Consider the following 56,951-nt stretch of genomic DNA (forward strand, 5'->3'; position numbering starts at 1 on the left):
GGGCTGGGGGGCGCGGCATCGCTGCCGTCCGGGCGGTCGGTGGGGCCCCCTGGGCTGGCGGCCAGCCATTGCTGCAATGCGGCGTGCAAGGACGACTCCAGCAGAGGCTTGGACAGGTGGGCATTCATGCCGGCGGCCTTGCTGCGCTCCATGTCCTGCACCCCGGTGTGGGCGGTCATGGCGATCACCGGCACGGATTCGAAGCCGGGCATCTGGCGCAGTGCCTTGGTGGCGCTCAGGCCATCCATGTGCGGCATCTGCACATCCATCAGGATGCAGTGGTAATGGCCCGGGCCCACGGCCTGCAGCCGTAGCAGGGCCTGCACGCCGTCTTCGGCCGCCTCGGTCTGCAGGCCGGCCGCGTGCAGCATGCCCTCGACCACTGCGCGGTTGAGCGGGTGGTCGTCCACCACCAGCACGCGTTGCCCTTGCCAGGTGGTGGGCGTGGGGGCGTGCGTGCGCTGTACGGGCGTGCGGGCGGGCTCCAGCAAGGCGGTGAACCAGAAGGTGCTGCCCTGGCCCAGCTGGCTTTTGACGCCGGTGTCTCCGCCCATCAGCTTGGCCAGCGCGCGCGAGATGGTCAGCCCCAGCCCGGTGCCGCCAAAGCGGCGGGTGATGGAGTTGTCGGCCTGCTGGAAGGCCTGGAACAGCAGGGGCATGCGGTCGGCGGGAATGCCGGGGCCGGTGTCCTGGACGCTGGCGTGCAGGATGATGCGGTGCAAGGTGCTGCTGGGGGCCAGGTGGATGGCGATGCGGATCCAGCCGGAGGCCGTGAACTTGATGGCGTTGTTCACGTAGTTGAGCAGGATTTGCGCAATCCGGTGCGGATCACCGCGCAAGCTGTCCGGCACCTGGGGGGCGATGTGGTAGTCCAGCGCCAGGCCTTTGTGGCTGGCATCTTCGCGGCACATGCTCAGCACATCCAGCACCACGTCGTGCAGACTGAAATCGGTGCTTTCCAGCTGCAGCTGGCCGGCATCGATCTTGGAGAAATCCAGCACTTCATTGACGATGCCGCGCAGGTGCTGGCTGGCGCGCAGCACGCTTTGCAACTGCTCGTGCTGCGTCTCGGGCAGGTTGGCCTTGAGCAGCAGCTGCGTCAGGCCCAGGATGGCATTGAGCGGGGTGCGGATTTCATGGCTGATGCTGGCCTGGAGGTTGGATTTCTCCTGCGCCACCAGTTCTGCCTGGCGCTTGGCTTTTTCCAGCGCCAGGGACTGCATCACCTCCTTGGTCACATCCAGCCAGACGCCGTTGAAGACCACGCAGCCATCGCCTTCCATGTGGGGGTTGGCGCGGGTCTTGATCCAGCGGGTGACGCCGTCGGCCATGCGCATCGAGACATCGAAGTCCACCGGGGTTAGCGTCTGTGCGCTGTCCTGGAAGTGTTGCCGCGCCGTGGCGGTGGCGTGGGCGTCGTAGTGCTTGATGATCTGGGCCACCGTGCCGGTCTGGGTGTCCTTGTCCTCGCTGGCGCCCATGCCCATGAGCTGGGCCCACTGGGGGCTGACGAAGGTCAGCCGCCACGCGCCATCGGGTGTCATGCGCATCTGGAACACCGCGCCCGGCAAGGCGCTGGTCAGTTGCAGCAACTGGTCGGTCAGCAACTGGTTGTTCTGGTGCTGGACCAGGGCCTGCTCCAACTGCTCCGCCTCCTGCAGCGACTGGCCGAAACTTTGCAGGGCCCGTGCCATGGAGCCGATCTCGTCCTGCCGGTGCTGGTCGGCGATGGGCGTGTCGTACTGCTGCCGGCTCATGCGCTGCATGCTGCGCGTCAGCCGCCCAATCGGGCGCGACACATGCAGCCAGGCGATCCAGGCGGTGCCGGCGCACAGCAGCAGCAGGCTCAGCCAGCCAGCCCAGGTGGCCTGGCGGATGGTCTGGGTCGTGTCCATCGCCATCTGTTGCGTGCTCTGGGCCAGCACATGCTGGGCATCCACACGCAGGGCCTCGACCTCGGTGTGCAGCAGGGCAACTGCCGGGTTCAGGCTCAGGGTCAGGCTTTGCAAGGCCTGGTCGCTGTGCCAGTGCAGGGTTTGCTCAATGATGCGGCGGGCGATTGCAAAGCTGTGGCGCGCCTGCATCAGCACGGTATCCAGGCGGAACTCATAGCCTGGCAAGGCCGGGTACAGGCTGTGCAGGGTGCGCTCGAACGATTGCTGGGTCTGGTCAAGCTGCTCTGCGCTGGCCTGTGCCTGCCCGGTGCCCGGGGCCCTCAAGCTGGCATGCACCAGGCTGGAGGCGTCGGTCAGGTGCTGGCGCACCTGGCTGACCTTGTCCGCCACCAGGACTTGCTGGTCCAGCAGGGCGTGGTACTGGCCCTCGATGCGCTGCATGTGCCATGTGGCATACAGCGTGATGATGCCCGATACCGCACCCAAGCAAGCGACCAGGGCAACGATTTTGGCAGTCAGGCTGGAAAAGGAAAGCTTCATGGCCAAGGGCGCGGCATGGGCGGATGGAACAGGGCGGCGGGCCGAATGGGGCTCAAGTATGGCAGGCACAGCCTGGCATAGGTCGGGCGATGGGCCCCGCGGCCGACGGACGGAGCAGGCCAGGCCCCCGCGATGGCCGTGGGCAGTCGCTGCGTGGACCGGATGCCGGATCGGCATGCCCGTCGCCGTGCCTGCCGGGGGCGGCCCTAGGCCGTGGGTGCTGTGGCCGCTTCCGGGGCCGGCAGGATTTCCATACGGTAGCCCAGGCCGTAAATCGCGCTGAGCTGGTAGATCTGGCCCTGACCATGGAACTGGCCCAGCTGCAGCTTGGTGCGCAGGCGCGAGGCGTGGGTGTCCAGGGTGCGCGAAGGCGTGGGGGTGATGCTGCCCCAGACCGCTTCGGTCAGGTGGTTGCGTGACAGTAGGCGGCCGCAGTTCTGGAACAGGAACTCGGCCAGCTCGTACTCGCGGTGCTTGAGCTCGATCGGCTGGTCGTGCAGGTACACCGTGCGTGCCACGGGATCGAGCCGGTAGGGCTCGAAGTCCAAGCGCATGGTGGTGACGTCGGGGTAGGCGCGGCGCATCAGGGCGGTGACGCGGGCCATGAGCTCCTGCACGCGTAGGGGCTTGATCATGAAGTCGTCGGCCCCGGCATGGAAGGCGGCGACGATGTCCTGTTCCTCGTGGCGCTGGCTGGCAAACAGGATGGGCAGCTTGCTGCCGCCCGCTTCGCGCAGGGCGCGCACCACGTCAATGCCACTCAGGCCCGGGAGCAGCCAGTCGACGATCAGCAGGTCAAAGCTTTCGCGACGCATGGCGCGCAGCAGGTCTTCGCCCGTCTCAAACAAGATGGTGGCATGACCCATTTGGTGAATCGTGGCCTCCACCAGCCGTAAAAAAACCGTGTCGTCGTCGAGAACAGCAATGCGCATGGTGGCGTTTGTAACAAAAAATTTCACATGATGGTGTGCGGCAATGCAAATGAATGCAAAAACGCCAGGAACGCCCGATGCAGGGACCCTTTCTCAGGCCCCATTTTGGCCCAGGATGGAGCGCTCGCCCGCCGAAGTGCACGCTTCAAGTCTAGCGAAAGAGTGCGTGCCAACTAAGTGGTGGGGGTGCTGGCGTGACCGGTGTGCAACTGTCCCAGGGCTTCGAAGGGCAATTGCTGCTTGACCAGGATGACGGTGCACGGGGCATCGCGGGCCACGCGCATGGGCACCGTGGCAATCAGGCGCTGCATGTGCAGGCCGTGCGTGGCCGCGCCAAGAATGATCAGCCCGACGCTGTTGCCCTCGGCATAGCGCACCAGGGCCTGGGCCACGTCGCTGGCTTCGAGCACGTGGAAGCTGATGCCATGGCCGGCGCTGTCCAGCCCCTGGGCCCACTGCTTGAGCTGGGCCAGGTGCGTGCGGTGCAGCTGGGTTTCGCTGCGCCGGCTGTCGGTGCTGCTGCTGGCCGAGGGCGAGATCACGGTAACCACCGCCAACCGGGCCCCGGGGCGGGTGGACAGCGAGCGTGCCACGGCCTGGCGCAGGCTGTAGAGGGTGGCATCGCTGACGTCCTTGTGCGGCAGCGCCACCATCAGGATCGGCACTTCGGAGATCTGCTGCGTGGGCAGCGGGCTGGGGCGGTACTCCATGCCGGCCGCGCGGATCCAGCGGCGCAGCTGACCCCACAGCGGCAGGCCACGCAACCGCAGGCCACGGCGCGTGATCGGAACCTGCCCGGGATTGGCCAGGTCGAAGGCCAGCTCGGCCGCCGTGGCATAGCGGTTGGCGGCCTCGGGCTCCAGGCAGCGCAGGATGATCTCCTGTAGCCAGTCGGGCACGTCGGCGCGCAGGGCGCGCGGCGGCGTGGGGGCCATCCACATGCGCTGGCGCAGTCCGCCATCGGTGCTGGGGTTGCCGAAGGGCAGCTCGCGCGTGGTGAGCTCGTAGAGCATGACGCCGATGGCGAAGATGTCGCTGCGCAGGTCGCCGCGCACGCCCACGATCTGCTCGGGTGCCATCCAGGCGGGGGAGCCCACGGCCTTGCGCAGCTCTTCGGCCAGCAGGTCGGGGTAGTGGGCGTGGCAGGACAGGCCGAAGTCCAGCAGCACGGCGTTGCCGTCGTCCTGGATCAGCACGTTGCCGGGCTTGAGGTCCAGGTGGCAGCAGTTCTGCTGGTGCAGGCTGTGGGCGGCCTGGGCCATGGCCGCGCCCAGCTGGGCGATGGTGGCAATCGGCTGTGCGCCGGGCTGGTCCAGCCAGTGCTGCAGGGTGTGGCCGGGCATGTGTTCCATGACCAGGTAGGGCAGGCGCAGCAGGTCGCCGGCCGCGACAAAGCGAGGCACGTGGGGGCCGTGCAGGGCCGGCAGGATTTGCAGCTCCATCTCGAAGCTGACGATGTTCTCGGCCCCGTCACCGGCCGTCATGCGCGGGATCTTCATCACCATCGGGAAGCCCGGGCTGCTGCCGGGGCTGCGCGGCTGGGCGTAGGTGACGGTGTAGATGTGGGCCATGCCGCCGGCATGGATGCAGTCGTGCACCAGGAAGCCGTCGACTTCGGTGCCGGGCGCCAGTTTCTTCATGGCCGTGCCGTTCCCTGGTGCTTCGGGGATCGGTGGGGGGCGCCCAGGCCCGGGTGGCGGGGCAGGGGCTGCGGGCTCATCGGCCCTGCTCCAGGCGCTCGGCAAACTCCGGCGGCATGCCGCTGCGCTGCACGGCCTGCACGGCGGCCGCATGGTCGTAAGGCACGCGGTAGAAGGTCAGGGTGGCGGCGCTGTCGTCGTACAGGGCGTACATGGCGCGCAGGTCGCCGTCGCGCGGCTGGCCGCAGGCGCCGACGATGCCCAGCCACTGGCGGTGGCTGGGTACGGGAATGGGCACGCCGGGCTGCGGCACGAAGCGCATGAGCTTGGCCGTGGGCGTGCGGTAGTACAGCGCCTGCTGGTGCACATGGCCGCTGAAGACGTAGCGGATGCCGGGGTCCAGGTCGCTGGCAGCGGCCATGCTGCGCTCGGCCATGACGCTGTTTTCGACGTAAGGCCAGCGCTCGGGCTGGTGGGCGCTGGCATGCACCAGCAGGATGCGGCCGTGCGGGGCCAGCAGCGGCAGGTGCTGCAGGAAGTCCTGGTGGTGGCGGCCGAGCTGGTCGTGCGTCCACTGCGCGCCCTGTTCCCCTTGGTGCTGGATGTGGCGGGGCGGGTGCAGCGCCACGTCATCGTGGTTGCCGCGCACGGCCCAGGCGCCCTGCTCGACGGCCTGCATGACCGTGTCCAGCACCTCGGCGGGCGAGCCGCCGTAGCCGACCAGATCGCCCAGGAACGCCAACTGCGTGGCGGACTGGGCGCGGGCGTGGTCCATGCAGGCCTGCAGGGCCTGGAGGTTGGCGTGGATGTCGGAGAACAGGGCCAGTTTCATGGACGACATGCTGCGCCTCCAAGCTGGCGGCTGGCTTGCAGTGTGCCCTGGGGCTTTCCCGGGGATGGAAAAAGATAGCTGGTTGCGCTTGCTCAATGCGGATTTGCAAAGCAAATGGCTATGAAATCCAGCCATGCAGAGCGCAAGCAGCTCCTTTTTCTGAATCCCGAGGGGGCGGGGTTTGCTGGCACACTGCGCAGGCCATGCCACCTGCCGCCACCGCTTTCACCCAGGCCTGCGAAGACCGCGACTTTACCGAATGGCACCAGGGCTGCGCCTGGTGTGCCGTCTGGGTGTTGTGGCTGCGTGCACCGGCGCTGGCGCAGCGGGTGCAGCGGGCGCGCCAGGCCTTGGGCCCCCGGCTGTGGCCGGGTTATGCCCGCCAGCCGCATGTCACGGTGGCCTACCGGGGATTGATGGCGCAGGGTGCGGGCCCAGCGGCCGCCACCTTCGGGGTGGCGCAGTTGCGCGCCGACATCGCCCGCCTGCAGCATGCGCCGGCGTGGCCGCGGGTGCTGCGCGTGCAGGGCAGCGGCAGCTTCAGCACCGTGCCCTACCTGGGGCTGGATGCGGCCGATGCCGCCGCCCTGCAGCCGCTGCACCAGGCCCTGGTGCCCGAGCCACCGGCCCCGGCATGGCACTACGTGCCGCACGTGACCCTGGGCCACTATGCCCAGAGCGTGCCGATGGCGCCCACCCTGCACACCCTGCAGGCCGCGCTGGCCGGCCTGGCGCCACTGGCGTGCGCGGCGCCACAGCTGTGGCTGGTGCGCTACCGCACGCACGCCATCGCCGGCCCCCTGGTTGCCGAAGGTTGCCTGGACCTGGCCACGCGCCGCTACACCGCCTTGCCGGGCGCGCTGCTGCGGCCCTGAAGGCGCAGCCCCCGGCACACGCAAAAAAGCCGGGCTGGGCCCGGCTGTGGGGAATGGGTGCGGCGGGCTCAGACCAGGGTCAGCGTCACGTCGATGTTGCCGCGCGTGGCGTTGGAGTAGGGGCAGACCTGGTGGGCAGCGTCGACCAGCTTCTGGGCCTGTTCACGGTCCAGGCCGGGCAGGCTGATCTTCAGGCGGGCGGCGATGCCGTAGGCATTGGGGATGGTGCCCAGGTCCACTTCGGCGTCGATGGCCACGTCCTGGGGCACGGCGATGCCCAGCTTGCCGCCCACGGCCTTCAGCGCGCCGATGAAGCAGGCCGAGTAACCGGCCGCGAACAGCTGCTCGGGGTTGGTGCCCGTGCCGCTGGTGCCGGGCGAGGACAGCTTCACATCCAGGCGACCGTCATCGGTGCGCGCGGCGCCATCGCGGCCGCCGGTGGTGTGGGCGCGGGCGGTGTAGAGAACTTTTTCCAAAGAGGCCATGGTGTGCTCCTGACAAAGGGCTGAGGAATCGCTTCAGGACGAAGCGGGGGACAACGAAAGGGGGGCGGCCAGGCGGTCGCGCAGTTGCTGCACCTGGGCCGTCAGTGCCTGCAGCTCGGACAGTGTGCACTGGCTGTGCTGCAGCACGCAGGCGGGAATGCCTGCGGCCTGGGCCTGCAGGGCACGCCCGGCGGTGCTGAGCGTGACGCGCACGCGGCGCTCGTCGGTGGCATCGCGCTGGCGCTGCAGCCAGCCGGCGGCTTCCATGCGCTTGAGCAGGGGGGTGAGCGTGCCGGAGTCGAGGAACAGGCGCTCGCCCAGTTCCGACACCATCAGGTCATCGCGCTCCCACAGCACCAGCAGCACCAGGTACTGCGGGTAGGTCAGGCCCAGGCCTTCAAGCAGGGGCTTGTACAGCTTGGTCATGGCCAGCGATGCCGAATACAGCGCAAAGCACAGCTGGTGGTCCAGTTGCTGGGCGCGGGCATCAAGGGCAGGGGCGGTGGAAGTCATGGGTTGAAATGTAGTGCTTAATTAAATTGTGTACAACTTAATTGTGAGATCCATGCCGGCAACAAGGTCAGCACACGGGGTAGGCACCAGCACAACGGCCAGGCAGTGTGCCTGGCCGTGGGAGGGCGGAGCACCCCGCGCAGGGCGGAGGCCAGCAGGGGATCAGTAGGTGTACACGCCCTGGCCGGTCTTGCGGCCCAGGCGGCCGGCGGCCACCATCTCGCGCAGCAGGAAGCAGGGGCGGTACTTGCTGTCGCCGAATTCCTTCAGGTAGACCTCCATCACGGCCAGGCACACGTCCAGGCCGATCATGTCGGCCAGGGCCAGCGGGCCGATGGGCTGGTTGCAGCCCAGCTTCATGCCGGCGTCGATGTCCTCGGCCGTGGCCGTGCCTTCGCTGAGCACGTAGAACGCCTCGTTGATCATGGGCACCAGGATGCGGTTGACCACGAAGCCGGGCGCGTTCTTCACGGTGATGGGCGACTTGCCCAGCTTTTCCGACAGGGCCTTGACCGCATCGTGGGTGGCATCGCTGGTCTGCAGGCCGCGGATGATCTCCACCAGGGCCATCATGGGCACGGGGTTGAAGAAATGCATGCCGATGAACTTGTCGGCACGCTGGGTGGCGGCCGCCAGCTGGGTGATGGAAATGGACGAGGTGTTGGTGGCAACGATCACGTCCTGTGCCAGCAGGGTATCAAGCTGCTTGAGGATCTTGACCTTGAGCTCGTAGTTCTCGGTGGCGGCTTCGATCACCAGCTGTGCCGACTTCAGATCGTCGTAGCTGGTCGAGGTCTTGATGCGTGCCAGCGCTGCGTTCTTGTCGGCTTCGCTGATCTTTTCCTTCTTGATCAGGCGGTCCAGGCTGCCGGCCACGGTGGCCAGGCCTTTTTGCACGGCGGCCTCGGAGATGTCCACCATCACCACGTCGATGCCCGACACGGCGCAAGCCTGCGCGATGCCGTTGCCCATGGTGCCGGCGCCGATGATGCCTACGGTTTGAATGCTCACAGTGTTATCTCCCCAGTTAATGATTGAAATGCGGGAAAGATGGTAGCGAATTTCCCGCAGCACGCCCGTAAAGTGCGCGTCTTCAGACCGGGGGAGCGAACAGCATGGATGAAACCTTTGATTTCGTGGTCATCGGCGCAGGCTCTGCGGGCAGCGTGCTGGCTGGTCGCTTGAGCGAGGACGGTGCGCACCAGGTGTGCCTGCTCGAGGCCGGGGGCGCTGATGCCAGCGCGCTGGTGCAGTGCCCGGCCGGCATCGCGGGCATGGCCAAGACCGGCCAGTTCAACTGGTCGATCGACACCGTGCCCCAGCCCGGATTGAATGGCCGCTGCGGCTTTCAGCCCCGCGGCAAGGTGCTGGGCGGCAGCAGCTCGGTGAATGCCATGATCTACCTGCGCGGACAGCCGCAGGACTATGACGCCTGGGCCGCGCAAGGCAACCCCGGGTGGTCGTGGCAGGAGGTGCTGCCCTGGTTTCTGAAGGCCGAGCACAACGCACGTGGCGCGGACGCGCTGCATGCCCAGGGCGGGCCGTTGCATGTGGCGGATTTGCAGCAGCCCAATCCGCTGAGCCTGGATTTTGTCGAGGCCGGGGTGCAGGCGGGACTGCCCCGCAACGCGGATTTCAACGGGCCCTCCCAGGAAGGTGTCGGCTGCTACCAGGTCACCCAGAAGCAAGGGGAACGCTGCAGCGCCGCCAAGGCCTATCTGACGCCCCACCTCGGACGCCGCAACCTGCGGGTGCGCACCGGGGCCCAGGTGCTGCGTATCCTGCTGTCGGACACCCCGCAGGGGCTGCGTGCGACCGGGGTGGAATACCTGCGCGATGGCGCGCGCCACGTGGTGCAGGCGCGGCGCGAGGTGCTGCTCAGTGCGGGCGCACTGCTGTCGCCCCAGCTGCTGATGCTGTCGGGCCTGGGCCCGGCGGGCCATCTGCAGGAATTGGGCATCCCGCTGCGTTCCGACCTGCCGGGCGTGGGGGCCAACCTGCATGACCACCTGGATGCGATCTTGCTGTGCGATGCGCCGGGGCTGACGCAGTCGTTCGGCCTGTCGCCCGCCGGGCTGTGGCACGTGGCGCGCGGGGCCTGGCAGTGGCACCGCCAGCGCACCGGGCTGCTGACGACCAACTTTGCCGAGGCCGGCGCTTTTGTGCGCAGCCGTGCGGAGCTGGCGCAGCCCGATCTGCAGCTGCACTTCGTGGTGGGCAAGCTGCTGGACCATGGGCGCCAGACCGTCTGGGGCCATGGTTTTTCCTGCCACCTGTGCCTGCTGCAGCCGCACAGCCGCGGCCAGGTGCGGCTGCGCAGTGCCGATCCGCTGACCCTGCCCGCCGTGGACCCTAACTTCCTGGGCGACGCCCGGGACCTGGCGCCCATGGTGCAGGGGGTGCGCAGCATGCGCCACATCCTGGCACAGCCTGCGCTGGCGCGCCATGGCGCCAGGGAGCTGCCGGCCTCGGCTGCGGCACAGACCGAGGCGCAGATCGCCGATTGGCTGCGGCAGACTGCCGACACGATCTACCACCCAGTCGGTACCTGCCGCATGGGCCCCGGCCCCCTGGACGTGGTCGACAGCCAGCTGCGGGTGCACGGGGTGCAGGGGTTGCGGGTGGTGGACGCCTCCATCTTCCCGCGCATCACCAGTGGCAACACCAACGCCCCGGCCATCATGGTGGCAGAGAAGGCGGCGCACCTGGTGCTGCACGCTGCGCAGCATGCCGCAGCGGCGGTTGGCCCGGTCAGCATGGCGTAAGGCGCGGAGCGCGGGCTGGGCGTCAAGCCGCGGACGCCGGGAAGCGGGTGAAGCTTGATGCGAATCAAGGTGCGGAGGTTTGGATTTGGTGGTTGCGGTGGTTTTCTCGAGAATGGTTACTGGTAGCTACAGTTGTAACCATTAGGCCCCGAGATGAGCGAGACTTCACCGAACATACCGACCCGCCCAACCCATGGCGCTTCCCCAGCCGAAGCCGCGCAGGCCCTGGATGACCAGGTGCGTGCCGCGCTGAGCGCCGGCACCATGGGCCTGTCCCCCGTGGCCCTGGGCTTGGCCGCCGCCGACTGGATGATGCACCTGGCCACGGCGCCGGGCAAACAGATGACGCTGGCCCACAAGGCGGTGCAACTGGCGCAACAGGCTGCGCAAGCCAGCCTGCAGCCCAGCAGCGAAAGCGATGCCCGTTTCAAGGACGTCGCCTGGCAGCAGTGGCCTTACCGGGCCGTCAAGGAACATTTCAAGGCGGCCGACAGCTGGTGGCGCGAGGCCGCGCAGGTTGACGGTATGACGCGCCACCACAGCCATGTGGTCGAGTTCTTCACCCGGCAGTGGATGGATGCCCTGTCGCCGTCCAACTGGGCGGCCACCAACCCCGAGGTGCTGGTCAAGGCCAAGGCCACGCAGGGCGAGAGCCTGCGCCAGGGCGTGAAGCTGTTTGCCGAAGATGTGCAGGCCGCGCGCAAGGCCAAGGCCGACACTGCGGCCGACCAGCTGGAGCCGCTGGAATTCGCCGTCGGCCAGGATGTGGCGTGCACACCGGGCAAGGTGGTGTTCCGCAACCACCTGATCGAGTTGATCCAGTACAGCCCGCAGACCGAGCAGGTGCTGCCCGAGCCGGTGCTGATCGTGCCCTCGTGCATCATGAAGTACTACATCCTGGATCTGTCGCCGCAGAACTCAATGGTGCGCTACCTGGTCAGCCAGGGCCATACGGTGTTCATCGTCTCCTGGCGCAACCCGGATGCCTCTGACCGCGACCTGAAGATGCAGGACTACCTGAGCACCGGCGTGCTGGAGGCCATGGCGGCGGTGAAGTCGCGCACCGGCGCAGCCAGCATCCACACCGTGGGTTATTGCCTGGGCGGTACCTTCCTGGCGATTGCGGCCGCCACCCTGGGGCGCTTGCAGCGCAAGAAGACCCGCACGGCCAAGGAGCAGGCCCTGGTGCCAGCCGATATGCCCCAGCTGAGTTCGGTCATTCTGCTGGCGGCGCAAACCGATTTTGCCGAGCCCGGGGAGCTGGGCGTGTTCATCGACGAGGACCAACTGGCCAACCTGCGCCAGCGCATGAACGAGCGTGGCTACCTGTCCGGCAAGCAGATGGGCGGCTCCTTCCAGTTCCTGGCCTCCAAGGACCTAGTGTGGTCGCGCAACACGCGGCGCTACCTGATGGGCGAGGACGATGCCAGCTTCGACCTGATGAGCTGGAATGCCGACCAGACTCGCCTGCCCGCGCGCATGCACAACGAGTACCTGACGTCGCTGTTCCTGAACAACGCGCTGGCATCGGGGCAGTACCGCTTTGCCGGGTCGACTGTGGCCCTGATGGACATCGCGGCACCGATGATGGTGGTGGGCACCACGCGCGACCATGTGTCGCCCTGGAAGTCGGTCTACAAGATCCACCTGCAGACCGACACGCACGTCACCTTCGTGCTGGCCGCCGGCGGGCACAACGCCGGCATCGTCTCCGAGCCCGGCCGGCCACGGCGCAGCTACCAGATCGCCAGCGTGGAAGAGGGCCATGGCTGGACCGATCCCGACGACTGGGCCGCGCGCACGCCGGTGGTCCAGGGCTCCTGGTGGGAGGCCATGGACGCCTGGATCAAGGCCCGCTCGGGCGCACCGATGAAGGCCCAGCCGATCCGGGCCGAGCACGTGGTGTGCGAAGCCCCGGGCGAGTACGTCATGGTGCGTTACGCCGACTGACGGCGGAGCGCATTCCCCCTACGGGCCTGGCCACCGTGTGCCAGGCCCCCGTTTTTCATAGCTACAGCGCCCAGGCGCACGAGAGGGAGAGAGGATGCAGAACAACGCAGCCCATGCATTCAGCGTGGCAGGTAAAAAAGGACTGGTGCTGGGTGTGGCCAACGATCGCTCGATCGCCTGGGGGTGCACGGCGCAGGCCCGCGCCCAGGGCGCCGAGGTGGTGGCCTCGTGCCTGAACGACAAGGCCCGCAAGTGGGTGACGCCGCTGACCGACCCCATCGGTGTCGACCTGGTGAACTGCAACGTGGAAGAGCCCGGCCAGCTCGAAGCCCTGGTGGAGCACGCCGTGCGCAAGCTGGGCAAGCTGGACTTCGTGATCCACTCGATCGCCTGGGCCCCGCTGGACGATCTGCACGGCGATGTGGTGGACAGCTCGCGCGAAGGGTTTGCGCGGGCGATCAGCGTCTCCTGCCACTCGTTTGCGGAGCTGGCCAAGCTGTGCGCGCCGCACATGCCGGACGGCGGCAGCATGCTGTCGATGAGCTACCTGGGCTCCGGCGAGGCCGTGCCCAACTATGGCCTGATGGGCCCGGTCAAGGCCGCGCTGGAGTCCATGGTGCGCTACATGGCCATGGAGCTGGGGCCGAAGAACATCCGCGTGCATGCGGTCTCGCCCGGCCCGATCCTGACGCGCGCCGCCTCGGGCATCGCCGACTTCGATGGCCTGATGGCCTCGGCCCAGGCCAAGGCGCCGCTGCAGCGGCTGGTCACGCTGGAAGAGATTGCCCAGCTCAGCACCTTCCTGTGCTCGGATGCCGCCTCCGGCATGACGGGCCAGACCATCTATGTGGACGGCGGCGTCCACGCCGTGGACTGAAGATTCCCCTGGATTTTTGGCTTTTGCAGAACTGCACCGGCGCCCCGGCGCCGGTCGACCGGAGAAACCCATGAACACCCAAGCCCCTGTGATGGAATGGATGGAAAACGTCACCTACGACGAGCTCGAAGTCGGCCAGAGCGCCCGTTTGCTGCGCACCGTGACGCTGGAGGACATCCAGGCCTTTGCGGCCGTGTCCGGGGACATCAACCCCGCCCACCTGAACGCCGAATATGCCGACGCCACCATGTTCCACGGCGTGATCGCGCATGGCATGCTGGGCGCGGCGCTGATCTCTGCCCTGTTCGGCACCCAGTTTCCCGGCCCCGGCACGATTTACCTGGGCCAGGAGCTGAAGTTCACCAAGCCGGTGCGCATCGGTGACACCCTGACCGTGGTGGCGACGGTGACCGAAAAGGACGACGAGAAAAAGCGCGTCAAGATGGACTGCCTGGTCACCAACCAGAAGGGCGAAGTGGTGCTCAAGGGCGAAGCCAAGCTGATGCCGCCGACGCAGAAGGTCAAGGTGCCCACGGTGCATGCGCCGCAGATCCAGCTGTTCGACCCGGAGGCCCGCCTCAAGGACTTGCTGGCGCGCGCAGAGCCGCTGCCGGCGGTGCGCTGCGCCGTGGTCCACCCCTGTGACGAAGGATCGCTCAGCGGTGCCATGGACGCGGCACGCCACGGCCTGATCGTGCCGGTGCTGATCGGCCCCGAAGGCCGCATCCGCCGTGCGGCGGAGCAGGCCGGCATCAACCTGGATGGCGTGGAAATCCATGCAGTGGAGCACAGCCATGCGGCGGCCGAACTGGCGGCCAGCATGGCGGCCAGCCAGCAGGTGGAAATCCTGATGAAGGGCAGCCTGCACACCGACGAGCTGCTCAAGGCCGTGCTGGCGCAGCCGGCCCTGCGCACGGGCCGCCGCCTGTCGCACGTGTTCCGCTTCGATGTGCCGCTGTACAGCAAGCCCTTGCTGATCACGGACGCAGCCATCAACATCCGCCCCACGCTGCAGGAAAAGGCCGACATCATCCAGAACGCGATCGATTTCGCGCGCGTTCTGGGCACGGCCGTGCCCAAGGTGGCGATCCTGTCGGCCGTGGAAACCGTGACGCCCAGTATCCCTTCCACGCTGGACGCCGCGGCCCTGTGCAAGATGGCCGACCGTGGCCAGATCACGGCGGCGCAGCTCGACGGCCCGCTGGCCTTCGACAACGCCATCTCCATGGACGCGGTGCGCATCAAGGGGATTGCCTCCGAGGTGGCGGGGCAGGCTGACATCCTGGCCGTGCCCGACCTGGAAAGCGGCAACATGGTGGCCAAACAGCTGGAGTACCTGGCCGGTGCCTCGGGTTCCGGGCTGGTGCTCGGCGCCCGGGTGCCGATTGCCCTGACCAGCCGTGCCGACGGCCCACAGGCCCGCGTGGCCTCGTGCGTGCTGGCGGTGCTTTCCGCCCATGACCGGCGCCAACAGCAGGCGGCCAACGCCTGGAAGCAGGGCTGACCCCAGCCAGGAGACACGCACATGGCCATTCTTGCGGTGAACGCCGGCTCCTCGTCCCTGAAGTTTTCCCTGCACCCGCTGCAGGAAGGGCAGGTGCAGCCCTATGTCCTGTCGGGCTGCATCCAGGGGCTGGAGCCCCAGGGGACGCCCGTCATGGACTGGGTATATTTAGGAAAAAAGCACTCTGAGCCGCTTGCAGTCAGCGCTGGCAGCTCTTCTTTTGAAAGTGCCTTGCAGAGCCTGCGGGCCCTGGTGCACCGCCTGGAGGCGGCACCGGACATCCAGGCCGTCTCTCACCGCGTGGTGCATGGCGGCGGCGTGTTCACGGGGCCGGCGCTGGTGACCGACGAGGTGCTGGCGCAGCTGGCGCGCTTCAACTCGCTGGCGCCTTTGCACCAGCCGCACAACCTGGAGGGCATCCGCCAGTTCCGGGCGGCGTTTCCCCAGCTGCCACAGGTCGCGTGCTTCGACACGGCCTTCCACGCCAGCATGCCCGAGGTGGACTTTGCCTTCGCCCTGCCGCAAGCGCTGCAGGAGCAGGGCGTGCGCCGCTACGGTTTCCATGGGCTGTCCTACCAGTACATCATGTCGGTGCTGCAGATGCACACCATCCGCGGGCGCGGCCGGGTGGTGATGGCCCACCTGGGCAATGGTGCCAGCCTGTGCGCGGCCCTGGCCGGCAGTAGCGTGGCCACCACCATGGGCTTTTCGGCGCTGGATGGCCTGATGATGGGCACGCGCAGCGGCTCGCTCGATGCCGGGGTGCTGCTGTACCTGATGGAGCAGGGTTGGACCCATGCCCAGATCGAAAAGCTGCTCTACAAGCAAAGCGGGCTGCTGGGCGTGTCCGGCATTTCGGCCGACATGCGCAAGCTGCGGGCCGATGGCAGCGCCCCGGCGCAACGCGCCATCGACCAGTTCACGCACCGGGTGATCCGCGAGACCGGCGCCCTGGTCGCCTGCCTGGGCGGGCTGGATGCCATCGCCTTCAGCGGCGGCATTGGCGAAAACGATGCTGTGCTGCGCGCCCAGGTGTGCGAGCGCCTGAGCTGGCTGGGCATCCGCATGGACGAGCAGCGCAACCAGGCCGCCAACGGCCAGGGGGCCTATGCCATCCATGCCCCGGACAGTGCCGTGGAGGTGTGGGTGGTGCCCACCGACGAGGGGCGCATTGCGGCCAAGGAAGCGGCTGCCTTGCTGGCCGGGCAGCCTGTGGCAGCGCAGCACCCAGCGTTGGCGCAGGACTGAGCGTCGCCTTTCGCCGCGCTCCGTCGCGGCTTCAGGCGGGCGTCTGCGCCGGACTGAGGGCCGTGGGCGGTTGCGGCCGCTCCACCACCGTGCCGAACACCAGGCGCCGGCGGCCCTGGCTTTTGGCCTGGTACAAGGCGGTGTCGGCCCGTTGCAGCAACTGATCCAAATTTTGATCGCTGTCGGTCTGCAGGGCACAGCCCGCACTGATGTGCAGGGCAAAGCCCAGTTCCTGCTGCGCGCGTTGCAGCAGCGCGGCGCTGAAGCGTTGGTAGAAGCTTTGCACGCCATCCGCATCGGCATGCAGCAACAAGCAGAACTCTTCGCCGCCCCAGCGCGATGCCATCTCGTTGGGGCGCATCTCGGCGTGCAAAACCTTGGCGACCAGCTGCAAGGCGTGGTCGCCAGTGGTATGACCATACTGGTCGTTCACGTTCTTGAAGTGGTCCAGATCCAGCAACACCACCGCCAGCGGCAGATGCTGGCGCTGTGCCAGGGACTGCATGCGCGGTGCGGTTTGCAGCAGCGCATGGCGGTTGGCCAGGCCAGTCAACTGGTCGGTCAAGGCCATGTCACGCAATTTCTGGTTGGTCTCGTCGCGCCAGGCCACCAGCATGCTGACCAGCGCCAGGCTGCTGCACAGCTGGGCCAGGATGGCGAACAGGTAGTTGGCGGCGGAGTCGTGGGCGAATTCCCGCAGCCAGGGGGTGTAGTACGCCAGGTAGGCGCGTGCCAGCAGCCCCAGGCTCATCGTGGTGGCGCAGGCGGCCATCAGATAGCGCCAGCCGCGGGCCACCGGACGCAGGGGGTGCAGGCACATCCAGCCCAGGCAGGCGACGCTGGTGCCATGGTAGAGGCTGTACCACGCCAGCCGTGTCGGGATGTCGTGCAGCCACCAGGCAAAACCCAGCGGCCCCAGGATGGCCAGTCCGATGACCAGCCAACGCAGGGGCCGTGGTCCCAGCCAGCATTGCAGGGCCTGGGCCATCTGCCATTGGGCGGCGGCTGCTGCGCAGGTGGCGGACAGGCTGAGTACCGGGTCCCAGAAGGTGCCGCGGATGCGGCTGGCGACCAGGATCAAGGACCAGCCCAGGGCTTGCAGGAGAAAGTAGCGCTGTACGTGCCGTGCTGCCGGGCTGACCGGGGAGCCCATGGCCCAGGGCAGGGCCAGGCCGATGGCAGCCAGGTTGATGGCGATCAGGATGGCCATCGAAGCGAAGTCCAGCTGGGGCATGGGTGTGGGGCGCTGTGTTTTTACTGGAAGGCGACTTCGGCAAAGCTGCGCAGCTTGCGGCTGTGCAGGCGTTGCGTTCCACCGTCGCGCAGCAGTTCCACGGCACGCATGCCGATGCGCAGGTGCTGGTCCACGCGCTCGCGGTAGAAGTGGTTGGCCATGCCCGGCAGCTTGATCTCGCCGTGCAGCGGTTTGTCGCTGACGCACAGCAGTGTGCCGTAGGGCACGCGGAAACGGAAGCCGTTGGCCGCAATTGTGGCCGACTCCATGTCCAGCGCCACGGCGCGGCTCTGGCTGAAGCGGCGCTGCGGCAGGTTGTCGGGCAGCAGCTCCCAGTTGCGGTTGTCGGTGCTGGCCACGGTGCCGGTGCGCATGATGCGCTTGAGGTCGTCGTCCGATACCTGGGCCACGTCAGCCACCGCCTGTTGCAGCGCCTGCTGGATCTCGGCCAGCGCCGGGATCGGCACCCACAGCGGCAGCTCCTCGTCCAGCACGTGGTCCTCGCGCACGTAGGCGTGGGCCAGCACGTAGTCGCCCAGGCGCTGGCTGTTGCGCAGGCCCGCGCAGTGGCCCAGCATCATCCAGGCGTGCGGGCGCAGCACGGCGATGTGGTCGGTGATGGTCTTGGCATTGGCCGGACCGACGCCGATGTTGACCATGGTGATGCCGCTGCGGTCGGCGCGCACCAGGTGGTAGGCCGGCATCTGCGGCAGCCGGGGCGGGGGGGCGCCCAGCCTGTCCACGTCCTCGGCGGGCAGGCCGGCGCGGCGGGTGACCACGTTGCCGGGCTCGATGAAGGCGATGTACTCGCTGTCCGGCCTGGCCATCTCGGCATGGCCCAGGCGGATGAATTCGTCGATGTAGAACTGGTAGTTGGTGAACAGCACGAAGTTCTGGAACCACTCGGGTGCCGTGCCCGTGTAGTGCCGCAGGCGGTGCAGCGAGTAGTCGATGCGCGGGGCGGTGAACAGCGACAGCGGCAACGCCCCGCCGGGGCGCGGCTGCCAGGTGCCGTTGGCGATGCCGTCGTCCATGGCGGCCAGGTCCGGCAGGTCGAACACTTCGCGCATGTACTGGCGCCGTTGCGCGCTCAGGCTGCCTTCGACGTGGTCGTTGTCCGCGAACGAGAAGTGGATGGGGATGGGCTGGGTGCTGAGGCTGACCTCGAACTGCACGCCGTGGTTGCGCTCCAGCAGGCTCAGCTGCGTCAGCAGGTAGTGGCCGAACAGGTCGGGCCGGGTGATGGTGGTCTCATAGACCCCGGGATGGTCCAGGAAGCCGAAGGCCAGGCCCGATTCCGGCCGGCGCACGCTGTGGGCCTGGATGCGCAGCAGCGGGTACCAGGCCCGCACGGGCTGCGGGAAATCCTGGCCTTCCACATAGGCCTGCATGGCCTTGCGCAAATGGTCGATCTGTTGCTGGTAGAGCCGCTGCAGCTGTGCCAGCGCATCCTGGGCGCGGGCAAAGACGGTGGGCTCGGACGCCAGGGTGAAATATGAAACAGGGGTGTGTGCCATGCCTCATTGTGGCGCACTCATTTGACAGCGGTGCTGCTGCCAGCGCAGCGCCTCCTCGGCCGCCATCGGGCGGGCCAGGTAATAGCCCTGGATCAGGTCGCAGTGCATGGCCTGCAGCATGTCCCACTGCGCCTTGGTTTCCACCCCTTCCGCCACCGTGCGCAGGTTCAGGCTGCGCCCCATCTGGATGATGGCCTGGATCAGGCTGACGTCGTCGGCATCCTGGGGCGTGTCCTTGACGAAGGAGCGGTCGATCTTGATCTTGTCCAGCGGATAGCGCTTGAGGTAAGCCAGCGAGGAGTAGCCGGTGCCAAAGTCGTCGATCGACAGGCGCACGCCCAGTTGCCGCAGCGCCTGCAGCGTGTGCAGCACATGCTCGGACTGCTTCATCAGTGTGGTTTCGGTCAGCTCGATCTCCAGCCATTGCGGGTCGATGCCGGTGTCGGCCAGCACCAGTTGCACCTCCTCGACCAGGGTGCGCTGGTTGAATTCGGTGGCGGACATGTTCACCGCCACCACCACGGGCGGCAGGCCGGCATCGCGCCAGGCGCGCAGCTGCTTGCAGGCGGCGCGCATCACCCAGCGGTCGACCAGGGAGATCAGGCCCCGCGCCTCGGCAAAGCCGATGAACTCGGCCGGCGGCAGCAGGCCGCGCTGCGGGTGCTGCCAGCGCACCAGGGCCTCGAAGCCCTCCAGTCGGTTGGTGGCCAGGTTCCACAGTGGCTGGAAGTGCAGCACCAGCCCCTGGTCATTGGCCACGGCCTCGCGCAGCAGGCGGTCCTGCACCAGCAGGCGGCTGGGGCGCACCTGCAGGTGGGCGCTGTAGTACTGCAGGTGGCCCTGGCCCAGGCTTTTGGCGGCCTCCATGGCGGCGCTGGCGTTGAGCATCAGCTCCTCGGCCGTGCTGCCGTCCTCGGGGTAGATGCTGACGCCGATCGAGGCCGGCAGGTTCACCGCCTCCTTGGGCAGCACATAGGGCTTGTTCAGCGCGAAGCGCAGTTCACGCAGGATGCAGTCGGGCTGGCAGGCAGTCAGCGGCGAGGCCAGCACCAGCACGTACTCGTCGGCGCCCAGCCGGGCGACCAAGTCGTCGGGGTGGACCTTGCTGCGCATGCGGCGTGCGGCATCGATCAGCAGCTTGTCCCCGGCGTCGTGACCCAGCGAGTCGTTGACGTCCTTGAAGCGGTCCAGGTCCACGTACAGCACGGCAATGTGCTGCTGCGTACGCTCGGCCTGCAGCAGCACCTGGCGCAACTGCTGCATCAGCCCCTGGCGGTTGGGCAGGCGGGTCAGCGGGTCGTGGTTGGCCAGGAAGTAGACCTCGGCCTCGGCGCGCTTGCGCTCGGTGATGTCGTTGAGCACCAGCATGCCGTAGGTGTCCCCATCCTCGGGCAGCAGGTGAACGGCGATTTCCACGTCCAGTTCCTGGCCGCCGTGGTGCAGCAGGCGGGTTTCGTGGGCGTGCTCCGTGCCTTGGTCGATCAGGCTTTGGGCCTCGGCGCGCAGCACGTGGGGCAGCAGGTGCACCACCGGGCGGTCCAGCAGCTGGTGCAGCGGGTAGCCGGTCAGGGCGATGGCGGCCGGGTTGGCGTCGAACACCCGGCCCTGGCGGAAGAAGATGATGGCCTCCCGCGTGGCGCGGGCGTAGCGCTGCAGCCGCGTGTCGCTGTCCTGCACCATCTGCAGGGCGTCGGTGTGCGACAGGTCCTGCAGCGGAATCACCACGATGGCGCGCACCGCGCCGTGTTGCACGTCGGCCACCAGTTGGGTGGGGACGGCCTGCTGGCGGGCAAAGCGCAGCGGGGTCTGCAGGCTGGTGCCGGGCTGCGGGCTGTCGGCCAGGCGTTCCAGCTCGCACTTCCACTCGTTCCAGGTGCAGGGGGACAGATAGCTTTGCGGCGCCTTGTCCAGCAGCTCCTGGCTGGGCATCTCCAGCAGCCGGGCGTAGGTGGCGGTGGCCCAGATGCACCGTCCGCCCGGCCATTGCAGGTAGGCCATGGGCGTGCCGGTGGCCACGGCCACGGCGTGCAGCAGGTCGTGCGGCGGAACGAGGGGGGCACGTGGGGGCACGTTGCTCATGAGACAGATGGGCTTGAGAAGGGCGGTGGTGGCGAGCGGGCGCAAGGCCCGGCTTGCATGGACAATCACCATCCATGCAAGAAGAGCCGTGGGTATACCCAAAGCCCGGTGACTGCGTTTTGCGTTACGGCAAGGCGCGCCGCCGATCGCTGCCGTTGGAACAGTTTGTGCCGGGTCTCCCGGACCAACGGCGGTGCCATTGAAAACCGCAGCTGTCTGCGCGCCCAGGGATTGGCTTCTGGGGTGTTTTGGCCTGAATTGCCAGATAGGGCGAGCGCAGGCAGCTATGAAATTGTGAGATTGGTGTGATCACTGTGTTGCAACGCGTGCGCGCCGCGCATGTCGAAATCGACGGTCAGGTGGTGGGGCGGATCGGCGTGGGCCTGTTGGCCCTGGTGTGTGCCGAGCAGGGCGACACCGAGCAGGAGGCCGACAAGCTGCTGGTCAAGGTTCTGAAGCTGCGCATCTTCAGCGACGCCGAGGGCAAGATGAACCGCAGCGTGCAGGACGTGGGCGGCGGGCTGCTCATCGTCAGCCAGTTCACGCTGGCGGCCGATGCCAGCGGCGGCAACCGGCCCAGCTTCACCCAGGCGGCACGGCCCGAGGCGGGGCGGCGCCTGTACGAGCATGTGGTGCAGCAGGCCCGGCGCCTGCACCCCGTGGTGCAGACCGGCGAGTTTGGCGCCGACATGCAGGTGCACCTGGTCAACGACGGGCCGGTGACGATTCCCCTGCGCATCGCTCCCCCTGCCGCGGCCTGAGCCTGGCACGCCGGCCAGGGCTCGATTACAATCTGGCCCTCTTTTCCTTCCGAGGAGCGTTGCAGCGTGCACCCGATGGGCGGTGCCGTGAGGCTCGGAAGGGCAGCAGACCGTGGTCACGCGGCCTCGCTCCTAGGCAACGACGCTCACCCACGCTTTCTGTGCGGTGAGGCCTCTGTCATCAGCCCCCAATCCCCAGAACGTGGTTTTTTCAAGTTGTTTTCCGCACCGGAGAAACCATGAGCAATACCCAAGACCGCGCAATCGCCGACATTTCCCTGGCCGACTGGGGCCGCAAGGAAATCAGGATTGCCGAAACCGAAATGCCCGGCCTGATGGCCATCCGCGAAGAGTTCGCTGCAGCCCAGCCCCTGAAGGGCGCGCGCATCACCGGCTCGCTGCACATGACCATCCAGACGGCCGTGCTGATCGAAACGCTGAAGGCCCTGGGCGCCGATGTGCGCTGGGCGTCGTGCAACATCTTCTCGACGCAAGACCACGCTGCCGCTGCGATCGCCGCCACCGGCACGCCCGTGTTCGCCATCAAGGGTGAATCGCTGGAAGACTACTGGGACTACACCCACCGCATCTTCGAATTCGGCGCCGCCGGCACCGAAGGCGAAGGCCCCAACATGATCCTGGACGATGGTGGCGATGCCACCATGCTGATGCACCTGGGCCAGAAGGCCGAGAAGGACCTGTCCGTGCTGGCCAACCCCGGCTCGGAAGAAGAGCGCATCGTGTTTGCCGCCATCAAGGCCAAGCTGGCCGTGGACCCCACCTGGTACACCCGCAAGTCGGCCCAGATCATCGGCGTGACCGAAGAGACCACCACCGGCGTGCACCGCCTGAACGAAATGAGTGCCAAGGGCACGCTGCTGTTCCGCGCCATCAACGTCAACGACTCGGTGACCAAGTCCAAGTTCGACAACCTGTACGGCTGCCGCGAATCCCTGGTGGACGGTATCAAGCGCGCCACCGACGTGATGATCGCCGGCAAGGTCGCCTGCGTGGCCGGCTACGGTGACGTGGGCAAGGGCTCGGCCCAGGCCCTGCGCGCGCTGTCGGCCCAAGTGTGGGTGACCGAGATCGACCCCATCAACGCCCTGCAGGCCGCCATGGAAGGCTACAAGGTCGTGACCATGGAGTACGCCGCCGACAAGGCTGACATCTTCGTGACCACCACTGGCAACAAGGACATCATCCGCCACGAGCACATGGTGGCCATGAAGGACCAGGCCATCGTCTGCAACATCGGTCACTTCGACAACGAAATCGACGTGGCTTCGATCGAGCAGTACCAGTGGGAAGAAGTGAAGCCCCAGGTGGACCAGATCACCTTCCCCGACGGCAAGAAGATCACCCTGCTGGCCAAGGGTCGCCTGGTGAACCTGGGCTGCGCCACCGGCCACCCCAGCTTCGTGATGTCGTCCTCGTTCGCCAACCAGACCATCGCCCAGATCGAGCTGTTCACCAAGCCGGCCGAGTACCAAACCGGCAAGGTCTACGTGCTGCCCAAGGTCCTGGACGAAAAGGTCGCGCGCCTGCACCTGAAGAAGGTCGGCGCCATGCTGACCGAGCTGACCGATGAGCAAGCCGCCTACATCGGTGTGAACAAGCAAGGCCCTTACAAGCCTGACACCTACCGCTACTGATCATGGCGGACCGGAGCCGCGGCAGGGGCCGTGGCTCTGCCCCGGGTACATATCCATTTTTGATAGCTGCATGTGCAGACTGGATGTGCGCTCGGGGCCTGTTTGAGTATTAAAGGAAAGACGCTATGCGCGCAGATGTATTTTTGGTGGACCACGGCTACGCCACCACCCGCTCCCAAGCGCAGCGCCTGATCGCTTCGGGCGTGGAATGGCGCCTGACGCCACTGGCCCCGTGGAAGAAGGTTGCCAAGAACGGTGACGACATTCCCGCGGGCGTCGAGCTCAAGCTGCTCGACAACGCCGAGGCCAAGTACATCTCGCGCGGCGGCCTGAAGCTCGAAGGCGCGCTGGAGGCCACCGGCCTGAAGGTCGACGGCCTGCGCTGCCTGGACGTGGGCCAGAGCACCGGCGGCTTCACCGACTGCTTGCTGCAGCGCGGTGCGGCCCAGGTGATCGGCGTGGACGTGGGTCACGGCCAGCTGCACGAGCGCCTGCGCGCCGATGTGCGCGTGGTCTGCGTGGAGGGCATGAACGCCCGCGCCATGACCGCCGAGGTGCTGCAAGACGCCTGCGAAGAAGTGATCTCCGAGCGCTGGGAAGAGGAAGAAGACAACGACACCCAGCCCAAGGCGCCCTACGCCTGGATGCGCAACGGCGGCCAGGTCGACGAGGACTACGACGACAGCAATGACGCCAAGGACAGCGACATCGAGGCCTTCAAGGCCGAGCGCGCGGCCAAGGCCAAGGCGCGCGAAGAGGGCACCGTGCCGACCGAGCGCCGCCGCAAGGCGGAATACGCCGAGGTGGACACCACGCCCCTGTTCGACTTCGTCACCGGCGATGTGTCCTTCATTTCGCTGACCCTGGTGCTGCCCGCCGTGGTGCGCCTGCTCAAGCCGCACGGCCAGTTGCTGATGCTGGTCAAGCCCCAGTTCGAACTGCAGCCTGGCCAGATCGGCAAGGGCGGCATCGTGCGCGAGCCGGCCCACTTCCAGGAAGTGGAAGAGCGCGTGCGCACCTGCCTGACCGAGCTGGGTCTGGAGGTCAAGGCCTGGATGGAATCCGCCATCGAAGGTGGCGACGGCAACCGTGAGTTCTTCATCCATGCGGTGCAAGGCCAGACCATCAAGGACCTGGGCGAGCCCCTGCCCGATCAGCCCGCCGCGCCGGCCGCCAAGCGCGTGTCGCGCACGGTGCTGCGCGAGCTCAAGCGCATCGACGTGATCGACGACGAGGAAGACGGCTACAACGTCCCCGGCCCGGCCCGGCCCAAGCGCAAGAACACCAAGAAATACTGACGGTGGAACCCGGGGGCCGCATGACTGCAGGCCCCTGGCCGTGACCCCAGACCGCCAACAGCCTGCCGGGAGGGCAGGCGAGGAGAGATGAACGTGGTAAACGCAAACCCCAGCAGCTTCCCCATCAGCTTCGAGTTTTTTCCCACCAAGACGCCCGAAGGCGCGGCCAAGCATGTGCAGGTGCGCCAGGACCTGTACGCGCGCAAGCCCGAGTTCTGCTCGGTAACCTATGGCGCGGGTGGCTCCACGCAGGCCGGCACCTTCAGCATGGTGCGCGACATCCAGGCCGAAGGCATGCAGGCGGCTTCGCACTTTTCCTGCATCGGCGCGACCAGCGACAAGGTGCGCGCGGAGCTGCAGCAGCTCCAGGACATGGGGGTGCGGCGCATCGTGGCGCTGCGCGGCGACCTGCCCAGCGGCTATGGCCTGGGCGGTGAATTCCACTACGCCAGCGACCTGGTGGCCTTCATCCGCCGCGAGTTCGGCGACTGGTTCCACATCGAGGTGGCGGCCTACCCCGAGACCCACCCCCAGGCCCGCTCGCCCGAGGCGGACCTGAAAGCTTTTGCTACAAAAATCCAGGCCGGCGCCAACTCCGGAATCACCCAATATTTCTACAATGCGGACGCTTATTTTCGTTTTGTCGAGGGGATTCAAGCACTTGGCGTGTCGGCTCCGGTGGTTCCGGGTATCATGCCGATCACCAATTCCTCCCAACTCATGCGCTTTTCCGATGCGACAGGCGCTGAGATTCCCCGCTGGATCCGCCTGCGCCTGCAGGCCTACGGGGACGACGTGACCTCCATCCGGGCCTTCGGTCTGGACGTGGTCACTCGCTTGTGCGAGCAGCTGCGCGACCAAGGCGCACCCGGCTTGCACTTTTATACGATGAACCAGAGCGCTGCCACTTTGGAGCTGTGTGACCGTTTGGGCCTGTAAACCGGCTTGTGCGTGACCCTGACCCTGTGGTGCGGCTTTTTGAGCGCTCACCGTGAGAAGGGTTAGACCATGTCCGCACTTGCGTGCCAGCCTGCTGCCACCGCCAATGTGTATCTGAAGTTTTCGCTGCGCCGCAGCGCCTGGCATGCGGCTTCCGTGCTGCTGGCCTCGCTGCTCAGCGCCTGCGCACCGCTGCCCCCGGCCACCGAGGCGGCTTCGGTCAGTGTCCCTTCCGTCACCAGCACCGCACCGCGCGCCAGCGGCCGCACCGGCTCTGAAGCCCTGGCCCGCATGGCGCCGCCTGCGCTGCGTCCCGATCGCCTGGGCGATCCCGCCAAGGCCGTGCAGCAAAGCCTGTACGACCTGGAGCTGCCCGAGGTGGATCAGCAGGGCATTGCCTCCTGGTACGGCCCGGGCTTCCATGGCCGCAAGACGGCCAACGGCGAGCGCTTCAACCAGTACGAGCTGACCGCAGCCCACCCCACCTACGAATTCGGCACCCAGCTGTGCGTGCGCAGCAAGAGCACCGGCCAGGCCGTGGTGGTGCGCGTGAACGACCGGGGCCCGTTCGCCAAGAACCGCGTGATCGACCTGAGCAAGGCCGCGGCCGAGGAGCTCGGCATGCTGGGTAAGGGTGTGAAGACCGTGGAAATCTACAAGCTGGACGACGGCCAGGACAGCTGCCCCGAGGCGCTGCTGGCGGCCAACAACTGAGGGGGATCACCGGCGCGTCCAGCGTGCCGCCCGGGCGTGGGTGAAAAAAAGGAGCTGTCAGCGCTTGTCATTCTTGGATTTCATGGTCTTTGGGTCCTGAAATCCTTGAAAAGACAGCGCTGACAGCTCCTTTTTTATGCAGCGTTGGGACCTGCCATGCAGTCGGTCCGAGAGGATTCGCCGCGCTTATTGCGCTTGCCGTGCGGCGTGCCTGGCCAGGCCGTGGCCCTGCTGCGGCGCGGCCTGGGGGCACCTCCCCGGGGCCTTGCCGCGCCTGGTTCGTGTTTACTCACCGTATTCCAGGGTGTGCGTGGCGTTCTTGTCCTGGGCCAGCAGTTGCTGCATCTGCGGCAGGGCTTCCTTCAGCGCCGCGCGCAGCGTGAACGGCGGGTTGATCAGGAACATGCCGCTGGCGGGCAGGCCGGGGCGCTTGGCCTCGGTGGTGTTGCCCCAGTCGTTCACCTCGCTGCGCAGCTTGCTGCCCTTGACCGTGAGTGTGGCGTGCAGCCAGCCCTTGCCGGCCTTGGTGGCGATGGTCTTCAGGCGCTTGGGCAGGTCGTGCGCATCCTGGCGCGGGATGATGGGGTACCAGACCGCGTAGGTGCCGGTGGCAAAGCGCACCAACGCGTCTTCGATCATGCTGATCACGCGGCCGTAGTCGGTCTTCATCTCGTAGCTGGGGTCGCACAGCAGAAAGCCGCGGCGCGAGGGCGGGGGCAGGAAGCGCTTGACGCCGGTGAAGCCGTCCTCCATCAGTACTTCCACCTGCTTGCCGGCATCCAGCTGTGCCATGTTGCCGTCCAGCGCGCGCCAGTCGGTCGGGTGCAGCTCGAACAGGCGCAGCTTGTCCTGCGGGCGCAGCAGGCTGTGGGTGATGAAGGGCGAGCCGGGGTAGGTCTTCACGCCCTTGCCCTGGTTCACGCTGCGCACGGTCTGCACATAGGCGCGCAGGGCTGGTGTCAGCTGTGCTTCGGGCACGTCGATCAGGCGGGCGATGCCGTCCTTGGCCTCGCCGCTGGTGCTGGCGAAGTCGCCGTCCAGGCGGTACAGGCCGGCGCCGGCGTGCGTGTCGATCACGCTGATGGCCGTGTCCTTCTGGGCCATGTGCTGCAGGGCGGCGATCAGGACGGTGTGCTTGAGGACGTCGGCGTGGTTGCCGGCGTGAAAGCCGTGGCGGTAGCTGAACATAGGTCGTAATTCTTTGCTTGGCAGTGCGGCAGCCGGGCTGCAGCGGGGCAGGCGGCCCGGGGCCGCAGGGATGGGGTCCAGTGTCTGGGGATTCGTGCGCGTGTGCCTAAATCCACATGCCGACAAAGGTGCATGGCCGTATTGGACGCTATTTTGTATAATGGCGGGCTTCGCAGCGATTTTATGGGTCCCGCGGCGAAGTGTTTGGGAGCGATCCCAGGCAGTCCCCGCCTAAGAGGCTTCCTGTTCCAGCGATGGAGTCAAGAAGAAGCACCGACCGCGGAAAAGGATCCGCCAAACCCTCTAGAAAGAGCAATCTCATGTCTACATTCAGCGCAAAGCCCGCTGAGGTGCAACACGAGTGGTTTGTGATTGACGCCACCGATAAGGTGCTCGGACGTGTCGCCAGCGAAGTGGCACTCCGTCTGCGCGGCAAGCACAAGGCCATCTACACACCTCACGTTGACACCGGCGACTACATCGTCATCATCAACGCCTCCAAGCTCAAGGTCACTGGCACCAAGAACCTGGACAAGGTGTACTACCGTCACTCCGGTTTCCCCGGCGGCATCACTGCCACCAACTTCCGCGACCTGCAGGCTAAGTTCCCTGGCCGCGCTCTGGAAAAGGCCGTCAAGGGCATGCTGCCCAAGGGTCCCCTGGGCTACGCCATGATCAAGAAGCTGAAGGTGTACGGCGGTGCTGAGCACCCCCATACCGCACAGCAGCCTAAGGCTCTGGAAATCTAAGGAGACTTGAATGATTGGTGATTGGAACAACGGTACCGGCCGTCGCAAGTCTAGCGTCGCTCGTGTATTCCTGAAGAAGGGCTCCGGCAAGATCACTGTGAATGGCAAAGACATTCAACAGTACTTCGGCCGCGAAACCTCCATCATGATTGCGAAGCAGCCTCTGGTGCTGACTGGTAACGTCGAAGCATTCGACATCCAGATCAACGTCCACGGCGGCGGCGAATCCGGTCAGGCTGGCGCTGCCCGCCACGGCATCACACGTGCCCTGATCGACTACGACGCGGCCCTGAAGCCAGCACTGAGCCAAGCCGGCTTCGTGACTCGCGACGCCCGTGAAGTCGAGCGTAAGAAGGTCGGTCTGCGTGGTGCACGTCGCGCCAAGCAGTTCTCGAAGCGTTAATTCGTTTCAGACCTCGGCAGGCTGTTCTTCGGAACGGCCTTGCCACAAAAAAGCCGCTGGGCCTTCGGGTCGGGCGGCTTTTTTGTGGGATGACGTCCCGTGGTCCGCTGGCAACAGTGGGTCTGGGCAATGCCCCCACTGCCACTGCCGTCAAACGCGCCGGGGACCGAATTCCCGAGCGGATTGCAGTACCATTCGAGCCGATTTCAGAGACCACTCGGAGTATCCCCATGAGCGCCGTTGCCGAACAACAAGTCACAGACATGCCTGATCCCATCGTTTTCACCGACAGCGCGGCTGCCAAGGTGGCGGATCTGATCGCGGAAGAAGGCAATCCCGATCTGAAGCTGCGTGTCTTTGTGCAGGGCGGTGGTTGCTCCGGCTTCCAGTATGGTTTCACCTTCGATGAGATCACCAACGACGACGACACCACCATGACCAAGAATGGCGTGTCGCTGCTGATCGATGCCATGAGCTACCAGTACCTGATCGGTGCTGAGATCGACTACAAGGAAGACCTGCAGGGCGCGCAGTTCGTGATCAAGAACCCCAACGCCAGCACCACCTGCGGCTGCGGTTCCAGCTTCTCGGTCTGATCCCGAGGTGGCGGATCTGCAGGATTCGCGCTCTCCTTCCAAGAAGCCGCTGCCTCCAGCGGCTTTTTTGTATTCAAATTGGGGTTTTGCCCTGATCCAGCCTGCGAAGTCAGCTCATCTTTTTATCCATGAACGCAGTCCCCCCCACTTCTTCCATGGCAAGTGAACGCCTGTTGTGGCTGGTCGCGGTCGGCTTTTTCATGCAGACGCTGGATGCCACCATCCTGAACACGGCCCTGCCCAGCATGGCCGCATCGCTGGGGGAAAGTCCGCTGCAGATGCAGTCGGTGATCGTGGCGTATGCCCTGACCACGGCCATGCTGATCCCGGCCACGGGCTGGGTGGCGGACCGGTTTGGCACGCGCCGCATCTACACCGCCGCCATGGCCTTGTTCGTGCTGGGCTCGGTGCTGTGCGCGTTGGCTCCGTCGCTGCAGTTCCTGGTGGTGGCGCGCGTGGTGCAGGGGGTGGGCGGCGCCATGATGCTGCCGGTCGGGCGGCTGGCGGTGCTGCGGGCCTATCCGCGCGATGCCTTCATCCGGGCCATGAGTTTCATCGCCATCCCGGGGCAGGTGGGGCCGCTGCTGGGCCCCGCCCTGGGCGGCTGGCTGGTGGAATATGCCTCCTGGCACTGGATTTTCTGGATCAATGTGCCCGTCGGGGTGGTCGGCATCTGGGCGGCCTGGCGCTGGATGCCCAAGTCGGATGCACAGCCGCCTCGGCCGTTTGACGGGGTGGGCTTCAGCCTGCTGGCCACGGGCATGGTCGGGGTGTCGCTGGCCCTGGATGGCTTGTCGGGCATCGGCATGGGGCGCGCGCTGGTGACGGTGCTGCTGGTCTTCGGCATGGCCAGCCTGGCGGCCTACTGGCTGCATGCGCTGCGCACGCCCACGCCGCTGTTTGCGCCGGCGCTGTTCCAGGTGCGCTCGCTGCGCGTCGGCCTGATGGGCAATCTGTTCGCGCGCCTGGGCAGTGGCGCGGCGCCATTCCTGGTGCCGCTGATGCTGCAGGTGGGGCTGGGTCTGTCGCCGTTCCATGCCGGCAGCATGATGCTGGCCATGGTCATCGGCAGCATGCTGGTCAAGCGCATGGCCGTGCGCACGGTGCTGCGCCATGGCTACAAGCGTGTGCTGCAGGTGAATTCGTTGCTGCTGGGGCTGATGATTGCCTGCCTGGGCTGGATACATCCGGGGCAGCCGATGTGGTTGATCCTGTTGCAGCTGTTCATCTTCGGTGGCATCAACTCCATGCAGTTCTCGGCCATGAACTCGGTCACGCTCAAGGACATGACCGGCGAGTCCGCCAGCAGCGGCAACAGCCTGTTGTCCATGGTGCAGATGCTGGCTATGAGCATGGGTGTGGCCGTGGCGGGCGCGGTGCTGGCCAGCTATGCCGACCTGTGGCAGGCCCGCGAGGGTTACAAGCTGCTGGCCTTGCAGGCCACCTTCGTCACGGTGGGGGCGATGACGTTGGCGGCCACGCTGGTCTTCAGCCAGCTGGATGCGGACGAGCGCATCACGCCCACGCCCGACCGCCCCGAGGGCTGAGACGGTCCCGCACCCGCGCGGTGCCGCTCAGGCGGGGTAGATCGCGCCCAGAATCCGGGGCCCCTTGGCACCGGTGACCGTCGGCAGGTTGCCCGGCAGGCCTTGCAGGCACTGGCGTGCCAACCAAGCGAAGGCCGCAGCCTCCACCTGCAGCGGGGGGAGTCCCTGGGCGGCGGTGCTGGTGACGGTGTACGCCGGCAGCAGGGCCTGCAGCTGGCGCATCAGCTCGGTATTCAATGCGCCGCCCCCGCAGACCAGCAAGCGGCCGCGGGCCCCCGCGTGGCGCCGCACCGCATCGGCACAGCTGTGGGCGGTCAGCGCGGTCAACGTGGCCTGGACATCCTGGGCCGGGATCTCGACGGCCACGCGCTGCAGCTGCGCCTGCAGCCAGTGCGGGTTAAACAGGTCGCGCCCGGTGCTCTTGGGGGGCGGTTGCTGCAGAAAAGGTTCGGCCAGCAACTGCTGCAGCAAGGCCGGGTGCACCTGACCGCCGGCGGCCCAGCGGCCCTGGTCGTCATAGGCCGCGCCCGTGTGCTGCAGGCACCACCAGTCCATCAGCGCGTTGCCGGGGCCGCAGTCAAAGCCAATGATGGCCGCATCGGCCTGGGTGCTGGGCGGCAGGATGCTGAGGTTGGCAATCCCGCCGATGTTGAGCACCACCGTGGTGGCCTGCGCATCGGCGAAGACGCCCTGGTGAAAGGCCGGGACCAGGGGCGCCCCCTGGCCGGCGGCCGCCACATCGCGGCTGCGCAGGTCGGCGACCACGGTGATGCCCGTGGCTTCGGCCAGCAGCGCGGGGTTTTGCAGTTGCAGGGTGTAGCCCGTGCCGTCGTGCAGCTGGGGCTGGTGGCGCACGGTCTGGCCGTGGGCACCAATCGCCCGGATCGCGCTGGGGGGCAGGTCGGCCTGCTGCAACAGCTGCTGCACCACCACGGCATAGGCGCGGCTGACCGCGTTGCCGGCCAGGGCGGCACGGTGCAGCTCGTTGAGGCCGTCGGGGCTGTTCAAGGCCAGCAGCTCCTGGCGCAAAGGGGTTGGGAAAGGCTGGCTGGCGTAGGCCAGGACCTGCAATGGCTGGTCCGCCTGCCAGCGCACCAGCACGCCATCGACACCGTCGAGGGAGGTGCCCGACATCAGGCCAATAAAGTGTTCAGGCATCGTCATACGCTGCATTCGGGAAAAGAAAAGGGCCTCACGCTGGAGGCCCTGGGGAGTCACTGCGCGCAGCGGCTTATTGTGCGCTGGCTTGACGGATCTGCTCGGCAGAAGCCAGTTGCATGTGCATGAATTCGGCGTGCTGCTTGAACTGCTGGCGCACCTTGGCGGAAATTTCGTTCGCTTCGCTCTTGGCGATCACGGTCTGGGGATCCTGGTGGACGCCGTTGACACGGAACTCGAAGTGCAGGTGCGGACCGGTGGCCCAGCCTGTCGCGCCCACTGCGCCAATCGACTGGCCTTGTTCCACGGGCTGCCCCTTCTTGACGTCAATGCGGCTCAGGTGGGCGTAGACGGTGACATGGCTGCTGTTGCTGTGCTTGATGAACACCACATTGCCAAAACCGTTTTGCCAGCCTGCAAACTCAACCACGCCGTCGCCCACGGTACGTACCTTGGTGCCGGTGGCGGCGGCAAAGTCCGTCCCCAGGTGCTTGCGCCAGGTGTTGTGGATGGGGTGCATGCGCATGGCAAAGCCGCTGCTGACGCGCGAGAACTCCACGGGGGAGCTCAGGTAGGCGCGGCGCAAGCTGGAGCCGTCCATGGCGTAGTAGGAGCCACGCTTGCCGGGCTCCTGGAACCACATGGCCTGGTACAGCTTGTCGCGGTTGTGGAATTCTGCGGCCAGCACGCGGCCCGAGCGCAGGAATTCGCCGTCGGCTTCCAGGGTTTCGTAGATGACGGAGAAGCGGTCACCCTTGTGCAAGCGGTGGAAATTGACCTCTTCAAAGATGTCGGCGATCTGCACGGCCACGGCATCGGGCAGGCCGGCGGCATCGGTCGCGGCGAACAGGCTGCTGTGGATGGTGCCACCCGCCAAGCGGGTGCTGGTGGTCAGTGGTGCGCTGGACACGGTGGCGCTGAACTTGCCGTTGGCATCGCGCTCCAGCACCAGGCGCTCGAAGTTCTGGCTGGTTTCGTCCTGGATCCAGCGCACGGTCAGCTTGCGCAACTGGTGGTCGTTGCTGGCTTCGGCGGAGACCAGGCGGCCATTGCGGCTGAACAGGTGCTGGCGGGCCAGCTCATTGCTGCGCAGGAAGGCGGAGGCGCCCGGATCGGCAATGCCCAGGCGCTGCAGCAAGGACTCGGCGGTGTCGCTGGCGCGGGTGTAGTCGGTGCGATAGAGCGAGAAATCGTTGAGGTCCGTCAGGTCCGCCAACGTACTGCCTTCCACCAACGAGGGGACGGTCTGCGTGAGTGTGCGAACCGGCAGTTCAGCGGGGTCTGGACCCAGCGAGGCCACAGCAAACGCGCCGCCGCCTGCGCTGAGCATGAGGGCGGCGATGGCTGCGGTGAGTCGCTTGGGGTGTCGCTGAATGGACCGGGCCAGCTGTGCAAGCAAAGCACTGCCGGCAGAAACTAGGCTGTTATTCAAAACATGGTTCCCGGAAGTGGCGCGTACCCTGAGAAGACAAACGACCATGTGAGTGACGGGATACGCTTTCTGTCAGCATAGTTGCCATTGCGCTGTATGCCAATGGCCGGCCGACTAGAATTCGTCACTGCAATCGAGCCCGAAGTATAGCGGGGGCAATACCCCCCGTGCTGGAAAAAACCCTTATGAATCAAAATGCTGTTACAACATACCCGGTCACCGAGGCTGTAAGACAAGCGCTTGAAGTCACGTTGCGTGGTGTGGATGAGCTGCTGCCCCAGGAGGAATGGGCACAGAAACTGGCGCGTTCGGAGGCCACGGGCGTGCCTTTGCGCATCAAGTTGGGGCTGGATCCTACGGCGCCGGACATTCATCTGGGGCATACGGTGGTGCTGAATAAGATGCGCCAGCTGCAAGATCTGGGCCACCAGGTGATCTTTCTGATCGGCGACTTCACCACGCTGATCGGCGACCCCTCGGGCCGCAACTCCACCCGCCCGCCGCTGACGGCCGAGCAGATCAAGGTGAACGCCGAGACCTATTACACCCAGGCCGCCAAGGTGCTGGACCCGGCCAAGACCGAGGTGCGCTACAACAGCGAATGGTGTGACCAGCTGGGCGCGCGCGGCATGATCCAGCTGTCAGCCAAGTACACCGTGGCCCGCATGATGGAGCGCAACGACTTCCACACGCGCTTCACCGAAGGCAGCTCCATCAGCCTGCACGAGTTCCTGTACCCGCTGCTGCAAGGCTATGACTCGGTGGCGCTGCAGGCCGACCTGGAACTGGGCGGTACGGACCAGAAGTTCAACCTGATGATGGGGCGCCATCTGCAGGCTGAATATGGGCAGGCGCAGCAGTGCGTGCTCACCATGCCGCTGCTGGTGGGCCTGGACGGCGTGCACAAGATGTCCAAGTCCAAGAACAACTACATCGGTATCACCGAGGATGCCAACACCATGTTCGCCAAGGTGCTGTCGATCTCGGACGACCTGATGTGGGACTGGTACACCCTGCTGTCCTTCCAGAGCCTGGAACACATCGCCCAGCTGAAGGCCGAGATTGCCGCTGGCGGCAACCCCAAGCACGCCAAGGTGGCCCTGGCCAAGGAAATCACCACGCGCTTCCACAGCGCGGCGGCGGCCGATGCGGCCGAGCAGGATTTCATCAACCGCTCCAAGGGTGGCATTCCCGACGACATCCCCGAGCTGAGCCTGTCCGGCGCGCCCCTGGGCATCGGCGCTTTGCTCAAGCAGGCCAACCTGGCGCCCTCGACCAGCGAAGCCAACCGCCTGATCGATGGCGGCGGCGTGCGCGTGGATGGCAACGTGGTCAGCGACCGCGGCCTGAAGCTGGACGCCGGCACCTTCGTGGTGCAGGTGGGGAAGCGCAAGTTCGCGCGTGTGACGCTGGCGTGATGCGCGGGGCGCCCTGGGGCCCCGGGTGTGCGGCAGAAGGCGGTATCTGGAAGCAGGTGCCGCCTTGTTTTTTTCAAAACCAGGAGCGGTTGGCGCTGGCTGAAAAAGGTGTTCAAGGTCTTTGGCCTTGGAAAGTGCCGTTCAGCAAACGCTGGGTGCTTCGCTGGTGATAGCGCCCGGTGCACCCGCCTGGGCGATGGCCGCCTGCAAAAAGGGCACGTAGGCGCGGTCCTCCAGCAGGATGTGGTGTAGCAGCCAGTGCTTGAGAAAGGCCATGGCCTTCAGGTCCACCTCTTCCCCGGCCTCGAAACGCAGCAGCCAGTGCATGGCCTGGGTGGTGAACTGGCCATGCTCGGCCGTGTGCGCCGTCGCCTGCGGGTAGCCGTAGCGCTGGAACATGACCTCTTCCTCGATGAAGTGGTTGTGCGTGTACTCGACCAGGCCCTCCAGCACCTCGCCGACCACCGCGCGGTCCGGGATGGGGTTGTCGAGTTCGTCGTGCAGGGCGTTGATCAGCGCCACCAGGTGCTGGTGCTGGTCGTCAACATGGGGGATGCCCAGCATCAAGTCGCTGGACCACGGCATGAAGGTCATGGGCTCTCCGAATCGGTGAAACATGGGGTGGGGTGGCCCTGCGGCGCACAACGCCTGCCCAGGATGCATAAAGTGCCGGCGCCTTCCAATGGGGGCAGGGCGCTGGCGCAGCGTCTGTCTGACGGACATCAAACGCCGGGCGGCGCGGTGTGGGCTGCGTCCCACGGGACGGTCGCGGCGGCCGGGCGCGTGATAATCGAAGACCATCGCCAGCGCTGGTCTGGCTTCACTGTGAGTTGATTGCGTCCCATGTCCCTGAATGCACTCCCCCTGGATATCGTCGTCATGGCTGCCGGCAAAGGCACCCGCATGAAAAGCCGCACCCCCAAGGTGCTGCAAAAGCTGGCGGGGCGGGCCTTGCTGCAGCACGTGCTGGACACGGCGCAGCAGTTGCAGGCGCGCTCGGCCGTGGTGGTGACGGGCCATGGCGCTGCAGAAGTGGAAGCAGTCATCACCGGCGCAGCGCGGGCTGACAGTCATTTGGACCTGAAGTTCGTGCGCCAGGAACCTCAGCTGGGCACGGGCCACGCCGTGCAGCAGGCCGTGCCGGTGCTGGCGCGCGACGGCATGGTCGTCATCCTGTCGGGCGACGTGCCGCTGACCCAGGCCGACACGCTGGCCGCGCTGGTCGACGCCGCTGCGGGCCAGCGCATGGCGCTGCTGACGGTGTCGCTGGACAACCCCACGGGCTATGGCCGCATCGTGCGCAATGCCGCCGGCACGGTGCAGCGCATCGTGGAGCAAAAGGACGCCAGCGAGGCCGAGCGTGCCATCACCGAGGTCTACAGCGGCATCATGGCCGTGCCGGCCCAGCGCCTGGCGCAGTGGCTGGGCCAGTTGAACAACCACAACGCCCAGGCCGAGTACTACCTGACCGACATCGTCGCCATGGCCGTGGCCGACGGGGTGGAGGTGGTGGCACACCGCATCACCGACGCGGTGCAGGTCGCCGGCGTGAACAGCCCCTTGCAACTGGCCGAGCTGGAGCGTGCCCATCAACTGCGCGCAGCCCATGCCCTGATGGAGCAGGGCGTGCGCCTGGCCGACCCGGCGCGCCTGGACCTGCGCGACGACGTGCGCGGCACGCCGGCGCAGTTGCGCTGCGGTCAGGATGTGGAGATCGACGTGGGCTGCATCTTCACCGGCCGGGTGGAGGTGGGCGAGGGCGTGCGCATTGGTGCCTACTGCCACATCAGCAATGCCCAGATCGCCGCCGGCGCGGTGATCCACCCCTTCACCCACATCGACGGCGAGAAGCTGGGTGCTAGCGTGGGCGAGGGGGCGTTGGTCGGCCCGTTTGCCCGCCTGCGCCCCGGCGCCGAGCTGGGCCGCGAGGTGCACATCGGCAACTTTGTCGAGGTCAAGAACTCGACCCTGGCCGACGGCGCCAAGGCCAACCACCTGGCCTACCTGGGCGATGCCACGGTGGGTGAGCGCGTGAACTACGGCGCCGGCAGCATCACCGCCAACTACGACGGCGTCAACAAGCACCGCACCGTGATCGAGGCCGATGTGCACGTGGGCAGCAACTGCGTGCTGGTGGCGCCGGTGACCCTGGGCGCGGGTGGCACCGTGGGCGGTGGCTCGACCATCACCAAGAACACCCCGCCCGGCACCCTGAACGTGGCGCGCGGCAAGCAGGTGTCGATTGCCAACTGGCAGCGCCCCACCAAGCAGCCCAAGGCCTGAGGCGCCATGCACCCCGTGTTGCCGTCGACCCTGGAGGAGGCCCAGGCCGTGATTGCGCGCCAGCAGCAAGAGCTGGCGCAGTTGCAGGGCGCGCACGAGGCCTGGATGCGTGCCGTGGCGCACGATCTGCGTGCGCCGCTGCGGCATGTGCTGTCGTTCGCCCCGCTGCTGCGCGAATCGGTGGAGGAACTGGCGGCGGCTGCGCCCCAGGCCGCCGACGCCGTGGCCGATGCGCGCGAGTTCACCACCACCATGGAGCAGTCGGCGCGCAAGATGTCGGCCATGCTGGACGGCATGGCCCAGGTCTCGCACGCGGCGCGGGCGCCCTTGGCCCTGGGCCTGATCGACTGGGGCGTGGTGGCCCGGCATGTGGCGCAGCGCTGGCAGGCGACGCACCCGCAGGTGCAGTGGTCGCTGCCCGAGGCCCCGGTGCCCGTGATGGCCGACGCCGCGGCGCTGCAGGCCCTGACCGAGGCGGTGCTGCACAACGCGGTCAAGTTCTCGGCCCGCCAGGCGCAGCCCGTGGTCCGTCTCAGCGCCCAGCCCCTGGACGATGGCTGGTGGCGCCTGCAGGTGCAGGACCATGGCGTGGGCTTTGACCGCCAGCGTGCCCAGCACCTGGGGGAGCTGTTCCAGCGCATGCACCGGGACGCAGAATTTCCCGGGGTCGGCTGTGGCCTGGCCCTGGTGCAGACCGTGGCGCAGCGCCATGGGGCGCGGCTGGCCATCGAGGCCCAGCCGCAGGCCGGCTGCACCGTGTGCATCGATTGGCCGGGCGCACTCTGAATTTGTGCCGAAAGTGGTTGTGACGCGCTTGTTGCCTGCGCAGGCAGCTATGGGTTTTGTGGCGCCAGCGGCGGCAGGTGCGGGCTGAACTTGGCCCGCCGGGTGGCAAAGAAGCTCTTCACATTGCGCACATTGCCCTGGGCGGTGAACAGCCGCTGCGACAGCGCCAGGTAGGCCGGCATGTCGCGGCAGGCGACGACCAGCACGAAATCAGGCCCGGGCGAGACGCGCCAGCACTGCTGCACCCCATCCTCGGCCACGGCCAGGGCCTCGAATGCCTGCAGCGCTTCGGCGTGCTGGCGCTCCAGCGTCACCTCAATCAGGGCCTGCAGCCCGTGGCCGACCAGCGGGGCCAGCACCTCAGGGCGCACGATGGCGACCTGGCGCTCGATCAGCCCCAGCGCATGCAGGCGGCGCACCCGGCGCAGGCAGGTCGGGGGCGAGATGTGCAGCAGCTCGGCCAGGCGCAGATTGCTTTGCCCCGCGTCGCGCTGCAGCAGGTCCAGCAACTGCAGATCGGTCAGGTCCAGGCTGCCATCAGGTGTTTGAATTTCATATTTCATTGAAAATTGGAATTAAATTTCTTGAATGATTTTTGATGAAATTTAATTTCTGAAACTGTGAAAAATAGATCATAAGTTTTGTGGCGATGCTTTTAGCATCGGTCCACCTTCCAACCCTTTCGGAGTTCCGCCTATGTGTGGCATCGTCGGCGCCGTTTCTACGCGCAACATCGTTCCTCTGCTGGTGCAAGGCTTGCAGCGCCTGGAGTACCGCGGCTATGACTCGTGCGGCGTGGCCGTGCACCGCATGGTGGCCGGCAGCCCCATCAGCCAGGGCCTGCAGCGCGCCCGCAGCACGGCGCGCGTGGCCGAGCTGCTGGAGCAGGTCACCACCGACGACCTGCAGGGCCTGACCGGGATCGCCCACACCCGCTGGGCCACGCACGGTGAACCGGCCGTGCGCAACGCCCACCCGCATTTCAGCTATGGCCCGGGCGAAACCGTGGACGGCGGCAAGCCCGCGCGGGTGGCGCTGGTGCACAACGGCATCATCGAGAACTACGAGGCGCTGCGTGCCGACCTGCAGGCCAAGGGCTACATCTTTGCCAGCCAGACCGACACCGAGGTGGTCTGCCACCTGGTGGACAGCCTGTACGACGGCGATCTGTTCGAGGCTGTGAAGGCGGCGCGCGCCCAGCTGCATGGCGCCTATGCGATTGCCGTGATGCACAAGGACGAGCCGCACCGCGTGGTCGGCGGGCGTGCGGGCTCGCCCCTGGTGTTGGGCGTGGGTCAGGACAACAGCGAATTCTTCCTGGCCAGCGACGCCATGGCCGTGGCCGGCGTGACCGACCAGATCGTCTATCTGGAAGAGGGCGACCTGGTGGACCTGCAGCCCGGCCGCTACTGGATCAGCAACAAGAGTGGCCATGCCGTGCTGCCCGAGCAGCGCCCGGTCAAGACCGTGCACGCGCACAGCGGTGCCGTGGAGCTGGGCCCTTACCGCCACTACATGCAAAAGGAAATCTTCGAGCAGCCGCGCGCGATTGGCGACACGCTGGAAGGCATCGTCAACATCGCCCCCGAGCTGTTTGACGGCGCCGATGGCACGGCGGCCTGGCGGGTGTTCCAGGAGATCGACAACGTCCTGATCCTGGCCTGTGGCACCAGCTATTACAGCGGCTGCACCGCCAAGTACTGGCTGGAAGGCATCGCCGGCATTCCCTGCAACGTGGAAGTGGCCAGCGAATACCGCTACCGCACCAGCGTGCCCAATCCCCGGACCCTGGTGGTCACCATCAGCCAGTCGGGCGAAACGGCGGACACCCTGGCCGCCCTGCGCCATGCGCAGAGCCTGGGCATGGCGCACACGCTGACCATCTGCAACGTGGCCACCAGCGCCATGGTGCGCGAGTGCAAACTGGCCTACATCACGCGGGCCGGCGTGGAAATCGGTGTGGCGTCGACCAAGGCCTTCACCACGCAGCTGGCCGGCCTGTTCCTGCTGACCCTGGCGCTGGCCCAGTCCAAGGGCAAGCTGACCGAGGCCAAGGAGCAGGAGTACCTGACGGCGATGCGCCACCTGCCCGTGGCCCTGCAGTCGGTGCTGGCGCTGGAGCCCCAGGTGGTCAGCTGGGCCGAGAACTTTGCCAAGCACCAGAACGCGCTGTTCCTGGGGCGTGGCATGCACTATCCGATCGCGCTGGAAGGGGCGCTCAAGCTCAAGGAGATCACTTACATCCACGCCGAGGCCTATCCCGCTGGGGAACTCAAGCACGGTCCGCTGGCGCTGGTCGACAGTTCCATGCCGGTGGTGACTGTGGCGCCCAACGACGAGCTGCTGGAAAAGCTCAAGAGCAACATGCAGGAAGTGCGCGCGCGCGGCGGTGTGCTGTATGTGCTGGCCGATGCCAAGACCAACATCGACAACGCCGAAGGCCTGCACGTGATCCGCATGCCGGAGAACTACGGCGCCCTCAGCCCCATCCTGCACGTGGTGCCGCTGCAACTGCTGGCCTACCACACGGCCGTGGCGCGCGGTACCGATGTGGACAAGCCCCGCAACCTGGCCAAGAGCGTGACGGTCGAGTAAGCGGCGCTGCGGTCACGTGGTGTGGGAGGTCCTCGTGGTGTGTCCACCGGAAGCTGCGCGGTCAGCAAGCCGGTGCCACATACGGCGTCGCCTGCCTGCCCGTGGCGTGGGAGGCTGCGCCAGGGCGAGGGGCCTTCGCCAGCGCGGGGTGGCTGGCTGGTGGCGGCGATCAAGGCGTGTTGCCAAGCTGCCAGCAAATGGCAGCTGGCTCGGTGACACCATGTGGTGATTCGAGGGCTGCTGGCCAGTGCTGCGAGATCAAGCGCTCCATCGGGGCGCTTTTTCTTTGGGGTGAAGAAGCCACCGTGATGCGGACGGCCGTGTACTGCCTTGTGCCATCGGCAGAGACACAAGGCCCCGGTGGACCAGGAGCGGATGTGCCTGCCTGCATGGCAGCCGTCCCACGACGCGAAGTGACGTCCTGTGTTTCTTTTGCTCCAAAAAAGTTCCAAAAATTTGTACAAGCTTTACAATCCACTTTGGAACTGAGAATTATTCTTGGTTGCATTAGCTGCCAGCCCACGGTTTTCCGTTCTAGCCACAGCACTTCTTGTTGCCCGTGGTTGAGCGCGCTGTGCGGTTTCCATCGGGTCTTCCGTGGTTTCCGTATTTGAGTCGCTCATGTCCGCTCGTTCTCTCCAGTCCCGCCGCCACGCTGTACCAGGCCGCCTGCATGCCTGTGCTCTGGCCGCTGCGTTGTTGTTTGTCTTTGCCGAGTCCAGCTGGGCGCAAAGTGCACCGCCGGCTGGCGATGCCGCTGTTCTGGGCGAGGTGACGGTGACCGAGCAATCGGCCCCCAGCGTGTACAGCGAGGCCCGGGACTCGTACGTGCCCAAGGCGGTGGAGGTCGGTAAGGCGGCGCAAACGCTGCGCGAAATTCCCCAGTCCGTCACGCTGGTGACCCGCCAGCGCATGGATGACCAAGCGCTGCGCACGCTGGACGATGTGATGCAGCAGACGACCGGGGTGACGCGCGAGGAGACCTGGCTCGATACCACCTACCTGTCGCGCGGGCTGCAGATCACCAACATCCGCTATGACGGCGGTGCAGCGGGCTCTACCCGTTCGGGCAGCCGCAGCCTGGACATGGCGCAGTTCGACAGCGTGAGCCTGCTGCGCGGCGCGGACGGGCTGTTTGGCGCGGGCGAAGCCGGCGGCGTGATCAACTTCACCTACAAGCGCGCGCTGGCCCAGCGGCAGACGCAGGTGCTGATGTCGGGCGGCACGCTCAACAACTACCGTGCCGAAATCGATGGCACCGGGGCCCTGAATGCCGAGGGCAGTTTGCGTGGGCGTTTTGTGGCGGTCCACCATGACCGCAGCGAAATGGCCGATCCCTCGCGCCTGAAGCGGCAGATGCTGTATGGCGTGCTGGAGCTGGATGTGGGCACCGACACGCTGCTGATGCTGGGCGGCAGCTACCAGAAAGACCGCAACACGGGCTTCAATGCCAGCCTGCCGCGCTATGCCAACGGCAGTGACATCGGCCTGCCGCGCGACACCAACATGGGCGCCCCCTGGAACTGGATTGCGCGCGAGAACAAGACCGTGTTTGCCAAGCTGGAGCACCAGCTCTCCAACGCTTGGCAACTCAAGGCGCAGCTGCGGCACACGCGCTTTGAGGAAGGCGTGAACGCGGCGGAAATTGAAGGGACCCCCGACCCCGTCACCCTGCAGGGGACCGACTGGTGGATCCACCAAAACCAGTCCCGCGCACGGGAAACCAGCCTGGACATGCACCTGCAGGGCGGGTTCGACGCCTGGGGCCGGCGCCATGACGTGATCGTGGGCTGGGACATGCAGCGCACCAACGATGTGGTGCGCAGTCTGTGGCCCAGAATCGGCCCCGCCGACATCTTTGACCGCACGCCACCCGCGGACCCGGGCTACCCCCTGGGCAACTGGACCAGTGGTTCGCAAACGCGCAACCAGAAGTCGGGGCTGTATGGCTCGCTGCGCCTGCGGCCCGTGCAGGACTGGGCGGTGGTGCTGGGCGGGCGTTACACGCTGCAGGACCGTAACACGCAGCATGGCATGGATGGCGCGCTGAATGCGCAAAGCCGTGAAAGCCATGTGTTCGTGCCCTACGCTGGCGTGGTCTATGACCTGTCGAAGACCATCAGTCTGTATGCCAGCACGGCAGAGATTTACCAGTCGCAGGCCGGCAAGTTCTCGGCACCCTTGCCGGGCACACCGCTGGACCCGGTGCGGGGGCGCACCTATGAGCTGGGGATCAAAGGCGAGTGGACCAAGGACCTGATCGCCAGTGCTGCCCTTTTCCGAACCGAGAAGAAGGGGCAGGCAGTGGTCGACCCCGCTTACCCACAGACCGACTGGCGCGGGGGCTGCTGCTATTTCCGCGATGGCTACCAGTTGAGCCAAGGCATCGACTTGGAGCTGACCGGCCGCGTCACCCCCAATCTGCAGGTGGCCGTGGGCTACACCTTCAACCACAACGAAGACAAGCGCCAGGGCGATGCCCAGTTCAGCACGGTCACGCCGCGCCATCTGTTCAAGGCCTGGGCCGACTACCGCCTGGGGGGCGCATGGCGCGGCTGGAGCATGGGCGCGGGGGTGGTGGCGCAGAGTGCGCATTTCCGCGCCAGCGGCATCAATGCCTACAACCCGGGGACGGGGCGCTATGACGGCGCGTGGACGCCGTACCAGTTCACATCGCCGGGCCACGCCGTCTGGTCCGCACGCCTGGGCTATGCCGTCAACCCGGACTGGAGCATCGCCATGAACGTGGGCAACCTGTTCGACAAGACCTACTACAGCACCGTGGGCTACGCCGGCTATGGCAATTTCTATGGCGAAAAGCGCACGGTGACCGTGACCCTCAAGGGACGTTTCTGAGCGGGGCATGGACATGAGTCAAGCAAGGACCCGCCAGTCGGGCGTGGGTTGGACGTGGCGTGCCCTGGTGGCGGTCCTGGGGGGCTATGCCCTGGCCAGTGCCTGGGCGGTGCTGTGGGGGGCGTGGGATGCCGCGCGCGTGGACGGCATCCTGGCGGGCGAGCAGACCGGCTGGCTGGTGTACGTGGCTGCCATGATCTGGGCGTTCTCCCCGGTGGCGCTGGCCCGGGTGGTGGGCGTCTTTGCGGCGGCCACCCTGGGCCTGTTGCTGGCGGCCGCGTGGCTGTCGCAGCTGGGGGGGTGAGCGATGCAGCAACCTCTCCCTCGTAGCGGTGCGGCGCAAGGCGGATGGCGGCAGGCACAGGCCTGGCTGCACACCTGGTGTGGCCTGTGGTGCTCTTGGCTGCTGTTTGCCATCTTTCTGACCGGCACCTTGGCGGTCTTTGCCGAGCCCATCACCCACTGGATGACCCCGGAGCACCATGCCGAAGAAGCGGCAGCGCAAGTCTCCGACAGCGAGGCCGAACCGACGGGCACCCTGCACCAGCGCCTGGCGCGGGGCCTGGCCTATATGGCGCAGCAGCACCCCGGGGCCGGCATGTGGGAACTGTGGCCTGCCGATGCCCGCGGCGCGGGCGAGCTGCGCGTGTACTGGCTGGATGCCCAAGGCCAGTACGTGGCCGCCCAACTGGACCCGCGCACCGGCGCCCCCTTGCCAGAGTCCAGCCACCCGCCACTGCGCCAGACCCTGGGGGGGCACCACTTTGTCAACTTCCACTACGAACTGCACGCCGGCCGGGTGGGGTTGTGGATCGTCGGGGTGGCAGCCCTGGCGATGCTGGTGGCCCTGGTCAGCGGCGTGATCACGCACCGGCGCATCTTCAAGGACTTCTTCACCTTTCGCCCCGGCAAAGGGCAGCGCAGCTGGCTGGATGCCCACAATGCCGTGGCGGTGCTGACGCTGCCCTTCCAGCTGATGATTGCCTATACCGGGATCGCCCTCTCCGGCCTGACCTTCATGCCGGCCGGCATAGCGGCGTACTTTGGTGCCGGCCAGGAAGGCACGCGCACTTTTCTGGCCGCCCTCAACGAGCCAGGCAAGCCCCAGCGCACAGGGCACGCCATGGCGGTGCCGGAACTGGAGCCTTTGGTGCTGCGCGGGCAGGCCTTGATGGGGCAGCCCGTGCGCGCGGTGGTCATCGACCACCCCGGTGATGCGGCTGCGCGGGTCGGTGTCTATGGCTGGAACGACGCCGACGGCACACGCCAGCGCCTCAGTCCGACCAGCGGCATGGCCATGTTCTCGGCCGCCACGGGGGACGTGCTGCAGGTGCGCCAGCCGGGCGAGGTGGATGGTGGCACGCCGTCACTGGTGCAGTCCGTGCTGGGCGGCCTGCACATGGTGACCTTCGGGGGGCTGGCGCTCAAGTGGGTCTACTTCGTCTGCGGCCTGGCCGGCAGCGCCATGATGGCCACGGGGGCGATCTTGTTCGTGGTCAAGCGCCGGGCCAAGCACCTGGGCGAGTTCGGCAGCGCGACCGCGGCGGTCTATCGCCTGATCGAAGGGCTCAATGTGGCGGCGGTGGCCGGCTTGGCGGTGGCCTGTATCGGCTTCCTGTGGGCCAACCGCCTGGTCCCCCTGGGGTTGTCCCACCGGGATGACTGGGAGCTGGCGGTGTTCTTCGGCCTGTGGGCGCTGGCCGTGCTGCATGCCTGGGCGCGTCCACCGGCTGCGGCCTGGCGCGAACAGCTCGGCGCTCTGGCGCTGCTGTGCCTGGGGCTGCCCGTGCTGAACTTCATGACCACGGGTGACCACCTGGCCGCCCACTTCCGGGACGGGGATTGGGAAAGTGCCGGTGTCGAGCTGTTTGTGCTGGCGACCGGTATCGCGGCCGCCGCCGTCGTGCGCCGGTTGCACCGTGCCCCTGCGGCGCAATCCAGACGCAGCGTCTCGGTGGCCCGCAAGGCCACCGGATCCATCGCACAGCCGGAGTCGGGCGTATGAGCATGTGGCAAGCCTCGGTGATTGCAGGGCTGCTGGCCTTGGGCGGCATGGCGGCGCTGGCATGTGCCATGGACCGCCACTACCCGCAGTGGTCCGGACAGGACGAGATTCCGCTGCCGCTGTGTGTGCTGCTGCGGGGTGGGGGCCTGCTGCTGCTCACCAGCGTCTGGGTGCCCTGTGTGCTCGGCTGGGGGGCTTCGGTCAGCACGGTGGCCGCCCTCGGGTTTTGGTCCCTGGGGGCGCTGCTGACGGCGGGTGGGATGTCGTGGTCGCCGCCCTGGACGGTGCGTGCCGGCGCGACCGCTGCGTTGCTGGGGGCGGCGGGCTGCGTCCTGGCGTGGCTGTGAGGGGCGCCGTGGCCGATTTGGCAGGCCTTGATGCAAGGCGGGCGACGGCCTGTGGCGGCCGCGTGGACTGGTCCACGGCGCGAGCCGATCAATTTTTCTTGAAAGTGCCGCTTTGATGCAGCTTGGTGGAATGAAGCGTTGGGCCGTGACGGCCTTGGTGGTTGTGGTGGGCGCTGGGTGCGTGTTGTGGGCGGCCAGCCGGCCCAGCACGACGTACCAGACAGAGCCGGCGGTGCGCGGCGATGTGGAGGCCACGGTGACGGCGATTGGCACCTTGCAGCCGCGCCGCTATGTGGATGTCGGGGCGCAGGTGTCGGGGCAGATCACGCGCTTGCTGGTGGCCCCGGGCGCCACGGTCGAAAAGGGCGCCTTGCTGGTCGAGATCGATCCCAGCGTGCAGCGCGCCACCGTGGATGCCGGGCGGGCCTCGCTGGCAGGTCTGCGCGCGCAATTGGCGGAGCAGCAGGCCCAGCACCGGCTGGCCCAGCAGCAGTGGGACCGCCAGCAGCAGATGGCCCGGGACGGCGCGACGCGCGAAGAGGATGTGCAGTCGGCCCAGGCCCAACTGGCGGGCGCGGCGGCGCGCGTCGAGCACCTGAAGGCACAGATCGCGCAGACGCAGGCCACGCTGCAGGCCGACGAAGCCCGCCTGGGCTATACGCGCATCTACGCCCCGATGGCCGGGACCGTGGTGACGGTCGAGGCCCGTGAAGGGCAGACGCTCAATGCCACCTACCAGACGCCCAATATCCTGCGGATTGCCGATCTGACGGCGATGACGGTCTGGACCGACGTGTCGGAAGCCGATGTGCGCCGGGTGAAGCAAGGCATGCCGGTGTACTTCACCACCCTGGGCAGTGCGGGCCAGGATCAGCCGCGCCGCTGGCACAGCCATGTGCGCCAGGTCTTGCCTGCGCCGTCGGCCAGCCAGGCAGCGGCCGGTGCCGTGGCGGGCGCGCCAGCGCCGGCCACCAAGGCGGTGGCCTATACGGTGCTGTTCGACGTGGACAACCTGGATGCCGAGCTGATGCCGCAGATGACCGCCCAGGTGGTCTTTGTCACGGCCCGCGCCGAGCAGGTGCTGACCGTGCCCCTGGTGGCGGTGCAGCCAGGGACGCAGGAGGGCGAGCAGGTGGTGCGGGTCCTGAATGCACGTGGACAGCCAGAGCCGCGCACGGTGCACACCGGGGTGCGCAGCCGTCACCGGGTGGCCGTGCCGCAGGGGCTGCAGGAGGGCGAGCCGGTGGTCACGGGCGAAACGGTGAACGCGGGCGGGCTGCGGTGGCTGCAATGGTGAGTGCCGACGCCGCAGCACTGCCGATGGCCGCAGACGACACGGTGCCCTTGATTGCCCTGCGCGGCATTGGCAAGCACTACGGCGGTGGCTGTGGTGGGCCGCCGCAAGTGACCGTGCTGCATGGCATCGACCTGGAGATTCACACTGGGGAGTTTGTGGCGGTGGTGGGCAGCTCGGGATCGGGCAAGTCCACGCTGATGAATATTTTGGGATGCCTGGACCGCCCCAGCCACGGCAGTTACCACTTTCAAGGCCAGGATGTCGGGCTGCTGGATGCGGACGCCTTGGCCTGGCTGCGCCGCGAAGCCTTTGGCTTCGTGTTCCAGGGCTACCACCTGATTGCGAGCGAGACCGCCCAGGAGAACGTGGAAATGCCGGCCATCTATGCCGGCCTGCACCAGGACGCACGGGCGCAGCGGGCCCTGCAGTTGCTGGCGCGGCTGGGGCTGGAGGCCCGGCGGCACAACCGGCCCCACCAGCTGTCGGGCGGACAGCAGCAGCGGGTATCGATTGCGCGCGCGCTGATGAATGGGGGGCATGTCATCCTGGCCGATGAACCCACCGGGGCCCTGGACTCCCACAGCGGGGCCGAAGTCATGGCGCTGCTGCACGAACTGGCCGATGCCGGGCACACGATCGTGCTGATCACGCACGACCGGGCGGTGGCGGCCCAGGCACGGCGGGTGATTGAAATCCACGACTGCCGCATCGTCAGCGACAGCCGGGAGCCTGCTTCGTCGCCCCGGGAAGCGGCCTTGGCACTGCCCCCAGCACTGGCACGGACGCCTGCGACCCCGGCGGTCTGGTGGGCCGATCTGCGGGAAGCGGCACGCAGCGCCTGGCGTGGCATGATCATCAACCGGGTGCGCACCAGCCTGACCTTGCTGGGGATTGTGATTGGCGTGGCCTCGGTGATCGTGATGCTGGCGATTGGTGAAGGTGCACGCCGCCAGGTCATGGAGCGCATGGGCACCATGGGCACGGCCATCCTGTACATGGGCAGCAAGCCCCCGGCCACAGGCGGGCCGGCAGGGCAGTTGACGGAGGAAGACCTGCAGGCCGTGCGCGAGCTGGCAGAGATTCGGCGCGTGCTGCCCGTGATCGGTGACCCGGTGACGGTGCGGTACGGCAGTGTGGACAAGCAGCTCTATGTGTTTGCGGCCAGCGAGGAGATGCCGTCCGTCCACCACTGGTCGGTGGCGCAAGGGCGCTTTTACACCGCCGCGGAAGACCACGACCTGGCCCCGCTGGTCGTGCTGGGGCACAAGGCTTGGCAGCATTTATTCCCCGATACCCCCCATCCCTTGGGCCAGCAACTCATCATCGGCACTTCGGCATTTGAGGTGATCGGGGTGATGAGCGAGCGCGGCGCGGAGTCTGGGGCGCAGGACTATGACGACATGGTGTTCATCCCCTACAACGCAGGCCGCGCCCGGGTCTACCAAAGCCAGGCCCAGCCGGACTATGTGGTGGTGGAGGCCATGTCTTCCGCGGACGTCCACGCGGCAGAAGCCGCCATGCGGCAATTGCTGATCGCCCGCCATGGCGGGCGGGAAGACTTTGGCATCGGCAATGCGGCTGCGCGCATCCAGGCGGAGGCCGCCACCCGCCAGAGCATGGCCATGATGCTGGGCCTGATTGCCGCCGTCTCGCTGGTGGTGGGCGGCATCGGCGTGATGAATGTGATGCTGATGACTGTGAAGGAGCGGACGCGCGAAATCGGCATCCGCATGGCCGTGGGGGCGCGCCAGCGCGACATCCTGCGGCAGTTCCTGACGGAGGCCAGCCTGGTGACCCTGGTCGGCGGCAGCGCCGGTCTGGTCGTGGGGCTGGCGCTGGGGGCGGTGCTGATCGCTGTGGGGGTGCCGGTGGTGTTTTCCGTGCGCGCCATGCTGGGTGCCTTCGCCTGTGCGGTGATCACCGGGCTGGTCTTTGGCTACAAGCCCGCGCAGACGGCCGCCTGCCTGGATCCGGTGCGGGCTTTGGCAGGAGAGTAGGAATGCAGCGATTTACCATCGCCGGCGGATGTGCGGCGGTCTTGGCCTTCACGGGATGCACCGCACCCGTGGCGGACACCGCCCACTGGGCGCCGGCCCTGCCTGCACAGTGGCAGCAGGCCTCACAGGGGGGCTTGTCCGGGGTTAGCCGGACCTGGTGGCGCAGCCTGGGCAGCGCCGAACTCGATGCCCTGGTGGCCCAGGCCGAGCGTGACAGCTGGGATGTGGCCGCAGCCACCGCCCGTGTGCACCAGGCGGCCGCCAGTGCCCGCCTGGCGGGGGCTCCGCTGCTGCCGGAGTTGACCGCCGGCGTGGAGGCACGCCGGGAAGACCGCCTCGGTGGCCAGGCCTCGGTCAGCGGCTCGCGCTATGGGGGCAGCCTGTCGGCCAGCTACGAACTGGACTTCTGGGGGCGCAACCGGTCTGCACGGGCTGCGGCCGAGTCGGCGTGGCGGGCCAGTGCCCATGACCGCGACACCGTGCGCCTGACGGTCACGGCAGGCGTGGCCAGTGCCTGGCTGCAAGCGGTGGCGCTGCGCGAACGCGCGGACATTGCCCAGTCCAATCTGCGCGCAGCGGAACGCTTGCTGCAACTGGTGGACGCCAGGGTACGGGCGGGGGCTGCTTCGCCGCTGGACCTGGCCCAGCAGCGCGGGCTGGTGGCCACACAGCAGCGCAGCCTGGCCCTGCTGCAGCAGCAGAGGGCCCAGGCGCAAACCACGGTGGGCATGCTGCTGGGGCAGGCGCAGGATCTCCCCATCGCGGCACGCAGCGTGATGGCGTTGCGGCCCTCGGCGCTGGATGCCGGGCTGCCCGCGGCATTGCTGGTGCGCCGCCCTGACGTGGCACGGGCGGAAGCGCAGCTGGCCGCGGCGCACGCCGACGTGGCGGCCGCCCGCACCGCCTTGCTGCCGCGCGTGACGCTGACTGCCAGCCTGGGCAGTGGTGATGACCGGTGGCATCGCCTGTTCGACAACCCCCTGTACACGCTGGCCGCCGGTCTGGTGGCTCCGGTCTTTGATGCGGGGCGGCTGGCGGCGGGGCACGAGCGGGCACAGGCCCGACAGGCCGAACTCCTGGCCACGTACCGGCAGACCATCGTCCAGGCCGCAGGGGAGGTGCAGACCTCACTGCACACCCTGGCAGGGGTGGACGAGCAGATCCAGGCACAGGGGCAAGAGCTGGAGCAAGCGCAGCGTGCACTGGTGCTGGCCGAGGTGCGCTACCGCGCCGGTGCGGAAAGCCTGCTGGTTTTGCTGGAGACACAACGCGTGCTCTACGCGGCCCAGGACCAGTCGGTGCAACTGCAGCTGGAGCGCTTGCAGGGCCATGTGGCCTTGTACAAGGCCCTGGGCGGCGGGTGGTCCTCCGAGGTTTTGACGGACGCGCCGCCCTCGTAGCGGGCGGTAGGCATGGCCCGCCGCATGCTGCCAATGCAGCACGCGAGGCAGCGCTTGCGGTCCGGCAGTCCCAGGCTCAGGGCTTCAGGCAGATGGTGACCAAGGCACTGGCGTCGGTCACGGCGTGGACCGCGTGCACCGTGTGCCGGGTGAGGAACAGCAGGGCGCCGGCTTCCAGCCGGACGCTGCGCGCCTCCAGCTGAATGTCGAGGCTGCCCTCGAGGCAGTGGATCGTGACCTCTCCGGGCACCTTGTGCTGCGGGAAGGATCGGCCCGCCAGCAGGACCAAGCGCAGGATCTCGAGATCCTCCGACTTGAACAGGGCCGAAGTTTTCGCGTCCGCAAGGCGCGGCCCCAGTGGGCGTACGTCGAGGGCCTGGCCGGGTGATGCATGTGCAAGTGCCATGTGAATCCTTCCGCAGTCCGGGGGGGAATGTGCAGCGAGTGGTACCGATTTCAACCATTTTTCCTGTGCCTGGCAACACCGGGGGAATGCCGGGTCTGGATGCCCTAAAGCGGGGTTTCAGGGGGGGCGAGGCCCGGTGCAGCGCAGTCATGCATGGCTTCGGATGTGAGCCTCCCCGCAAAAAAAAAAAGACCCTGCAAGCAGGGCCCAAGGTGCCACTCTCAAAAACCAAGGACCTAGGCCAGTGCCTCGATACGCGGGTAAAACTCGCGGTTCTCGCGCTGCATGCGGGCGTGCAGGCGGCGCAGCACATCGTTGGCATCGGCCCGGAACCCTTCGGGGTCCGCGCGCAGGCGCTGGGCGGTGTTCCAGCGGCGGACAAAGGCGTCATAGGCCTCGGCCAGCTGCGCCATTTCGTCCTGGTACAGCTGCCCCATGTGCGCCATATCGGCATCGTGGCTGCGCTGCAGGGCTGGGTACAGGGCCTGGTCCTCCACGGCCAGGTGCAGCTTGATCACGGCGCTCATCCCCACAATGCCAGCGGCAATCCCGGGTGCGTTCGGGGCCACGCCCGCATGGGTGAGTTGGCGCAGGGCGGCCAGGCGCGCCAGGATGTCGGCGTGCTGGTGCTTGAGTTTGTCGATCTGCATTCGAGGGTCCTCCCGCCGCGTGTGCCCCCGGGAGGGGGCACGCGCGGTCTTTCTTTCCATCGTTGTTATTTCGCCGGAATGACGGTGGGGCTGGGGCGCGAGGCGGCCGAGGACCCGCGCACGCCGCTGACCACCTGCCAGGCCATGGCCACGGCACCGACGATGAACACCACGTCACCGAAGGTGCGCACCCAGCGCAGCGTTTCCAGCAAGGGCTGCTGCATGAAAGCTTCGCTGCGGGCCCACCACAGGCCTTCGCTCACGCTGGCGTGGAACTGCAGGATGCCGATGGGCAGCAGGCTGGTGGCGATCATCAGCACCAGGCCGCCGTTGAGGCACCAGAAGGCGGTTTTCATCAGCCCTTCGCTGAACACCAGTTGCGGGCGCACATAGCGCAGCACCATCAAGGTAAAGCCCAGGGCCAGGAAGCCGTACACCCCGAACAGCGCGGCATGGGCGTGCAGCGGCGTGGTGTTCAGGCCTTGCACGTAGTACAGCGAGATGGGCGGGTTGATCATGAAGCCGAACACCCCGGCACCCAGCATGTTCCAGAAGGCCACGGCCACGAAGCACATCAGCGGCCATTTCACCTGCTGCATCCAGGGCGCACGACGTTGCAGGCGCCAGTTCTCCCAGGCCTCATGGCCCAGCACGATCAGGGGCACCACTTCCAGCGCGCTGAAGGCGGCGCCCACGGCCATGACCGGGGTGGTGGTGCCGGCGAAGTACAGGTGGTGGAAGGTGCCAGGAATGCCGCCCAACAGGAACAGCGAGGCCGAGGCTAGGCTGGCGGTGGTGGCCATGCGGCGCGAGACTAGGCCCATGCTGGAGAAGACGAAGGCCAGGCCGGTGGTGGCGAAGACCTCGAAGAAGCCCTCGACCCACAGGTGCACCACCCACCAGCGCCAGTACTCCATGATGGTCAGGCTGGTGCGCTCACCGTAGAACAGACCCGCGCCGTAGAACAGGCCGATGGCACCGCACGAGCAGGTCAGCAGGGCCAACAGGTTCTTGTCTTCACCATTGCGGGCCAGCAGTGCCGGCAGCACGCCGCGCAGCATCAGCACCAGCCACAGCAGCATGCCCACCCATTTCAGGATTTGCCAGAAGCGGCCCAGGTCCACGAATTCGTAGCCCTGGTGGCCCAGCCAGAAGTTCCACTCCGGCGGCATGATCTGGGCGATGGCCAGGTAGTTGCCCACGAAGGAGCCAACGCAGACAAAGACCAGCGCCCAGAACAGCACGTCCACACCCAGCTTCTGGAACTTGGGGTCCTTGCCGCCATTGATCACCGGCGCCAGGAACAGGCCCAGCGCCAGGAAGCCCGTGGCGATCCAGAACAGGGCGCTCTGGATGTGCCAGGTGCGGGTGAGCGAATAAGGGAACCACTGCGACACGTCGATGCCGTAGAACTCCTGGCCTTCCACCGTGTAGTGCGCGGTGAAGCCTCCCAGCATCACCTGGAAGATGAACAGACCGGCCACCAGCAGCAGGTATTTGCCCAGGGCCCGCTGCGAGGGCGTGAGGGCAAAGCGGGTCAGCGGGTCCTGGGCCGGTGCGGCCGTGTCCTCACCGTCCTGGTGGCGCAGGAAGGACCAGCCCCAGACCAGGAAGCCCACGCCGGCCAGAAGGATCACCACGCTGGCAATCGACCAGACCACGTTCTCGCTGCTGGGCACGTTGCCGATCAGTGGCTCGTGCGGCCAGTTGTTGGTGTAGGTGACCTTGCTGTTGGGGCGCTCGGTGGCGGCGGCCCACGCGGTCCAGAAGAAGAACTTGGTCATCTGTGCCCGGCGTTCGGCGCTGGGCAGGGTGTTTTCCTTCATGGCAAAGCTCTCGCGGCTGCCGCGCAGGGCGGGAGCGTCGGAGAACAGCTGGTCGTAATAGGCCGCCGTCTGGGCCATGGCCTGGGCACGGCGCTCACTGACGGTCAGCGTGTCGCCGGCCCCCACGCGGTTGCCACGGTACTCGGCCTGCAGTTCGGCGCGCAGCGCGGCCTGGGCGGCCACGTCCAGATCGCCGTAGGGCTTGTGGTGGCGCTCCTGCGCGGCCATCTCCAGCCAGGCGCTCAGCTCGCGGTGCAGCCAGTCGGCCGTCCAGTCGGGTGCCTGGTAGGCACCATGGCCCCAGATGGAGCCCAGTTGCATGCCCCCCACCGACTGCCAGGCGGTCTGGCCATCGAGGATGTCGTCCTGGCCAAAGAGCTTGTGCCCCTGGGCGGTGACCACCTGGGCAGGAATGGGCGGCGCGGCGCGGTAGATGTCGGCACCCAGGTAACCCAGCAGCGAAAACATCACGATGCACAGGCCGATCAGGGTGAACCAGTGTTTTTTGTACGGACCCATGGTGGAGCCTCCCAATCAATGTTCACAGCACCTGCGCGGGCGCGAAGCGCTCGAACAGGATGTTGTTTTCGGTGTGGATGTGTTGGATCAGGTCGTCGCGGAAGCTGCGCAGGCCGGTGTAGAGCGCACGCCAGGTGGTGCAGGCGTCGCGCGGCGGGGTGATGCCCTGGGTCAGCGCATCCAGGCGGTGCAGCTCGTTGCCATGGTCGTCGTGTTCGGCGCGCATGGCCGCGATCGGCATGTTGGCCATGCCGCCGCGGCCCTGCGTGATCATCGGGAACAGCACCAGCTCTTCCTTGCGCATGTGGCTGTCCAGCTCCTGGGCCATGGCCTCCAGGTGGTCGGCCAGACCATTCGGGCAGTCCTCGCGGTCGCCATGCACCTGCTCCACGCGGCGCGCCAGGCGGATCAGCTCGGGCAGTTGCTCGCGGTGCACGGCGTGGTAGCGCACCAGCAGGTGCGCGATCAGCTGCGCATCGCTGGCGCTGCTCCAGTCCTGGGCAGGCTCGGGGGTAGCGCGCTGCTCCAGCGCTTGCAGCGCCTCAACCAATGGCTGGGGATCGATGCCCAGGCTTTGCGTGGCGGTGCGCAGGCTGCGGTTGCCCGCGCAGCAGAAATCCAGCTGGTGGGCATCGAACAAGCCGGTGGCGCCAGGAATGCGGCGGGCCAGCTGGCCCAGGGATTGTTCCAGGTAAGACATGGAGGGTGTCCTCATCAAGGTGTCGGAGGGGGGAAGGCAGCCCCGAGCCGGGGCTGCCGGTGATATGGCGCGCTGCGCAGGGTCAGAGCGCGCCGGAGTGGTAGACGCCGGGGGTGCTGTCGCCGGTGACTTCGAGCACACCGACGGCGCCCTTGCCGGTGCGTGACAGGGCGTGGTCCACCAGCAGGTAGCTGCCGGGGTGGTCCATCTTCAGTTCCACGATGGTCGCGCCACCGGGGGCGACCAGGGTGGTCTGCACGCTGTGCTTGATGGTGTTCAGGGCGGCTTCGCTGTAGACCTTGTCGAACACCTCGCCAATCACGTGGAAGGACGACACCTTGTTGGGGCCGCCGACCCCGAAGTAGATGCGCACGGTCTCGCCCACCTTGGCCTGCATCTTGTGCGTCTTGCTGAGGGCGCCCACGGCACCGTTGAAGACGTAGTAGCTGGGCAGTTCATCGGACATCTTCTGCAGGTCCACCTCCTGGTGCCCCTTGGCGCCAATCGGGCGCTGGGTGTACATGTCGCCCTGCATCACATAGAACTCGCGGTCCACCTTGGGCAGGCCTTGTTCGGGCTCGACCAGGATCATCCCGTACATGCCGGCCGCAATGTGCTGCGGCACCAGCGGGGTGGCGCAGTGGTAGACGAACAGGCCGGCGTGCAGGGCCTTGAAGGTGATGGTCTTTTCCTGGCCGGGGGCGACCTGGGTGTCGGCACCCCCACCGTGCCCCCCGGTCACGGCGTGCAGGTCGATGGAGTGGATGGCCTTGCTGTCCTTGGAATTGGCCAGCGTCAGCTCGATCGTGTCACCGATGCGGGCGCGCAGCATCGGCCCGGGCACCTGGCGGTTGAAGGTCCAGTAGGTGAAGCTGGTGTCGTCGTCCAGCTTGCCGGGCAGCTCCACGGTTTCCAGGCGCACCTTCTGGACCCGAGGCGCATGCGCAGCCATGGGGGCGGGCAGCTTGTTCGGGTCGGCGGCAATGCTCACGGCCGCGGGGTCTGCAGCCCGGAGCGGGGTGGCTGCAGGGGCATACAGCGCCACGGCCGCGTTGCTGCTGGTGGTGGCGGCCGGCAGCGATTCCCCCGACACCTTGAGGGTGCCGAACATGCCCACCTGCCGGTGGCCTGGGATGGAGCAGTAGTACTGGAATTCCCCGGCCTGGGTGACCTGGAAGCGCAGCTTCTGCTTTTGGGTGGCGCTGAACTTGGGCGAAGCCACACCCAGCTCGTCAATGATGAAGTCGTGCTCCGCGCCTTCGCCACTGAACAGCTCGATCTCCACGGTGTCGCCTACGGCCACATGCAAGGTGGGGTTGGCCACTCCCTTGTCATCCACGTAGACCATCTTGCCGTCCACCACATTGGTGTGCAGCACAAAGCGCTTGACGGCCTGCGGGGCCTTGGCCGCCGAGGCCGCAGGGTGGGCCTGGTTGGGGGCGGCCTGCAGCACGGGGGCGGTACCTGCCAGGGTCAGTGCACACAGGGCCAGAGAAAGTGCGTTCAGAGAGAGCTGTTTCATGGTGAATATCTCCGAGAGGTGAGGGCGGATTTGCCGTCACCCGGATCCATGCATGGAACAGGCCAGAAAAAAATTAAACAAAAACAAATGTTTACATGGATCAAGGTCATAACTACCCTGATGCCTTAGGGTTGAAACAACCCGCGAAAGGTAGTTTTCACCATGAATCCTCTGCACGCTTTGTTGCTGACCGATCTCTCCATGGAGTTGCCGATTGCCGTGCGCCTGCAGCGCATGGTCGAGCTGTTGCGCATGCATTTCGGCTGCGGGGCCGTGGCGCTGCTGGGCCTGGACAAGGAAACCAGCAGCCTGCGGCCCGTGGCGGTGGAGGGGCTGTCGCGCGATGCCTTGGGGCGACGCTTCCCGATTGCCGACCACCCTCGCCTGGCGACCCTGCTCAAGCGTGTGGGCGAGGTGGTGCGCTTTGCGCATGACAGCAGCCTGCCGGACCCCTACGACGGCCTGGTGATCGAGCAGGCGGGCCAGCCCCTGGATGTGCACGACTGCATGGGCGTGACGCTGGAGGTCGAGGGCCAGTGCTGGGGCGTGTTGACGCTGGACGCATTGACCGTGGGCACCTTTGCGGGCAAGGCCGTGCGCGACCTGGAGCAGCTGGTGCCCCTGATCGAGGCCGCCGTGCGCGTGACCCGGCTGGAGACGGCGCTGCGCGGTGCGCGCCAGTCGGCCGGGACGGTGGCGGAAAGCCTGGTGGCACGCCCCGAGGGCGAGATCATCGGCGACAGCCCGCCCCTGCAGCGCTTGCTCAAGGAGCTGCAGGTGGTGGCCGACACGGAGCTGCCCGTGCTGTTGCTTGGTGAGACCGGGGTGGGCAAGGAGCTGTTTGCCCGCCGCCTGCACCAGATGTCACGCCGCAGCGCCAGGCCCCTGGTGCACGTGAATTGCGCGGCCCTGCCCGAGGCCCTGGCCGAGAGCGAGCTGTTCGGCCACGCGCGCGGTGCGTTCTCGGGGGCGATCACCGACCGTCCCGGACGCTTCGAGGCCGCGGAGGGCGGCACCC

Annotated in this window: 48 protein-coding genes and 1 riboswitch (1 of these 49 running past the window's edge); of the genes, 28 read left to right on the forward strand and 20 right to left on the reverse strand. The window is 66.9% G+C overall.

Annotated elements, in window-relative coordinates:
- The 4 genes from FYM52_RS10560 to FYM52_RS10575 all read right to left on the reverse strand — a co-directional run.
- Window positions 1-2,435, reverse strand: a 2,435-nt coding sequence (locus FYM52_RS10560; protein ID WP_162524696.1) for a response regulator, incomplete at its 3' end; no start/stop codon positions are given.
- A 206-nt stretch (window positions 2,436-2,641) separates the two neighbouring features.
- Window positions 2,642-3,367, reverse strand: a complete 726-nt coding sequence (locus FYM52_RS10565; RefSeq protein ID WP_043381862.1) for a response regulator transcription factor — start codon at window positions 3,365-3,367, stop codon at window positions 2,642-2,644.
- Between the two features lie 173 nt (window positions 3,368-3,540).
- Window positions 3,541-5,007, reverse strand: a complete 1,467-nt coding sequence (locus FYM52_RS10570) for a bifunctional serine/threonine-protein kinase/universal stress protein (RefSeq protein WP_154164062.1) — start codon at window positions 5,005-5,007, stop codon at window positions 3,541-3,543.
- A 76-nt stretch (window positions 5,008-5,083) separates the two neighbouring features.
- Window positions 5,084-5,839: a metallophosphoesterase gene (locus FYM52_RS10575; RefSeq protein ID WP_154164102.1), complete on the reverse strand. Its 756-nt coding sequence runs from the start codon at window positions 5,837-5,839 to the stop codon at window positions 5,084-5,086.
- On the opposite strand from FYM52_RS10575, the gene FYM52_RS19060 reads away from it, so the two are divergent.
- Entirely contained in the window at window positions 5,838-5,963 is a 126-nt protein-coding gene (locus FYM52_RS19060) for a hypothetical protein (RefSeq protein ID WP_255446796.1), read from the forward strand. The two genes, FYM52_RS10575 and FYM52_RS19060, sit on opposite strands and share 2 nt — an antisense overlap.
- A gap of 79 nt (window positions 5,964-6,042) precedes the next feature.
- Entirely contained in the window at window positions 6,043-6,714 is a 672-nt protein-coding gene (locus FYM52_RS10580; protein WP_154164063.1) for a 2'-5' RNA ligase family protein, read from the forward strand.
- Window positions 6,715-6,782: 68 nt separating this feature from the next.
- On the opposite strand, the gene FYM52_RS10585 is transcribed toward FYM52_RS10580, so the two are convergent.
- The 3 genes from FYM52_RS10585 to FYM52_RS10595 form a co-directional block, all read right to left on the reverse strand.
- On the reverse strand, window positions 6,783-7,199 hold the full coding sequence (locus tag FYM52_RS10585; protein WP_045265983.1) for an organic hydroperoxide resistance protein: 417 nt from the start codon (window positions 7,197-7,199) through the stop codon (window positions 6,783-6,785).
- A 33-nt stretch (window positions 7,200-7,232) separates the two neighbouring features.
- The gene (locus tag FYM52_RS10590; RefSeq protein ID WP_045265984.1) at window positions 7,233-7,712 is read right to left on the reverse strand and encodes a MarR family winged helix-turn-helix transcriptional regulator; all 480 of its coding nucleotides are present in this window, start codon (window positions 7,710-7,712) and stop codon (window positions 7,233-7,235) included.
- A gap of 162 nt (window positions 7,713-7,874) precedes the next feature.
- A complete protein-coding gene (locus tag FYM52_RS10595; RefSeq protein WP_045265985.1) occupies window positions 7,875-8,723 on the reverse strand; it encodes a 3-hydroxybutyryl-CoA dehydrogenase in 849 nt (282 codons plus the stop codon).
- A gap of 104 nt (window positions 8,724-8,827) precedes the next feature.
- Here FYM52_RS10595 and FYM52_RS10600 point away from each other — a divergent pair, with 104 nt between their 5' ends.
- The 5 genes from FYM52_RS10600 to FYM52_RS10620 all read left to right on the forward strand — a co-directional run bounded on the left by FYM52_RS10600 (window position 8,828) and on the right by FYM52_RS10620 (window position 16,056).
- Window positions 8,828-10,477, forward strand: coding sequence for a GMC family oxidoreductase (locus tag FYM52_RS10600; protein WP_154164064.1), 1,650 nt, complete (start codon window positions 8,828-8,830; stop codon window positions 10,475-10,477).
- Between the two features lie 153 nt (window positions 10,478-10,630).
- Window positions 10,631-12,427, forward strand: a complete 1,797-nt coding sequence (locus tag FYM52_RS10605) for an alpha/beta hydrolase (protein ID WP_154164065.1) — start codon at window positions 10,631-10,633, stop codon at window positions 12,425-12,427.
- A gap of 94 nt (window positions 12,428-12,521) precedes the next feature.
- Window positions 12,522-13,304, forward strand: a complete 783-nt coding sequence (gene fabI / locus FYM52_RS10610; RefSeq protein ID WP_042418433.1) for an enoyl-ACP reductase FabI — start codon at window positions 12,522-12,524, stop codon at window positions 13,302-13,304.
- A 70-nt stretch (window positions 13,305-13,374) separates the two neighbouring features.
- The gene (locus FYM52_RS10615) at window positions 13,375-14,808 is read left to right on the forward strand and encodes a bifunctional enoyl-CoA hydratase/phosphate acetyltransferase (RefSeq protein WP_154164066.1); all 1,434 of its coding nucleotides are present in this window, start codon (window positions 13,375-13,377) and stop codon (window positions 14,806-14,808) included.
- A 21-nt stretch (window positions 14,809-14,829) separates the two neighbouring features.
- The gene (locus FYM52_RS10620; RefSeq protein ID WP_154164067.1) at window positions 14,830-16,056 is read left to right on the forward strand and encodes an acetate/propionate family kinase; all 1,227 of its coding nucleotides are present in this window, start codon (window positions 14,830-14,832) and stop codon (window positions 16,054-16,056) included.
- Between the two features lie 31 nt (window positions 16,057-16,087).
- Here the strand turns inward: FYM52_RS10620 and FYM52_RS10625 are convergent, their stop codons facing one another.
- From FYM52_RS10625 to FYM52_RS10635, 3 genes are read right to left on the reverse strand one after another with little or no spacing between them, the layout of a single operon-like run.
- Window positions 16,088-17,290, reverse strand: a complete 1,203-nt coding sequence (locus FYM52_RS10625) for a GGDEF domain-containing protein (protein WP_043381844.1) — start codon at window positions 17,288-17,290, stop codon at window positions 16,088-16,090.
- 20 nt (window positions 17,291-17,310) lie between these two features.
- On the reverse strand, window positions 17,311-18,807 hold the full coding sequence (locus FYM52_RS10630) for an AMP nucleosidase (RefSeq protein ID WP_045265991.1): 1,497 nt from the start codon (window positions 18,805-18,807) through the stop codon (window positions 17,311-17,313).
- Window positions 18,808-18,810: 3 nt separating this feature from the next.
- The gene (locus FYM52_RS10635; RefSeq protein ID WP_162524697.1) at window positions 18,811-20,886 is read right to left on the reverse strand and encodes a bifunctional diguanylate cyclase/phosphodiesterase; all 2,076 of its coding nucleotides are present in this window, start codon (window positions 20,884-20,886) and stop codon (window positions 18,811-18,813) included.
- 305 nt (window positions 20,887-21,191) lie between these two features.
- Here FYM52_RS10635 and dtd point away from each other — a divergent pair, with 305 nt between their 5' ends.
- The 5 genes from dtd to FYM52_RS10660 all read left to right on the forward strand — a co-directional run bounded on the left by dtd (window position 21,192) and on the right by FYM52_RS10660 (window position 26,253).
- Entirely contained in the window at window positions 21,192-21,647 is a 456-nt protein-coding gene (gene dtd / locus FYM52_RS10640; protein WP_162524698.1) for a D-aminoacyl-tRNA deacylase, read from the forward strand.
- Window positions 21,648-21,692: 45 nt separating this feature from the next.
- Window positions 21,693-21,802, forward strand: a riboswitch (S-adenosyl-L-homocysteine riboswitch).
- A gap of 84 nt (window positions 21,803-21,886) precedes the next feature.
- Window positions 21,887-23,302, forward strand: a complete 1,416-nt coding sequence (ahcY, locus tag FYM52_RS10645; RefSeq protein ID WP_154164069.1) for an adenosylhomocysteinase — start codon at window positions 21,887-21,889, stop codon at window positions 23,300-23,302.
- A gap of 125 nt (window positions 23,303-23,427) precedes the next feature.
- Window positions 23,428-24,600, forward strand: coding sequence for a TlyA family RNA methyltransferase (locus FYM52_RS10650; RefSeq protein WP_154164070.1), 1,173 nt, complete (start codon window positions 23,428-23,430; stop codon window positions 24,598-24,600).
- Between the two features lie 87 nt (window positions 24,601-24,687).
- Window positions 24,688-25,539 (forward strand): methylenetetrahydrofolate reductase [NAD(P)H], encoded by an 852-nt coding sequence (gene metF, locus FYM52_RS10655; protein WP_154164071.1) that lies wholly within the window; start codon window positions 24,688-24,690, stop codon window positions 25,537-25,539.
- Between the two features lie 69 nt (window positions 25,540-25,608).
- Window positions 25,609-26,253, forward strand: coding sequence for a septal ring lytic transglycosylase RlpA family protein (locus FYM52_RS10660; protein WP_238826175.1), 645 nt, complete (start codon window positions 25,609-25,611; stop codon window positions 26,251-26,253).
- 285 nt (window positions 26,254-26,538) lie between these two features.
- Here the strand turns inward: FYM52_RS10660 and FYM52_RS10665 are convergent, their stop codons facing one another.
- Complete coding sequence (locus FYM52_RS10665; RefSeq protein ID WP_154164072.1) at window positions 26,539-27,441, reverse strand: 23S rRNA (adenine(2030)-N(6))-methyltransferase RlmJ; 903 nt, start codon at window positions 27,439-27,441, stop codon at window positions 26,539-26,541.
- Between the two features lie 320 nt (window positions 27,442-27,761).
- Here FYM52_RS10665 and rplM point away from each other — a divergent pair, with 320 nt between their 5' ends.
- From rplM to mdtD, 4 genes are all read left to right on the forward strand, one after another.
- Window positions 27,762-28,190: a 50S ribosomal protein L13 gene (gene rplM, locus FYM52_RS10670; protein ID WP_003059004.1), complete on the forward strand. Its 429-nt coding sequence runs from the start codon at window positions 27,762-27,764 to the stop codon at window positions 28,188-28,190.
- Window positions 28,191-28,200: 10 nt separating this feature from the next.
- The gene (gene rpsI, locus FYM52_RS10675; protein ID WP_042418469.1) at window positions 28,201-28,593 is read left to right on the forward strand and encodes a 30S ribosomal protein S9; all 393 of its coding nucleotides are present in this window, start codon (window positions 28,201-28,203) and stop codon (window positions 28,591-28,593) included.
- A 230-nt stretch (window positions 28,594-28,823) separates the two neighbouring features.
- Window positions 28,824-29,189: an iron-sulfur cluster insertion protein ErpA gene (gene erpA, locus FYM52_RS10680; protein WP_042418472.1), complete on the forward strand. Its 366-nt coding sequence runs from the start codon at window positions 28,824-28,826 to the stop codon at window positions 29,187-29,189.
- Window positions 29,190-29,344: 155 nt separating this feature from the next.
- Window positions 29,345-30,736: a multidrug transporter subunit MdtD gene (gene mdtD / locus FYM52_RS10685; RefSeq protein WP_238826176.1), complete on the forward strand. Its 1,392-nt coding sequence runs from the start codon at window positions 29,345-29,347 to the stop codon at window positions 30,734-30,736.
- A gap of 27 nt (window positions 30,737-30,763) precedes the next feature.
- Here the strand turns inward: mdtD and FYM52_RS10690 are convergent, their stop codons facing one another.
- Window positions 30,764-31,894 (reverse strand): anhydro-N-acetylmuramic acid kinase, encoded by a 1,131-nt coding sequence (locus FYM52_RS10690; protein ID WP_154164106.1) that lies wholly within the window; start codon window positions 31,892-31,894, stop codon window positions 30,764-30,766.
- A 73-nt stretch (window positions 31,895-31,967) separates the two neighbouring features.
- Complete coding sequence (locus tag FYM52_RS10695; RefSeq protein ID WP_370513833.1) at window positions 31,968-33,326, reverse strand: peptidoglycan DD-metalloendopeptidase family protein; 1,359 nt, start codon at window positions 33,324-33,326, stop codon at window positions 31,968-31,970.
- A gap of 185 nt (window positions 33,327-33,511) precedes the next feature.
- On the opposite strand from FYM52_RS10695, the gene tyrS reads away from it, so the two are divergent.
- On the forward strand, window positions 33,512-34,744 hold the full coding sequence (gene tyrS, locus FYM52_RS10700; RefSeq protein ID WP_154164075.1) for a tyrosine--tRNA ligase: 1,233 nt from the start codon (window positions 33,512-33,514) through the stop codon (window positions 34,742-34,744).
- Window positions 34,745-34,885: 141 nt separating this feature from the next.
- On the opposite strand, the gene FYM52_RS10705 is transcribed toward tyrS, so the two are convergent.
- Window positions 34,886-35,338, reverse strand: a complete 453-nt coding sequence (locus FYM52_RS10705) for a bacteriohemerythrin (RefSeq protein ID WP_154164076.1) — start codon at window positions 35,336-35,338, stop codon at window positions 34,886-34,888.
- Between the two features lie 249 nt (window positions 35,339-35,587).
- Between FYM52_RS10705 and glmU the strand changes: the two genes are divergently transcribed.
- Window positions 35,588-37,027, forward strand: coding sequence for a bifunctional UDP-N-acetylglucosamine diphosphorylase/glucosamine-1-phosphate N-acetyltransferase GlmU (gene glmU / locus FYM52_RS10710; protein WP_154164077.1), 1,440 nt, complete (start codon window positions 35,588-35,590; stop codon window positions 37,025-37,027).
- Window positions 37,028-37,033: 6 nt separating this feature from the next.
- Entirely contained in the window at window positions 37,034-37,813 is a 780-nt protein-coding gene (locus FYM52_RS10715) for an ATP-binding protein (RefSeq protein WP_154164078.1), read from the forward strand.
- Window positions 37,814-37,860: 47 nt separating this feature from the next.
- Here FYM52_RS10715 and FYM52_RS10720 read toward each other — a convergent pair whose 3' ends face one another.
- Window positions 37,861-38,376, reverse strand: a complete 516-nt coding sequence (locus FYM52_RS10720) for an Lrp/AsnC family transcriptional regulator (protein WP_154164079.1) — start codon at window positions 38,374-38,376, stop codon at window positions 37,861-37,863.
- Between the two features lie 133 nt (window positions 38,377-38,509).
- Between FYM52_RS10720 and glmS the strand changes: the two genes are divergently transcribed.
- The 8 genes from glmS (at window position 38,510) to FYM52_RS10760 (ending at window position 50,310) form a co-directional block, all read left to right on the forward strand.
- Window positions 38,510-40,408: a glutamine--fructose-6-phosphate transaminase (isomerizing) gene (gene glmS / locus FYM52_RS10725; protein ID WP_154164080.1), complete on the forward strand. Its 1,899-nt coding sequence runs from the start codon at window positions 38,510-38,512 to the stop codon at window positions 40,406-40,408.
- A 621-nt stretch (window positions 40,409-41,029) separates the two neighbouring features.
- Window positions 41,030-43,264: a TonB-dependent siderophore receptor gene (locus FYM52_RS10730; RefSeq protein WP_154164081.1), complete on the forward strand. Its 2,235-nt coding sequence runs from the start codon at window positions 41,030-41,032 to the stop codon at window positions 43,262-43,264.
- Window positions 43,265-43,271: 7 nt separating this feature from the next.
- A complete protein-coding gene (locus FYM52_RS10735) occupies window positions 43,272-43,568 on the forward strand; it encodes a hypothetical protein (RefSeq protein WP_238826177.1) in 297 nt (98 codons plus the stop codon).
- Window positions 43,569-43,571: 3 nt separating this feature from the next.
- Window positions 43,572-45,269, forward strand: coding sequence for a PepSY domain-containing protein (locus tag FYM52_RS10740; RefSeq protein WP_154164082.1), 1,698 nt, complete (start codon window positions 43,572-43,574; stop codon window positions 45,267-45,269).
- Window positions 45,266-45,616 (forward strand): DUF3325 domain-containing protein, encoded by a 351-nt coding sequence (locus FYM52_RS10745; RefSeq protein ID WP_154164083.1) that lies wholly within the window; start codon window positions 45,266-45,268, stop codon window positions 45,614-45,616. The genes FYM52_RS10740 and FYM52_RS10745 overlap by 4 nt, the downstream gene beginning before the upstream one ends.
- A 115-nt stretch (window positions 45,617-45,731) precedes the next feature.
- Complete coding sequence (locus FYM52_RS10750) at window positions 45,732-46,913, forward strand: efflux RND transporter periplasmic adaptor subunit (RefSeq protein ID WP_154164084.1); 1,182 nt, start codon at window positions 45,732-45,734, stop codon at window positions 46,911-46,913.
- 23 nt (window positions 46,914-46,936) lie between these two features.
- The gene (locus tag FYM52_RS10755; RefSeq protein WP_154164085.1) at window positions 46,937-48,910 is read left to right on the forward strand and encodes an ABC transporter permease; all 1,974 of its coding nucleotides are present in this window, start codon (window positions 46,937-46,939) and stop codon (window positions 48,908-48,910) included.
- 2 nt (window positions 48,911-48,912) lie between these two features.
- The gene (locus FYM52_RS10760; RefSeq protein ID WP_154164086.1) at window positions 48,913-50,310 is read left to right on the forward strand and encodes an efflux transporter outer membrane subunit; all 1,398 of its coding nucleotides are present in this window, start codon (window positions 48,913-48,915) and stop codon (window positions 50,308-50,310) included.
- A gap of 76 nt (window positions 50,311-50,386) precedes the next feature.
- Here FYM52_RS10760 and FYM52_RS10765 read toward each other — a convergent pair whose 3' ends face one another.
- The 5 genes from FYM52_RS10765 to nirK form a co-directional block, all read right to left on the reverse strand.
- Window positions 50,387-50,716: a cupin domain-containing protein gene (locus FYM52_RS10765; protein ID WP_042414899.1), complete on the reverse strand. Its 330-nt coding sequence runs from the start codon at window positions 50,714-50,716 to the stop codon at window positions 50,387-50,389.
- Between the two features lie 236 nt (window positions 50,717-50,952).
- On the reverse strand, window positions 50,953-51,366 hold the full coding sequence (locus FYM52_RS10770; RefSeq protein ID WP_154164087.1) for a hemerythrin domain-containing protein: 414 nt from the start codon (window positions 51,364-51,366) through the stop codon (window positions 50,953-50,955).
- 65 nt (window positions 51,367-51,431) lie between these two features.
- Window positions 51,432-53,711, reverse strand: a complete 2,280-nt coding sequence (locus tag FYM52_RS10775) for a nitric-oxide reductase large subunit (protein ID WP_154164088.1) — start codon at window positions 53,709-53,711, stop codon at window positions 51,432-51,434.
- Window positions 53,712-53,733: 22 nt separating this feature from the next.
- Window positions 53,734-54,411 (reverse strand): iron-sulfur cluster repair protein YtfE, encoded by a 678-nt coding sequence (gene ytfE / locus FYM52_RS10780; RefSeq protein WP_154164089.1) that lies wholly within the window; start codon window positions 54,409-54,411, stop codon window positions 53,734-53,736.
- An 82-nt stretch (window positions 54,412-54,493) separates the two neighbouring features.
- Window positions 54,494-55,933: a copper-containing nitrite reductase gene (gene nirK / locus FYM52_RS10785; protein ID WP_154164090.1), complete on the reverse strand. Its 1,440-nt coding sequence runs from the start codon at window positions 55,931-55,933 to the stop codon at window positions 54,494-54,496.
- Between the two features lie 162 nt (window positions 55,934-56,095).
- Between nirK and norR the strand changes: the two genes are divergently transcribed.
- Window positions 56,096-56,951: the 5' portion of a nitric oxide reductase transcriptional regulator NorR gene (gene norR / locus FYM52_RS10790; RefSeq protein ID WP_154164091.1), read on the forward strand. Its footprint extends 686 nt past the window's final position; only the first 856 of its 1,542 coding nucleotides appear in the window; its start codon is at window positions 56,096-56,098; its stop codon lies beyond the right edge, outside the window.

Source organism: Comamonas sp. CAH-2 (assembly GCF_009668305.1).
Classification (GTDB): domain Bacteria; phylum Pseudomonadota; class Gammaproteobacteria; order Burkholderiales; family Burkholderiaceae_C; genus Comamonas; species Comamonas aquatica.

Coding starts and splice junctions, on each gene's coding strand:
- FYM52_RS10615 (WP_154164066.1), top strand. CDS start 13,375: ATGAACACCCAAGCCCCTGTGATGGAATGGATGGAAAACGTCACCTAC.
- FYM52_RS10720 (WP_154164079.1), bottom strand. CDS start 38,376: ATGAAATATGAAATTCAAACACCTGATGGCAGCCTGGACCTGACCGAT.
- FYM52_RS10635 (WP_162524697.1), bottom strand. CDS start 20,886: ATGAGCAACGTGCCCCCACGTGCCCCCCTCGTTCCGCCGCACGACCTG.
- FYM52_RS10580 (WP_154164063.1), top strand. CDS start 6,043: ATGCCACCTGCCGCCACCGCTTTCACCCAGGCCTGCGAAGACCGCGAC.
- FYM52_RS10565 (WP_043381862.1), bottom strand. CDS start 3,367: ATGCGCATTGCTGTTCTCGACGACGACACGGTTTTTTTACGGCTGGTG.
- FYM52_RS10735 (WP_238826177.1), top strand. CDS start 43,272: ATGGACATGAGTCAAGCAAGGACCCGCCAGTCGGGCGTGGGTTGGACG.
- FYM52_RS10760 (WP_154164086.1), top strand. CDS start 48,913: ATGCAGCGATTTACCATCGCCGGCGGATGTGCGGCGGTCTTGGCCTTC.
- fabI (WP_042418433.1), top strand. CDS start 12,522: ATGCAGAACAACGCAGCCCATGCATTCAGCGTGGCAGGTAAAAAAGGA.
- mdtD (WP_238826176.1), top strand. CDS start 29,345: ATGGCAAGTGAACGCCTGTTGTGGCTGGTCGCGGTCGGCTTTTTCATG.
- nirK (WP_154164090.1), bottom strand. CDS start 55,933: ATGAAACAGCTCTCTCTGAACGCACTTTCTCTGGCCCTGTGTGCACTG.
- FYM52_RS10625 (WP_043381844.1), bottom strand. CDS start 17,290: ATGCCCCAGCTGGACTTCGCTTCGATGGCCATCCTGATCGCCATCAAC.
- tyrS (WP_154164075.1), top strand. CDS start 33,512: ATGAATCAAAATGCTGTTACAACATACCCGGTCACCGAGGCTGTAAGA.
- glmS (WP_154164080.1), top strand. CDS start 38,510: ATGTGTGGCATCGTCGGCGCCGTTTCTACGCGCAACATCGTTCCTCTG.
- metF (WP_154164071.1), top strand. CDS start 24,688: ATGAACGTGGTAAACGCAAACCCCAGCAGCTTCCCCATCAGCTTCGAG.
- erpA (WP_042418472.1), top strand. CDS start 28,824: ATGAGCGCCGTTGCCGAACAACAAGTCACAGACATGCCTGATCCCATC.
- FYM52_RS10750 (WP_154164084.1), top strand. CDS start 45,732: ATGCAGCTTGGTGGAATGAAGCGTTGGGCCGTGACGGCCTTGGTGGTT.
- FYM52_RS10740 (WP_154164082.1), top strand. CDS start 43,572: ATGCAGCAACCTCTCCCTCGTAGCGGTGCGGCGCAAGGCGGATGGCGG.
- FYM52_RS10660 (WP_238826175.1), top strand. CDS start 25,609: ATGTCCGCACTTGCGTGCCAGCCTGCTGCCACCGCCAATGTGTATCTG.
- FYM52_RS10775 (WP_154164088.1), bottom strand. CDS start 53,711: ATGGGTCCGTACAAAAAACACTGGTTCACCCTGATCGGCCTGTGCATC.
- FYM52_RS10665 (WP_154164072.1), bottom strand. CDS start 27,441: ATGTTCAGCTACCGCCACGGCTTTCACGCCGGCAACCACGCCGACGTC.
- FYM52_RS10745 (WP_154164083.1), top strand. CDS start 45,266: ATGAGCATGTGGCAAGCCTCGGTGATTGCAGGGCTGCTGGCCTTGGGC.
- FYM52_RS10730 (WP_154164081.1), top strand. CDS start 41,030: ATGTCCGCTCGTTCTCTCCAGTCCCGCCGCCACGCTGTACCAGGCCGC.
- FYM52_RS19060 (WP_255446796.1), top strand. CDS start 5,838: ATGGACGACATGCTGCGCCTCCAAGCTGGCGGCTGGCTTGCAGTGTGC.
- FYM52_RS10605 (WP_154164065.1), top strand. CDS start 10,631: ATGAGCGAGACTTCACCGAACATACCGACCCGCCCAACCCATGGCGCT.
- rplM (WP_003059004.1), top strand. CDS start 27,762: ATGTCTACATTCAGCGCAAAGCCCGCTGAGGTGCAACACGAGTGGTTT.
- FYM52_RS10600 (WP_154164064.1), top strand. CDS start 8,828: ATGGATGAAACCTTTGATTTCGTGGTCATCGGCGCAGGCTCTGCGGGC.
- glmU (WP_154164077.1), top strand. CDS start 35,588: ATGTCCCTGAATGCACTCCCCCTGGATATCGTCGTCATGGCTGCCGGC.
- ytfE (WP_154164089.1), bottom strand. CDS start 54,411: ATGTCTTACCTGGAACAATCCCTGGGCCAGCTGGCCCGCCGCATTCCT.
- FYM52_RS10770 (WP_154164087.1), bottom strand. CDS start 51,366: ATGCAGATCGACAAACTCAAGCACCAGCACGCCGACATCCTGGCGCGC.
- FYM52_RS10705 (WP_154164076.1), bottom strand. CDS start 35,338: ATGACCTTCATGCCGTGGTCCAGCGACTTGATGCTGGGCATCCCCCAT.
- FYM52_RS10585 (WP_045265983.1), bottom strand. CDS start 7,199: ATGGCCTCTTTGGAAAAAGTTCTCTACACCGCCCGCGCCCACACCACC.
- FYM52_RS10590 (WP_045265984.1), bottom strand. CDS start 7,712: ATGACTTCCACCGCCCCTGCCCTTGATGCCCGCGCCCAGCAACTGGAC.
- FYM52_RS10630 (WP_045265991.1), bottom strand. CDS start 18,807: ATGGCACACACCCCTGTTTCATATTTCACCCTGGCGTCCGAGCCCACC.
- FYM52_RS10575 (WP_154164102.1), bottom strand. CDS start 5,839: ATGAAACTGGCCCTGTTCTCCGACATCCACGCCAACCTCCAGGCCCTG.
- FYM52_RS10715 (WP_154164078.1), top strand. CDS start 37,034: ATGCACCCCGTGTTGCCGTCGACCCTGGAGGAGGCCCAGGCCGTGATT.
- FYM52_RS10690 (WP_154164106.1), bottom strand. CDS start 31,894: ATGCCTGAACACTTTATTGGCCTGATGTCGGGCACCTCCCTCGACGGT.
- FYM52_RS10570 (WP_154164062.1), bottom strand. CDS start 5,007: ATGAAGAAACTGGCGCCCGGCACCGAAGTCGACGGCTTCCTGGTGCAC.
- FYM52_RS10765 (WP_042414899.1), bottom strand. CDS start 50,716: ATGGCACTTGCACATGCATCACCCGGCCAGGCCCTCGACGTACGCCCA.
- rpsI (WP_042418469.1), top strand. CDS start 28,201: ATGATTGGTGATTGGAACAACGGTACCGGCCGTCGCAAGTCTAGCGTC.
- ahcY (WP_154164069.1), top strand. CDS start 21,887: ATGAGCAATACCCAAGACCGCGCAATCGCCGACATTTCCCTGGCCGAC.
- FYM52_RS10650 (WP_154164070.1), top strand. CDS start 23,428: ATGCGCGCAGATGTATTTTTGGTGGACCACGGCTACGCCACCACCCGC.
- FYM52_RS10755 (WP_154164085.1), top strand. CDS start 46,937: ATGGCCGCAGACGACACGGTGCCCTTGATTGCCCTGCGCGGCATTGGC.
- FYM52_RS10620 (WP_154164067.1), top strand. CDS start 14,830: ATGGCCATTCTTGCGGTGAACGCCGGCTCCTCGTCCCTGAAGTTTTCC.